This window comes from Citrobacter sp. wls718 (assembly GCF_005280945.1).
Classification (GTDB): domain Bacteria; phylum Pseudomonadota; class Gammaproteobacteria; order Enterobacterales; family Enterobacteriaceae; genus Citrobacter; species Citrobacter gillenii.
This window is the reverse complement of record NZ_SZWV01000076.1, coordinates 1-45,159: the sequence shown is the minus strand read 5'-3', so window position 1 is coordinate 45,159 and position 45,159 is coordinate 1. Positions and strand designations below refer to the sequence as shown.

The window sequence follows — 45,159 nt, the reverse complement described above, 5'->3', positions numbered from 1 at the left end:
TTCACGCTTGTAGATGGCACCGCTTGGGCAGGTCGCCACGCACGCCGGGTTAAGGCAGTGCTCGCACAGACGCGGCAAATACATCATGAAGGTATTTTCGAACTGGCCGTACATCGCCTTCTGCATGTTCTCGAAGTTTTTGTCTTTTGACAGCTTCTCGAACTCGCCGCCCAGGTCGTCTTCCCAGTTCGGACCTTTGGTTATCTTGTCCATACGCTTGCCGGTGATCAGCGAACGTGGACGTGCAATCGGCTGCGCTTTGCTGTCAGCCGGAGCGTTGTGCAGCGTCTGGTAGTCGAAGTCAAACGGCTCGTAGTAATCATCGATACCCGGCAGATGCGGGTTAGCGAAGATTTTACCCAGCAGCAGCGCTTTGTTACCCATGCGCGGTACCAGCTTACCGTTGATCTTGCGGATCCAACCGCCCTTCCATTTTTCCTGGTTTTCCCAGTCGGTCGGGAAACCGGTGCCCGGCTTAGTTTCAACGTTGTTGAACCAGGCGTACTCGGTCCCTTCACGGCTGGTCCAGACGTTTTTGCAGGTTACTGAACAGGTGTGGCAACCGATGCACTTATCGAGATTCAGCACCATGCCGACTTGTGAACGAATTTTCATTTTACGCTCTCCTGTACCTGGTCATTGCCTTCGCCATCCAACCAGTCAATGTTCTTCATCTTACGGACCACCACGAACTCATCACGGTTTGACCCTACGGTGCCGTAGTAGTTAAAGCCGTAGGCCAGGTGGGCATAACCACCAATCATGTGCGTCGGTTTCGGCGTAATACGGGTCACAGAGTTATGGATCCCGCCGCGCTGTTCGGTTATTTCCGACCCTGGAATATTCACAATACGTTCCTGGGCGTGGTACATCATGGTCATCCCGGCCGGGACACGCTGGCTGACTACCGCACGGGCGGTTAGTGAACCGTTGCTGTTAAAGACTTCGATCCAGTCGTTATCTTCGATACCCAGATCTTTCGCATCCGCTTCACTCATCCACACGATCGGACCGCCGCGGCCTAATGTCAGCATCAGCAGGTTGTCGCTGTAAGTGGAGTGGATACCCCACTTCTGGTGTGGCGTCAGGAAGTTGAGCGCCTTTTCCGGATTGCCGTTGGATTTCTCGCCCATCACGGCTTTCACCGAACGGGTGTCAATTGGCGGACGATAAACCAGCAGGCTTTCACCGAAGTCGCGCATCCACTGATGATCCTGATACAGCTGCTGACGACCGGTCAGCGTACGCCATGGGATCAGCTCGTGAACGTTGGTGTAACCGGCGTTGTAAGAAACATGCTCATCTTCCAAGCCAGACCAGGTCGGGCTGGAGATAATTTTACGCGGCTGCGCCTGAATATCGCGGAAGCGGATTTTCTCGTCTTCTTTATTCAGTGCCAGATGCGTATGGTCACGGCCGGTAAATTCACTCAGCGCAGCCCAGGCTTTCACCGCCACCTGACCGTTGGTTTCCGGCGCCAGGGTGAGGATCATCTCGGCGGCATCAATCGCCGTATTCAGCATCGGCTGACCTTTAGCCGGGCCTTCTGCCTTGGTGTAGTTAAGCTTACGCAGCAAGTCCATTTCGCTCTGGGTGTTCCAGGCAATCCCTTTCCCGCCATTACCGACTTTATCCATCAGTGGGCCGATGGAGGTGAAGCGTTCGTAAGTTGCTGGGTAATCACGCTCAACGGTCATGATGTGCGGGGCAGTAACGCCTGGGATCAGATCGCATTCGCCTTTTTTCCAGTCCTTCACGTCCAGCGGCTGCGCCAGTTCGGCAGCTGAATCGTGCTGGATAGGCAGCGTCACCACGTCGGTTTCTTTACCGAGGTGACCGACGCAGACTTCAGAGAATTTCTTGGCGATGGCTTTGTAAATTTCCCAGTCGCTTTTCGATTCCCAGGCCGGATCAACAGCGGCAGACAGCGGATGAATAAACGGATGCATGTCCGATGTATTCATGTCGTCTTTTTCATACCAGGTGGCGGTAGGCAACACGATGTCGGAATACAGACAGGTGCTCGACAGACGGAAGTCCAGCGTCACCACCAGATCCAGCTTGCCATCGAGACCGTTATCCTGCCATTCCACTTCTTCTGGCTTCACACCACCCTGTTTGCCCAGATCCATCCCCTGAATACCGTGTTCAGTACCCAGCAGATACTTCAGCATGTACTCATGACCTTTACCGGACGAGCCCAGCAGGTTAGAACGCCAGATGAACAGGTTACGCGGATGGTTTTTACCGTTTTCAGGTTGTTCTGCCGCAAAGCGAATAGAACCCTCTTTCAGCGATTTCACGGTGTAATCCACCGGCGTCATCCCGGCTTTTTCCGCCTCACGGGCAATGTACAGCGGGTTGGTGCCCAACTGCGGCGCAGATGGCAACCAGCCCATACGTTCAGCGCGTACGTTAAAGTCGATCAAATGACCGCTATATCGGGACTTGTCCGCCATCGGCGACAGCAGTTCCTGCGCAGTTACCGTCTCATAACGCCACTGGCTGGAGTGGTTATAGAAGTAGGAGGTGCTGTTCATGTGACGTGCCGGACGCTGCCAGTCAAGGCCAAACGCCAGCGGCTGCCAGCCGGTCTGCGGACGCAGTTTTTCCTGACCCACATAGTGCGCCCAACCGCCACCGCTCTGACCAACGCAGCCGCAGAACACCAGCATGTTGATCAATCCGCGATAGTTCATATCGAGGTGATACCAGTGGTTCAGACCGGCACCGACGATGATCATTGAACGACCGTGCGTTTTGTCAGCGTTATCGGCAAATTCACGGGCGATACGCACGATTTGAGCGCGTGATACACCGGTAATTTTTTCTGCCCATGCCGGGGTATATGCTTTGATGTCATCGTAGCTGGTGGCGCAGTTTTCATCGTTCAGACCGCGTTCCAGACCGTAGTTCGCCATGGTCAGGTCATAAACGGTGGTCACCAGCGCGGTAGTACCGTCCGCCAGTTGCAGGCGTTTGACCGGCAGTTTGTGCAGCAGAACGTTTTCCAGTTCGACTTTATTGAAGTGCTCGGTGCCTTCGCCGCCAAAGTATGGGAAGCCGACTTCAGCGATGTCATCCTGGCTGCCCAGCAAGCTGAGCTGCAGTTCGGTTTCTTTACCGGACGTGCCGTCGCGCTGCTCAAGGTTCCACTTCCCTTTTTCGCCCCAGCGGAAACCAATCGAACCGTTTGGCGCGACCATCTCGCCGTCGGTATTGACGGCAACGGTTTTCCACTCTGGGTTATTTTCCTGGCCCAAAGAATCGACCAGATCGGCGGCGCGCAGCATACGGCCCGCCGCATAGTAACCGTCACGCTCTTCGAGCATCACCAGCATCGGGAAGTCGGTGTAACGACGCACATAGTCGGTGAAGTACTGGCTTGGGTTATCAAGGTGGAACTCACGCAGCATGACGTGGCCCATTGCCAGCGCCATCGCGGCATCGGTGCCCTGCTTCGGTGCCAGCCACAGGTCGCACAGCTTGGCAATTTCGGCGTAGTCCGGGGTGATCGCGACCGTTTTGGTCCCTTTGTAGCGAACTTCAGTGAAGAAGTGGGCATCCGGGGTACGGGTCTGCGGAACGTTTGAACCCCAGGCGATGATGTAGCTGGAGTTGTACCAGTCGGCAGATTCCGGAACGTCGGTCTGCTCACCCCAGGTCTGCGGAGACGCAGGCGGCAGGTCACAGTACCAGTCGTAGAAGCTCAGGCAGGTACCGCCAATCAGGGACAAGTAACGTGCACCGGAGGCGTAGGAAACCATCGACATTGCCGGGATCGGCGAGAAGCCTGCCACGCGGTCAGGGCCGTAGGTTTTGACGGTGTAGACGTTAGAAGCGGCAATCAGCTCATTCACTTCCTGCCAGGAAGAACGTACAAAACCACCACGACCGCGCGCTTGCTTGAAGCTTTTTGCTTTATCGGCGTCTTCGATGATGGATGCCCATGCGTCTACCGGATCGCTGTGCAGTCTTTTCGCTTCACGCCACATTTTCATCAGGCGTTTACGCATCAGCGGGTATTTCAGGCGGTTAGCGCTGTAGAGATACCAGGAGTAGCTCGCACCGCGCGGGCAGCCGCGTGGTTCATGGTTTGGCAGGTCTGGACGGGTGCGCGGGTAGTCGGTTTGCTGGGTCTCCCAGGTCACCAGACCATTTTTCACGTAGATTTTCCAGCTGCATGAGCCGGTGCAGTTTACCCCATGAGTTGATCGCACGACTTTGTCATGCTGCCAACGCTGGCGGTATCCATCCTCCCAGTCCCGGTTAGTATTGAGAAGCTGGCCGTGCCCATCGGCAAAGGTTTCGCCCTTCTGCTTGAAGTAGCGAAACCGGTCCAGGAATTTACTCATCGGTTGTCTCCTGTAGGAGCCTGACGGCTCTCTGATAAATCGACATTGCTTGATTGAGAGCGAAGGTAACGCTATGAAAGCGCGTGGGAATTGATAACGATCAAGGCAGGCAGGGATGGGAAAGAGAGGTTAAATTTTATATACCCCTTAAGTGGGATGGGGTAAAACCCAGTAATCAATTGATTTTAAATATGATTTTAAAATTAACTCATCATACAAATGTTTAATTCTTTACAAGTGAGTATTAAGGGGTATCCCCCTGGCAGGCCTCTTTCTGTGCACCGTTCTGACAGACGATAGTCTCTGTAGACAAATAAGTATGTTGTAACTAATTACAGACAAAAAAAAGCGCGGTCTAACACCGCGCAAAGGATAATCAACCTACACGTCATCTTTCAAACTGCTTCCGCGTTGGCTGTGCTCGTTCTCCCCAGTCACTGACTTGAGTATGCTCCTGGGGATTTCTCACTTGCCGCCGTGATGCAGTTTGAGTGATTTTGTGTACATTACTTTTTTATTTTTTAGAATGACGTCCGTATACCACCCAAGTGATGACCACGCAGGCGACATAGAAGATCAGGAACATTTTCATCGCATCCACCGGCGAACCGGTTAACGCCAGCGACGTACCAAACGCTTTAGGAATAAAGAAGCCGCCAATCGCGCCGATAGCTGAGATAAAGCCCAGTGCTGCCGCCGTGTCGGTTGCCGCTTCACGCATCGCTTTCTCTTCGGAGCCACCTTCGGCTTTCACTCGGTCCATCGTCAGTTTACGGAAGATCACAGAGATCATCTGGAAGGTAGAACCACTACCCAACCCAGCCGTCAGGAACAGCGCCAGGAACACCGCAAAGAAGGCGATAAAGTTGCCACCCTCACCGTTTGTTGGCAGCGTAAGGAACAGCAAGGCGCTGAAAATGGCCATCAGGACAAAGTTCACCAACGTCACACGCGTTCCGCCCAGTCGGTCAGAAATTGCCCCACCGGCAGAACGAGCCAGGGCGCCAATCAGCGGACCAAAGAAGGCGTAATGCAGGATCTGCACCTCAGGGAACTGCGTTTTTGACAGCATGGCAAAACCGGCAGAGAAGCCGATAAAGGAGCCGAAGGTTGCCAGATACAGCAGACTCATAATCCACAGATGTCCGCGTTTCAGCACCGGTAATTGCTCTTTCAGTGACGCTTTAGAGGTTGCCAGTTCGTTCATACCAAACCACGCAGCCAGCGTCAGCACCGCCAGGAACGGTACCCAAATCCACGCGGCGTTGGCCAGATACAGTTGCGTGCCATCCGGTTGTTCAACGCCGTGGCTACCGAATGCCGCGAAGATAGACAAGGAGACCACCAGTGGCGCAAGCAACTGCATCACGCTGACGCCCATGTTACCCAGACCGCCGTTCAGCCCCAGTGCACCGCCCTGTTTCTGTTTCGGGAAGAAGAAACTGATGTTAGCCATGCTGGAAGCAAAGTTTGCCCCGGCAAAACCGCACAGCAGAGAGATGATAATAAACGTGCTAAACGGCGTGGTGGTATCTTGCACGGCAAAACCTAACCATACGCAAGGAATGATCAGGATCCCGGTGCTGAATGCCGTCCAGCGACGTCCGCCAAACAGAGGAACCATAAAGGAGTACGGAACACGCAGCAGCGCACCGGAAACCGACGGTAATGCCGTCAGCATGAACAGCTGCTCGGTGGTAAAGTCAAAGCCAACCTTCGGTAAGTTCACCGCCACGGCGCTAAATAACATCCATACGCAAAATGCCAGCAGCAGACAAGGGACGGAAATCCACAGGTTGCGGCTGGCAATACGATGACCTCTTTGTTGCCAAAAGGCGGGATCTTCCGGCCGCCATTCTGTAATTACAGATCCAGATGCCCTTTCCGGGGCAGATGAGTGACTCATAGACACCTCTGATACTTGTTTCGATGCCTGCAACATTAGGGTTTACAGCGAGAGGTAAGTTGATATAAATCAAAGGAAAAGATGTCATTATTAGTGCTTAAAATTTATCATTACCCCAAATGAGTACATAACATCGCTAAAAAAGATGTGGTTTTTCACGCTTCTGTCGCCCCCTACTCCCCTCAGCCGGGGATCTCTCCCACCTGCGGCAATTAAGGGGTAGCCCGTTTGAGGTATGGGTATACTCCAGTGTATAGCTGAGAATAACGCCACTGCTTGCAGCAGCATCGTCATTCATAAGGTTTTCGCTACAACGAAATCCTGAAGGAAGAAGTCACCATGTTAAAACGTTGTCTCTCTCCGCTTACGCTGGTCAACCAGGTGGCGCTGATTGTTTTACTGTCCACCGCAATCGGCGTGGCAGGTATGGCCGTCTCCGGCTGGTTGGTTCAGGGCGTTCAGGGCAGCGCGCATGCGATTAACAAAGCCGGCTCCCTGCGTATGCAGAGCTATCGTCTGCTGGCAGCGGTTCCGCTGGATGCCAATGACCAGCCGCTGCTGGAAGAGATGGAAAGAACGGCCTTCAGCCCGGAACTCACGCGCGCCGCTAAGCGCGACGGACAACAGGCACAGCTGAAGGCGTTACAGGATTACTGGCATACCGAACTGGCGCCAGGGCTATCACATGCACAAAACGCGGACGCCGTTGCCGAGGACGTTACGCAGTTTGTGGCAGGACTGGATAAGCTGGTGACCGCCTTTGACCACACCACGGAATTGCGTATTGAGCGCGTGGTGATGCTGCATCGTCTGATGGCCGTGTTTATGGCACTGCTGCTGGTTTTCACCATTATCTGGCTGCGTGTTCGTCTGCTGGAACCGTGGAAACAGCTGCTGTCGATGGCGCGAGCCGTCAGCCAGCGTGATTTTACCCAGCGCGCACGCATTAGCGGGCGTAATGAAATGGCGGCCCTGGGATCGGCACTGAACAATATGTCAGAAGAGCTGGCAGAAAGTTACGCGGTACTGGAACAGCGGGTGCAGGAGAAAACCGCCGGTCTGGAGCATAAAAACCAGATCCTCTCCTTCCTGTGGCAAGCCAACCGCCGTCTGCACTCTCAGGTACCACTGTGTGAACGTCTTTCCCCGGTACTCAACGGGCTACAAAATTTAACGCTGTTGCATGATATCGAACTGCGGGTGTACGACCTGGAAGATGAAGATAATCACCAGGAGTTTACCTGTCAGTCGAACGTCAGCTGTGATGAAAAAGGGTGTCATCTGTGTCCGCGCGGCACGCTGCCCGCCATTGACGGCGGAATCACACTGAAATGGCGACTGACCGATGCGCATACTCAGTATGGTATTCTGCTGGCCACGTTGCCGCACGGACGTCATCTTAGCCACGACCAGCAGCAACTGGTTGATACCCTGGTTGAACAACTGACCGCGACGCTGGCGCTGGACAGGCAGCAGGAGCGTCAGCAGCAGTTGATTGTGATGGAAGAGCGTGCCACCATTGCACGCGAACTGCATGATTCTATTGCACAATCGCTTTCTTGTATGAAGATGCAGGTCAGCTGTTTGCAAATGCAAGGCGAGGCGCTGCCGGAAAACTGCCGCGACCTGTTGAGTCAAATTCGTAATGAACTGAACACGTCCTGGGTGCAGTTGCGTGAGCTGTTAACCACTTTCCGTTTGCAGTTAACGGAGCCTGGATTGCGCCCCGCGCTGGAAGCCAGCTGCCTGGAATACAGCGCCCGATTTGGTTTTACGGTGAAGCTGGATTACCAGCTGCCACCGCGTCTGGTGCCTTCGCACCAGGCTATTCACCTGTTGCAAATTGCCCGTGAAGCCCTGAGTAATGCCCTGAAACACTCTCACGCCGATGACGTTGTGGTGACGGTGGTGCAAAATGGCAAGCAGGTCAAACTGACAGTGCAAGATAACGGCTGCGGCGTACCGGAAAACGCCGAACGCAGTAACCACTACGGCATGATTATTATGCGCGATCGTGCGCAAAGCTTGCGCGGCGATTGCCGTGTACGCCGTCGCGAGACTGGCGGTACTGAAGTTGCTGTCACTTTCATTCCCGAAACAAACTTCACAGAAGTCCAAGGAGATACCCATGAGTAATCTGGAACCGGCAACCATCCTGTTGATCGATGATCATCCGATGTTGCGAACCGGTGTAAAACAGCTTGTCAGTATGGCGCCCGATATTACCGTGGTCGGCGAAGCCAGTAATGGCGAGCAGGGTATCGAGCTGGCTGAGTCTCTTGATCCCGATCTGATCCTGTTGGATCTCAATATGCCCGGTATGAACGGTCTGGAAACGCTCGATAAGCTGCGCGAAAAATCCCTGTCCGGCCGCATCGTCGTATTCAGCGTCTCCAATCATGAAGAAGACGTGGTCACCGCCCTGAAACGCGGCGCGGATGGTTATTTGTTGAAAGACATGGAACCGGAAGATTTGCTGAAGGCATTACAGCAAGCGGCCGCCGGTGAAATGGTGCTTAGCGAAGCTTTAACACCCGTACTGGCCGCCAGCCTGCGTGCTAATCGTGCCACCTCAGACCGCGATGTCACCCAGCTCACGCCGCGCGAACGCGACATCCTGAAACTGATTGCCCAGGGCCTGCCTAACAAGATGATTGCCCGCCGTCTGGACATCACCGAAAGCACGGTCAAAGTCCACGTGAAGCATATGCTGAAGAAAATGAAGCTCAAATCACGCGTAGAAGCCGCGGTATGGGTACATCAGGAACGCATTTTCTAATTTTTAATGCTGCTTATCGTCAACGAGGATCATTTTCCGACACCGCGCTAAACGGTTCGGTCAGTGATAGCGTGATCTCATTGGAAGAGACACGCTGACCCTGTTCGTCTTCCACCACCACCGACAGCCGCCAGCGGTTTGTTGCCCCGTCACTGCTGTCCCACTTTGGCATAATAATCGTCCAGCCTTCTGCACTCCGGGTAGTTGTTCCCGCCGTCAAACTCAGCGCTTGCGTATCCCCCTGCCACGTCAGGTGGCGAATACCGTGCTGACTGCGCACCTCCAGCTTCAGCGCTACCGACTCGCCAGGCGTGAGATCCCACGGCGGAGTTGCCAGAAACACAGCCAGGGTTTTGCGCTGGCGATATTCCATCGTCGGCAGATTGTTACGCTGTGGTAAGTCATAACGACTCCCGCGCAAGGACTGACTGCCAGCCACTTCGCTGACCATCAACTGTTTTTTTAACGGCACGCCAAAGCGATAGTTAAGCTTTACGCCGACGCTGTTCTGGCTGACCCCGCTTTCACCCTGCTTATGCTGCGCGGTCACCGTCACCAGCGGCACCGGCGTGTAGCTCAGCCCCAGCTTGACCGCCACCGGATTATGGTAGCCGGTTCCGGAATGAAACAGATCGACCTGGTCGCCAAAGTATTGCTCCACGCTAACGCTGGTATTGAGATGTTCATAAAACGAGACCCGCATCAGTGCAGTAAGGTCATATCCCCGCGCCATGCGCTGCACCTGCGTCGCAGAACGTTCCTGCCAGGACGAGAACGGCTGGTAATAATTGGCGGATAAGCGCAGATACTCGCCCCACGCTTCAGCACCCACGCCACCGCGCGGCAGGTTTTCATCCAGCAGAGTGTCATAAAAGGTGTTGTAACCTAACAACCAGCCGTTGCGTACCCAGCGCTGCCCGATGCCCAGATTACTGACCAGCCCCTCATCTTGCTGGGTTATCCCCATCTGGCTCCAGGTCAGGTAGCGTTGATTATCCTGCCAGGGAATAAACCAGCTTCCCCGGCTGCCGGTAAAGCGACCCTCGTTATCCACCTGTAGCCCAACGCTGGCATTACCCCAGGGAGAAAGCAACGACTCCAGTTGTTGATTCACCTGCTCACTGACCGTGTCACGCACCTGGCCAAACGCAAACTGCTTCGCCTGTTCACCGGTATCAAGACCATTATCGGTCATGCTGGCTTCGCCAAACGCTTTGACCATTTCGGCAAAATGCTTTTCACCGGCCCGGGACTCCGCTGCCATGCCAAGATCGGGTAAGCCATCATGATTGTTGTCAAACGGGTTGGCGGCCTGCTGGATAAACGAAGACTGCGCGCTGGCAGTACCGCCTGCCAGCGGCAAGAGTAGGAGGATACTACGTGTACAACTGAAAAAACGGCTCAAATCGTCGGTGGCTTTTACATCATTAAAATCAGGTCTCTCGACCGTTAACCATACCTTTCAGGCCAGCAATTTGCAGCCTTTTCTCAAATTTTCAGGAATATCCTTACTCTTTAAGCGTTACCGTTTGTTTCAGTAAGGCACGCAACTCCGGGATGCACGACCCACAGTTGCTGCCGCAGCGCAGCTGTTGCCCCAACGTCTGAACCGAATGGCAACCGTCGGTGATCGCCCGGACGATCGCCATTTCGCCTACGCTGAAACAGCTGCACACTATCGCCCCCTCGTCAGGCGCTATACCTGCGGGTTTGCCGCTCAGCAGCGCATGGCGTATTTCAGCATTGTCTGGCGCTCGCACAAACGCGGCGAGAATAGTGACGGTGTCAATCTCAGGCTGCGTCGCCGCCGACCAGAATCCCAGCATCAGTTGCCCCTCCCGCCAGGCCAGGATATTCAGCCCCTGGCCCCAGTGCGCCTGCTGGATTTGCCAGCCTTGTGCCGTGCAGTACTGGCATAGCCAGCTGGCGAATTCCCTGTCACCCGCCAGGGTATAGCGAAAAACCGTGTCCGCCGCTTTGCGCCACCAATGGACAAAACCGGGCAGTGTTAATTGATGCCGACTAAACATCTCCCCCTGCCATTGCGGCTGCCAGGGCATGATACGCACCGCAGTCTGTTTGCTTTCTGGCTGTCCGGAATGGGGATCGCACACCGGCGCGACCAGCGCGTTTACCCGGCCCTGACGGGCAAAGCTGTTGTTCCAGTGCATCGAGGTAAACGCGCTGCCCGCCCGCTGACCTGGTTGGATTGCCACCCTGCCCACCATCAGCCCGCGCGGGGAACTGATACGACACAGCGCTCCCCCGGTCAGCTGAAATCGTGCGGCGTCCTCGGGTGACACCTCGACCAGCGGTTCGCTGATGTGCTGCATCAGGCGCGAAACGGTGCCGGTGCGGGTCATGGTGTGCCACTGGTCACGGATACGCCCGCTGTTTAACACCAGCGGATAGAGCGCATCACAGGCAGTTGTCATCCCCTGCGGCGTGACCGGCACCAGCCGCAAACGCTGGTTCGCGTGCCAGCCCTGCCAGAGGTTTAGCGGCGCTAGACGTCGACTGACCGGCCAGCGAACCGGGGTCATGTCTTCCCACTGCGCGTACGTCATATCGGCCAGGGCACCAATATCAAAGGCGCGTTCCCCATTATTTTCAAAACCGGAAAGCGCCGCATGTTCACAGAAGACCTCCCACGCGTTTTGCCAGCTAAACGCCCCGGCATACCCCAGCTGTTTAGCCATCTGGGCGATAATCCACCAATCCGCACGCGCCTCACCGGGAGAGGACAAAAAGGCGCGCTGGCGAGAAATGCGCCGCTCTGAATTGGTCACCGTACCATTCTTCTCTCCCCAGGCCTGCGCCGGAAAGCGAATGTGGGCATAGCGACTGGTATCGGTGTCGGCCACCACCTCGGAGACAATGACCAGCGGGCAGGCCGCCAGCGCCTGACACACGGCATGGCTGTCCGGTAGCGATACCGCCGGGTTAGTCCCCATGATCCACACCGCTTTAATCTTGCCGTTGCCAATAGCCTCGAACAGCTCGACCGCCATCAACCCCGGCGTTTGCGCCAGCCGCTCAGCACCCCAGAAGCGGGCCACGCGCGACAGGTCCTGCGGGTCAAAACTCATCTGCGCTGCCAACTGCGTCGCCAGCCCGCCTACCTCGCGACCGCCCATCGCGTTTGGCTGTCCGGTCAGCGAAAATGGCCCGCACCCGGCGTGGGCGTATTTACCGCTGGCCAAGTGGACGTTGATGATCGCATTGCATTTATCGCTGCCGCTGGCGGACTGGTTAATGCCCATGGTGTACAGCGTGACGGCCTTTGGCGCCTGCATAAACGCGTCATAAAACGCGGTGACTTCCGCCACCTCCAGCCCACAAAACTCCGCCACCCGCGCCACGTCCCAGTCACGCGCAATAGCCAGCGTTTCCGTTGCCCCGTCAAAATCCCCCAGCGCTGCACCGTCGGTGGCAATTCTGTTGAGCAAACCCACAAACAGCCCACCGTCGCTGCCAGGCAGCAGCGGCAGATGCAGATCCGCAATATCACAGGTGGCAGTACGTCGGGGATCGATAACCACCACCTTCAACAATGGATTAGTTTGTCGTGCCTGCACCAGCCGTTGGTACAACACTGGATGCGTCCACGCGGCATTCGATCCCACCAGCACCACCAGATCGCTACACTCGATATCTTCATAGCTGCAGGGCACCACGTCGGCACCCAGCGCCCGCTTATAGCCGGTCACCGCCGACGACATGCAAAGCCGCGAGTTGGTATCGATATTGGCCGCACCGATAAAACCTTTCATCAGCTTGTTGGCCGCGTAGTAATCTTCCGTCAGTAGCTGACCGGAAGCGTAAAAGGCCACCGCCTGCGGGCCGTACTGGGCGATAATGCTGCGCAGACGCGTGCCTGCGGTTTCCAGCGCCTGCGACCAACTGACCTTCGCCCCGTCAACCGTCGGCTGTAACAATCTGCCGCTCAGCCCGGTGGTTTCCGCCAGCGCCGCGCCTTTGACGCACAGGCGACCAAAGTTTGCCGGATGGTCAGGATCGCCCCGGACGTTAACGCCTTTTTCGCTCACCTGGGCGATCACCCCACAGCCGACGCCACAGTAGGGACATGTGGTACGTATCTCACTCATGAGGCCTCCGCGCGCAGAATCAATGCCTGATTGCCCACCCACACTTTTCCATCCACCACTTTCACCGGCCAGGCGCGTACCGCCTGCTCGCCGCTGTCATACTGGCGACCATCACGCAGGCGAATGCGCTGTTTATACAGCGGCGAAATCACAACAGGCTCACCGGCCACATCCCCCAAAATGCCGCGCGAAAGTACCTGAGCGTCACTGCCGGGTTCACGATTATCCAGCGCATAAATCGACTGACCAAAACGGAAGAGTGCGATTTGCAAGTCACCCAGTCGGGCACCAATCCCTGCCTGTTCCGGGATCGCCTCAAGTGGGCAGATCGCCTGCCAGGGTTTCACCGGCAATGTCTCACGAGCATGGCGTACAGGCGGGGCCAACTGCGGCTGGCCGCGCAAGGTTTGACGCGCGATGGCGTCATCCGGGGCATCGCTGTTGACGTAAGAGCGAAACAGCGCCAAACGTTGCGGACTGCTGAGCGTGGTTTGCCACTCGCACTGGTAGCTTTCCACTACCCGCGCCATCTCTTGTTCCAGTTCGCTGGCAATACCTAAGCTATCGTCCATGATCACCTCGCGCAGGTAATCAATACCGCCCTCGAGATTGTCCATCCAGGTACTGGTGCGCTGCAGGCGGTCCGCGGTGCGGATGTAGAACATCAGGAAACGATCGATGGTCTGAATCAGCGTGGCATCATCCAGATCGCTGGCAAATAGATCGGCATGGCGCGGCTTCATGCCGCCGTTGCCGCACAAATACAGGTTCCAGCCTTTATCCGTGGCAATGACGCCGACATCTTTCCCTTGGGCTTCGGCACACTCGCGGGTACAGCCGGAAACCGCCATTTTGATTTTGTGCGGTGCGCGCAGGCCCTTGTAGCGATTCTCCAGTGTGACCGCCAGTCCGGTTGAGTCTTGAACACCGTAGCGACACCAGGTTGAGCCGACACAGGACTTCACCGTACGCAGCGACTTCCCGTAAGCGTGCCCGGTCTCGAACCCCGCCTCGACCAGCTCGCGCCAGATATCGGGCAACTGTTCAAGCCGCGCACCGAAGAGATCAACCCGCTGCCCGCCGGTAATTTTGCTGTACAACTGGTAGCGTTTAGCAATCTGACCAATGGCAATCAGGCCATCCGGCGTCACTTCCCCCGCCGGCATGCGCGGGACCACCGAATACGATCCGTCTTTTTGAATGTTGGCAAAATAGCGATCGTTCGTATCCTGCAACGGCAGATGCGCAGGTTTAAGCAGATACTCATTCCAGCAGGATGCCAGCACCGACCCCACCAGCGGTTTACAAATTTCACAGCCGTGCCCGTGTCCATAGCGGGCAATCAACTGTTCGAAAGTGTGAATATGATTCACCCGCACCAGATGATAGATTTCCTGACGCGACCAGGGAAAGTGTTCACAGATATCCTTTTTGACCTCCACACCCTGTGCAGCCAGCTGATGCTCCATCACCTGTTTGACCAGTGCGCTGCACCCGCCACAGCCGGTTGCCGCTTTGGTACACTGTTTTATTGCACCGATATCCGTCGCCCCAGCGCTGACCGCCCGGCAGATATCGGCCTTGCTGACGTTATGACAAGAACAAATCTGTGCGGCGTCAGGGAGTGCCGCCACCCCAAGCACTTTCGGTGCGCTACCCGCCACGGCAGGCAGGATCAGCGATTCCGGCTGCGCGGGCAGCACCAGTCCGTTCAACATCATTTGTAGTAGCGTGGCATAGTCACTGGCATCGCCCACCAACACGCCGCCCAGCAGCGTTTTGCCGTCGGCGCTGACGACGATTTTCTTGTAGATTTGCTGTGGGCCGTGGGTCCACTGATAGCTTTGCGCCCCCGGCGTGCGCGCCTGCGCATCACCAAATGACGCCACATCAACGCCGAGCAGCTTGAGCTTAGTGCTCATGTCCGCCCCGCCAAAACTCGCCTCTTCCCCGGCCAGCCGTGCGGCGGCAACGCGCGCCATCTGATAGCCCGGCGCCACCAGTCCAAATATCCGCCCTTCCCACAGCGCGCACTCGCCGATGGCGTAAATGGCGTCATCTGACGTGCGGCAGTGGCTATCAATGCTTATTCCACCGCGATCGCCGAGGTGTAAGCCACTGCGGCGAGCCAGCGTATCCTGTGGGCGAATACCGGCGGAGAACACCACCAGATCGGTCTCCAGCCGTTCTCCGTCGGCAAAATGCAGCACCAGGCCGTCTGGCGTACGCTCAATTTCGCGGGTGGATTTTGCGGTATGCACCCCCACCCCCAACGCCTCAATTTTTTCGCGCAGCATAGCGGCGCCGGCATTATCCAGTTGCACCGACATCAGGTTCGCGGCAAATTCAACGACATGGGTTTCCAGTCCAAGCTGGCGCAGCGCATTGGCCGCCTCCAGCCCAAGCAGCCCACCGCCAATCACCACCCCACGCCGGGCATTTTTCGCTTTTTCCGCAATGGCATCGAGATCATCGAGCGTACGGTAAACAAAACAATCCGCGGAATCACCGCCTTTTACCGGCGGCACAAACGGGTACGATCCGGTGGCCAGCACCAGCGCATCCCAGTGGGTTTCATGGCCGCTGGCGGTACGGATAACCCGAGCTTCACGGTCGATTTGCGTAACACACTGCGCAAGACGCAGCTCGATACCGTGACGTGCAAAGAAGTCCTCGTCCACCAGTGACAGCGACTGCGCGCTGCGCCCGGCGAAATACTCGGAAAGATGTACCCGATCATAGGCGGCATAACGTTCTTCGCCGAACACCACGATGTGATACTGCATATGCAGGTTGCGGCTTACGCATTGCTCGAGAAAATGGTGGCCAACCATACCGTGTCCCACAACAGCCAGCGTCGGTTTTGTCATCGTCATCAGTCCTGCAGCCGGTGGCTGCGTATCAAAGCGGTCAAATAGCCAGGCGGAATTTGCCGGCGCGTGTGCATCCAGCAAGTCGGTGAGCGGCGCAGCGCTGCGGCAATTGCCCATTAACAGCACGCCATGGAGTTTTCCGTCGCGAATCAGCAGACGGCGGTAGTGTCTGCTGAGCGGATCCCAGCTACTCAACGCGGTATCCGTGGGTTCGGCGTCCGTTACCCCAGCGCTGAACAGTTCGATTCCCGTCACCTTCAGGCGCGTGCCGCGATCCTGCCAACGAAATCCCTCGCCGTTCTGGCCTGCCAGGCGTGCAGCCAGCACCTCGGCCTGCTGCAGGCACGGTGCCACCAGCCCCCAGGTCTGGCCGTTAATTTCACAACACTCGCCCACCGCGCTGATGCCTGCGACGGTGGTACGCAGTTGTGCGTCCACCACGATCCCCCGTTGGCAGCTCACACCGCTCTCCTGCGCCAGGTGGATATTGGGTTTGACGCCGGTCGCCATCACCACCCGCTGCGCGGCCAACTGCTCACCATCCAGCAATGTGACGCGATCTCCCTGAATGCAGGTAATCCCGGAATTGAGCACGCAGCGAATACCGCGCGCTGTCAGCTGGGCCTGCAACAGATCGCTGGCCTGCCGATCCAGCTGGTGCTCCATCAGGCGTTCGGCGCGATGAATTAACGTGACGTTGTCACAATTTAGCCGTAGCGCTGCCGCCGCCTCCACGCCGAGTACGCCGCCGCCAAGCACCACCACCGGGCCCGGTCGTTGCAAGATGGCCTCCACATCCGCCATCGTGCGAAACGCGTGCACATGCGCCTGTTCACCGCCGGCAATTGGCGGAATAAACGGCACCGAGCCGGTGGCAAAAACCAGCTCATCCCACTCAAGGATGCGCGTGCAGGTCGTCAGCCGGCGGCGAGTCGCATCAACGGTCAGCACGCGCTCCCCGCTCAGCACCGTCACGCCGTGGTCGGTATACCACTGGCGCGGATGAAGTAGCGTGTGGGCAAACGTCTTCTCCCCACCCAGCACCGGTGATAGCTGGATGCGGTTATAGGCCAGCTGCGGTTCCTCACCGATAAGCGTGATCGCGATGTCGCTGCACTTGTACGCCAGCAGCGCCTCGGTCAGGCGCGTCGCCGCCATGCCGTGCCCCACAATGACCAGTCGTTGCGTCATATCGCCCCCTTACGCCGCCTTCGGCTGTTTCTCATACAGGAAGTGGAGGATGCGTTGCCGCAGGTGGTGATAACGGCTGTCATCCGCCAACTGGACGCGGTTACGCGGGCGCGGCAGATTTACCGCCAGAATCTCGCCCACCGTGGCCGCCGGGCCATTGGTCATCATCATCACCCGATCAGAGAGCAGCACCGCCTCATCGACGTCATGGGTAATCAGCACAATGGTGGTGTTCAGCGATTGCTGGATCTGCATCACCGTGTCCTGCAAATGTGCTCTGGTGAGTGCATCCAGCGCGCCAAACGGTTCATCCATCAGCAGCACTTTGGGTTTCATGGCCAGCGCACGGGCAATACCCACTCGCTGCTTCATGCCGCCGGAAACCTCGCCTGGATGTTTGTGCATCGCGTGGCCCATCTGCACCCGTTCAAGATTGTGCGCAATCCATTCGCGCCGCTCGGCCTTGTTCATGGTGCGGCGAAAGACCTGATCGACCGCCAGCGCCACGTTGTCAAAGCAACTCAGCCACGGCAGCAATGAATGGTTCTGGAATACAACCGCCCGCTCCGGCCCCGGCCCGGCAATTTCGCGGTTATCGCAAAGCAGGCCGCCTTCAGTGGGTAACGTGATGCCCGCGATCAGATTCAGCAACGTCGATTTCCCGCAGCCGGAATGACCAATCAGGCTGACCGTTTCCCCTTCATGGATATCAAACGAGACGTTTTGCAGCGCCAGAAACTCGCCGCTGGCGGTGGAAAAACGTTGGCTCACTGCCTGTACCTGAATAATGGGTTTCATGCTGTCTCCTTATTTTTCCTGCCAGCTAAAACGACGGGCGACCCGCATCAGCCCCTGCTCAAGCAGCAGGCCCACGACGCCGATAATGACAATGGCGATAAGAATGTTTTCGACGTTGAGGTTGTTCCACTCATTCCAGATCCAAAAGCCAATGCCCAGTCCACCGGTGAGCATTTCGGCGGCCACAATCACCAGCCAGGCAATACCGATAGACAGGCGCATGCCGGTGAGGATCGCAGGCAGTACTGCGGGAAAAAGAATGCGGCGCATCACCGTCCACTCGGAGAGTTGGAGCACACGGGCGACGTTGAGATAATCGTCAGGAATTCTGCGCACCCCTTCGGCGGTGTTGATCACCATCGGCCAGATGGAGCAGATAAAAATAGTCCAGCTGGAGGCCGGTTCCGCCTTTTGAAACAGCAGCAACCCAATGGGCAGCCAGGCCAACGGGCTGACCGGGCGCAGCAGCGCGACCAGCGGTGAAAACATGTGTGAGGCGAAGGTAAATCGGCCAATCAGAAATCCGAGCGGGATGCCGACTAGCGCCGCGAGGCCAAAACCAATGGCCACCCGCTGCAATGACGCCAGCACGTTCCAGCCGATGCCCATATCGTTCGGCCCATTGTTATAGAACGGGTCAGCAAACAGCGTCAGCGCCGAGTCCAGCGTGCTGAGCGGCGTCGGAAATCCCTGGCTGTTGATCGCCGCCAGTTGCCAGCACACCACCAGCAGGCCCATCCCCAGCAGCGCGGGCACGACTCGTCTGACCCACGTGTGCAGCCACAAATAGGCCGGCGTTTTGCGTTTTCTCACCGTCACGGCGGCCAGCGTGATCACCTCACCCACAGCCGGTTCAGGGGTTTTTAGTTGCGTGTTTTGTTTCATCTCAGGCTCCTTTACGGTGGAGGGTAAAGCGGTTGGCATACGCTTCCGGGTCGCGACCGTCCCACACGGTACCGTCCATCAGCGTGCTGGTACGCAGTAGCTGCGCTGGCGGGGTTATGCCGCCTACGGCCGTCGCCGCGTCGCGCCAGATATCAATACGGTTGACCCTGGCCGCAATATCCTCATAGTCCGGTGCCTGCTTAAGCAGTCCCCAGCGGCGGAACTGCGTCAGGAACCACATGCCGTCCGAGTGCCACGGAAAGCTGACTTCCCCGTCACGAAAGAATTGGATCGGGTGCGCGTCCTGCCAGCGATGACCAGCACCGTTGTCGTATTCGCCCAGCATGCGTCCGGTCAGGTACTGTGCTTTGGTATTGAGCCAGGCGCGTCCGGCAAGGATTTGCGCCGTTTCACGTTTGTTGGCCTCGCTGGCGTCAATCCAGCGCGACGCCTCAAGTACGGCGCTGACCAGCGCCCGGGCGGTGTGCGGATGCTTCTCCACCCATTCCCGGCGCGTGCCGAGCACTTTTTCCGGATGATCGGGCCAGATGGCCTGCGAGGTAGCAGCGGTAAATCCGATGCGGTCGTTAATGGCCCGCGCATTCCACGGCTCGCCGACGCAGAAACCGCTCATATTGCCGATGCGCATGTTCATCACCATTTGCGGCGGCGGCACCACCACGGTACGGATATCGGTAAACGGATTGATGTCGGCGCTGGCCAGCCAGTAATAGAGCCACATGGCGTGCGTGCCGGTAGGAAAGGTATGCGCGAAGGTGTAGGTTCCTGGCGCCTGCCCGGCAATCAGCTTTTTTAGCGACGGCGCGTCGGTGATCCCCTGCTCCTGCAGCGCAGCAGACAGCGTGATCGCCTGGCCGTTTTGGTTCAGCGTCATCAGATTTGCCATCGCCTGCGGTTTGCTGGCGATGCCCAACTCCAGCCCGTACAAGAGTCCATACAGAACGTGGGCGGCGTCCAGTTCGCCGGAAACCAGTTTGTCACGTACCGCCGCCCAACTGGCCTCTTTGCTGGGCACCAGCGTAATGCCGTACTTTTTATCAAAGCCTTTCAACGCGGCAATCACCAACGGCGCGCAGTCAGTGAGGGGAATGAAGCCCACTCTGACCGTGGTCATTTCTGGCGCGTCAGACCCTGCAGCCCACACCGATGGCATCAGGCCGGAAATCAGGGATGCCCCCCGATGGCGGCGCTGGCCTGCAGGAATCGCCGCCGCGTTAGCAAAACTGTTCTGTCATCCATACATGCTCCCCATAACAAAAAAAAGCGCCCGGCAATGCCGAAGCATTGCAGGACGCCTTTATCCTCAAAGCAGACAAACCGCCGTTGGTCTGTTGCTAAACTGTCTGTAGAGATAAATGCAATTCGGATGCCAGAATTTCGCTGGCGCGCTGAGCGGCTTTTACCTCCCGGTGACGTTATTTTGCACCCGAATATGGCAGAGGCTGCTCGTCTGTTGTGCAGCCGCTATCCCTGAATGAGTGATTTCACGGTCAACAGCGCACGGGCGATATCCACCATCCGCTGATTTTTATCCATCGCCATTTTGCGCAGCCGTTGCCAGGCCTGTTCCTCACTCATATTGTGATGATTCATCAGTACACTTTTCGCCTTATCAATCACCTTCCGCTCTTCTAACGTATCCTGTAGCGACGCCAGTTGGCCGCTCATCTGCTCGAGCTGGCGTGCCTGCTGGCGAACCAGCAGCAGAAGCTGTTTGTCGCGACGCAGGCAGAGGTTGTCATCGGCGCTATCATCAAGCCAGTTATCGAGCGGCAGCGCGTTGGCGTCTTCCGCCAGACGCCGCTCAACGGCCTGCATCAGCTCGCCGATCAGCCTCTCCTCCACGTCGCGTAAACGTTCCAGCCGCTGGGTCTGCAACGTAAACCAGCGCAGCGTGCTTTCGCCGTTATCGGCCTGCGGGTGTCGCGTGCAAACCTGTCGACGCAACTGTTCAATCGTGCCAGAGGCTTCACACTGCTGGCGAAAATGCTGCACCAGCGCCGGTGAGGCCAGTGAGCTAAAGGCTTCAAAGCACGGCTGCTGTCCGTCGATCCGATCCACCAGCGCCTGGCGCATAGGCGGCTCAAATTCGCCAAGCGTAAAGCCAATCGCGCCCAATGCCCGCTCTTGCCCCACCAGCTCTTTGCCCTGCATAAAGCTGTACAGGGCCACCATCCCGCGGGCAACGTAGGGGTCATCAATACTGTCATTAAGTTGCGGGACAATACCGAGCACATGCCGCAGCGCACGGTTGTACTGCGCCATGGCCTGTTGCGCATCTAACGCCTGCCCGCTGACCGCTTCACGCAATGCGGGCAACTGCGCCAGGCACCAGACGGTACCGGCAATGCGATGGCATAGCGTGCTGCTGGCCTGCGGCATAAGCTGCGTAAACAGCGCGTGCAGTTGTCGACATTCCTCATCCACCAGTGCGCGGCTGGCACGGACCTCCGGACCGTAAAGTGCCCCACGGGAGCACAACCAAATGTTGGATGCACCGCGTTCGCACTGTAGCATATGCACCAGATGGCTAATGCGCGTCACCAGTTGGCCTGACTGCGCCAACTGGCGAAGCTGGGTATTCTCAAGCTGACGTGCGTGGTGAAACCATTGCGTGGCACCGGGGTCTTGCGCATGTGTCATCATCTCTGCTCTCACGGATAACGGGTTTTCCCAAAGAGCTAGCAATATCCATGCCCCCCTGACAACAGGAGTCAAAATGCAAAAGATAGTGATCGTCGCGAACGGTGCGGCCTATGGAAGCGAATCGTTATTTAACAGTCTGCGTCTGGCCATTGCCCTGCGCGAACAGGATGACAGCCTCGATCTGCGACTTTTTTTGATGTCGGACGCGGTAACGGCGGGAATACGCGGGCAGAAGCCGACGGAAGGCTACAATATTCAGCAAATGCTGGAGATCCTGACCGCACAAAATGTGCCGGTGAAACTGTGCAAAACCTGCACCGATGGTCGTGGCATCACCACGCTGCCGTTAATCGACGGCGTTGAAGTCGGGACATTGGTGGAATTAGCCCAGTGGACGCTGGCGGCGGATAAGGTGTTAACCTTCTGATAGACGACTTTTCAGGCAAGCGCACTGAAAGAGCCGGATATTTCCAGATTTAATCTGCCAGGGGCGCGGTTTCGCTAAACGTAAGCACGCCCTTTCAACGCTTTTCAGGGATTTTGTCATTTTTGTTTAATCGTTATGCCATTTTTTGATCAAAATCAGCATCCTGTCCCTCCCCCTTTGGTGTTATGCCATGAGTGAAATGTGAACAACATCACGCAGCACTTTCGACAGAAAGTACGTTGTTTTCAAGAACGGGGTGAAAAATGGCATTAGTGAAGGCAAGTTTGAAATTGTTTGGTGGAGATACCGTGGTGGTGCGCTGTTCTGAGCGCTGTCACATTCATCTGATGAGCGAAAAAAATCACGTCAAAGACACGCAGACCGACATTTTAAGCGTGCAGGATCGTGATAACGCATGGTTGACCGTGCCGTATACCGGCACGTGGAATGTTCTGATCGACAGCCACAGCCAGTCGCTGGAACATTCCATCAGTTATATCGCCGCCTGATAGTTAGCTGCCCGAAAGCACTCTCGCTTATCGGGCAGTTCGCCGACTCAGGCAAATCCTGGCCGCATGACCCCTTCCGGTAACACCTCGCCCAGCAGTCGTTTGACCGTGACGATCAGTTCGCTCAGGCAATCATCCTGCATGCCTAACCGGGACAATTCCTGTTCCAGCGAGAACAGATACTGCGCATTGGTTCCCAATGGTCCGCTGGCGGTAGCGATAAGCGGCGCGATCACCTGCGCGCGCGTATCTGCCTCAAACAATGGATGCCGCGGATCCATAATAAAGACCAACGCATTGACCGTCCGCCCGTCATCAAGCGTGAGCTGACACCAGGTCGGAAGATAGCAGCCGGTGATCATTTCGCGCTTCCACAGCAACGTCAACTCTTGCTCCAGCGAGGCGTCCGGTAAGCGGTAGGCTACACCGGTGGTGCGGCCCCCTTCTTTCAGGGCCAGCATCCGTCCAGGCTGACACGCCGTGCCTCGTCCCGCCGTCAGGCGCAGGCAAAATGCCCGGTGCCAGCCGACTAACGTGCCGGTACACGACTCCTCAAACTCTAAGGCCGGGTTCCACATCAACGATCCATAACCAAAGATCCACACCGGTCCATCATCTGGTCGGCAAGCGAGTGTGGCAGCCAGTGAGGCTGCCCGTTGTTCCGCTGACCAGAGTAGTGATTCTTCAATAGCACCAAATGCCGTCTTACAGTCGGCATTCAATAAAAAATCACGCGTTAACACCTTACACCTCCGCCACTGCAACGTCCCTGCGACAACTTTTTGACGCCTTCCGGGCTTTTTTGCTGTTCATTTTGAAACCAATATCAGGACAATAGGCAATTCACTGGCTGCATGCAAGGCAACAAAGGCTCAACGGCACTTTATATCCTGTACTGATGGCGCGATCGGTACCGACATGTTGCTCGTTATGAGTGTCAATATTTGTGCACCATTAAAACTAACACCTTGTTATTTAAATCGTCTCTAAACAAGATAAATGATTATATTCACTTTGAAGCAAGAAACGGGCCACGCCGTAAAATTACGTAAAAACAGATCGGAAATACCGAGATATCTGTTATTTTTTACATTCTTTAATACATTTATAATTATAAATACCTGCAGAGATGGAGAAGTGAATGACACATGCACATGAGGCGGTAAAAACCCGCCACAAGGAGACCTCGCTCGTCTTCCCGATTTTGGCGCTGGTAGTTCTGTTCTTATGGGGGAGCAGTCAGTCACTACCAGTGGTTATCGGCATTAATGCGCTTGCCTTGGTGGGTATATTAAGCAGTGCATTTAGCGTTGTACGTCACGCAGACGTATTAGCCCACCGACTCGGTGAACCCTATGGTTCCCTGATCCTGAGCCTGTCGGTGGTTATTCTTGAAGTCAGCTTAATTTCTGCATTAATGGCAACGGGCGACGCCGCGCCGACCCTGATGCGCGATACGCTCTATTCAATCATTATGATTGTCACCGGTGGTCTGGTCGGTTTTTCATTACTGTTAGGCGGGCGTAAATTTGCCACCCAGTATATGAATCTGTTTGGTATTAAACAGTATTTGATCGCCCTGTTCCCGCTGGCCATTATTGTGCTGGTGTTCCCGATGGCATTGCCGGGCGCGAATTTCACCACTGCACAGGCGCTACTGGTGGCGTTAATTTCTGCCGCAATGTACGGCGTATTTCTTCTGATTCAGACAAAAACGCACCAGAGCCTGTTTATTTACGAACACGAAGACGAGGGTGACGACGACGACCCGCACCACGGTAAACCGTCAGCGCACAGTAATATGTGGCATGCGGTTTGGCTTATTGTCCATTTAATTGCGGTTATCGCAGTGACCAAAATGAACGCCAACCCACTGGAGACGCTGTTAACGGAACTGAATGCGCCGGTTGCGTTCACTGGTTTCCTTGTCGCATTGCTGATCCTCTCTCCTGAAGGGCTGGGTGCGCTGAAAGCGGTGCTGAGCAATCAGGTACAGCGTGCGATGAATTTGTTCTTCGGCTCCGTGCTCGCCACCATTTCGCTGACAGTTCCGGTTGTAACGCTGATTGCGTGGGCGACGGGCAACGACCTGGTGTTTGGCTTAGGTTCGCCAGAGATGATTGTGATGGTTTCTTCGTTGGTACTGTGCCAAATTTCCTTCTCGACCGGGCGCACGAACGTGCTTAACGGTGCGGCACATCTGGCACTGTTTATCGCCTATCTGATGACGATCTTTGCTTGATTCATAAAAAAGCCGGATGCGACGCAAAGCGTCATATCCGGCCTACAGTGATTTTTGCGTCGTAGGCCCGATAAGCGTAAGCGCCATCGGGCACACAAGCCAAACTTAGTTCTCAGTATCCAGTTCGTCGAAGCTTTTCACCAGATCATCAACCGCTTTGATCTGGGTGAGGAACTGTTCCAGCTTCGCCAGCGGCAGCGCGGAAGGTCCGTCACATTTCGCATTGGCCGGATCCGGATGTGCTTCAATGAACAGACCCGCCAGACCCACCGCCATACCGGCACGCGCCAGTTCAGTCACCTGCGCACGACGACCGCCGCTTGCAGCACCGAACGGGTCACGGCATTGCAGCGCGTGGGTAACGTCAAAAATAACCGGTGAGTTACCGGAAACTTTCTTCATCACGCCAAAGCCCAGCATATCCACAACCAGGTTGTCGTAACCGAAGTTTGCGCCACGATCGCACAGAATAACCTTGTCGTTGCCGCCTTCATGGAATTTATCCACGATATTTCCCATTTGACCAGGGCTTACGAACTGCGGTTTTTTGACGTTGATAACGGCACCGGTTTTCGCCATCGCTTCAACCAGATCGGTCTGGCGAGCGAGGAAGGCCGGAAGCTGAATCACGTCCACAACGTCAGCCACAGGCTGCGCCTGGCTGGCTTCATGCACGTCGGTGATCACTTTTACGCCAAAGGTTTGTTTCAGTTCCTGGAAGATTTTCATCCCTTCTTCAAGGCCCGGACCACGATAAGAGTGGATGGAAGAACGGTTGGCTTTATCAAAGGAGGCTTTGAACACGTAAGGGATACCCAGTTTTTGAGTAACGGTTACGTAGTGCTCACAAATGCGCATCGCCAGATCGCGGGATTCCAGCACGTTCATGCCGCCAAACAGCACGAATGGCAGGTCATTTGCCACGTTGATGTCGCCAATGCTAACCACTTTTTGTTTCATAGGATCGCCTTAAACAGTAGGTAAAGTGTCATTAATCAATGCAATACAATATGCTTGTGCGAAATAGTATTTATCTGCGCACGGATCATTTCGCTGATCGGGTCTTCCGGACACTGCTCAACGAAATAACTTAAATCGGTTAACGCAACATGTTCACATTCCAGCTGCGCGTAGATCAATCCGCGATCGCGTATTTCATACGGATCTTCAGGATTAAACTGCAATAAGGCTTCACTGGCGCGCAGTGCCAGCTCCATTTGCCGTTCTTCCATCAGCGATGATTTCAGCGTGTCGAGCAGTTTGCGGATCACTTCCGCGTTATCCGCCTCATCGAGATCTTCGTTAAACAGCTCAGCTACCGGGCTGATATTGCCCTTTAGCCACACTTCCAGCGTGTGCTCATTTAACGTTTCGCCATTGAACGGGTTAATCAACCACATTTCGCCTTCCAGTGATTCAATGCGCAGGATTAACTGCGTCGGGAAAATCACCGGCACCAGAGGCAGATCCAGCCGATTGGCCAGCCATAACAAGATGGCGCCAAGCGACACCGCGCTGCCCTGACGATTTTTCAGGACCTGGTCGAGCCAAAGTGCATCAGAAAGACGATAGACGCCGCGGGTATCCGTAAACCCCCAGTCGCCGTAAAAAAGTGCCAGCAATTTTTCCAGTTGCTCATCCTGAGACAGGAGCTGGCTAATTTCTTCATGCGCGAGGCTGGCCAGACGTTCCAGTTCGTCGTAGACAGATTGCGTAGGGAAATCCAGGCGGATAGACTCCGATGCCAAGATCATCCCATCGCACAATGGCGCTTTATTAAATTCGAAATCAGCTAACGACCTCATGATTACCCCAGTAACGGTATTTTTGTGGTGGCGAGTTTAATGATGATGTACAGCACCACCAGCGCCAGCGGAAAGGCGATTAAACGCGCCTGCTGGCTGCGCGCCCGACGATAATCGAGCGCAATAAAACCCAAAACGATGTAAATGATAACCCCAAACAGCTTTTCAGTCAGCCATGTCCCCTGTTCGGTGAATGGCAGGATGTGCGTTTTAGCGATCAACGCTACGCCGCTGAGTAACAAAACGGTATCAATGACCGGCGGAGCAATCCGCGTCCAGCGCGCTGACGCAAGGCGTGCTTGCGTGTAACGCCACCAAAAACGCAGCGTGAGCAGCCCCACGGACAGCGCAATGCTAATAAGATGTACGCCGAGCAACAGGCTGAAGGTGGTCATGCAGCGAGGCGCCCGAGCGTAATGCGCTCGTTGCCGCCGTAATCACGACAGGTTTCGACCGCCTGGTATCCACCGCGCGTAAACGCGTCACGCACCGCCGGTCCCTGCTGCCAGCCGTGTTCCAGTAGCAAATAACCGCCAGGGGTTAACATGTGTTTAGACTGTTCGATGATATGCACGATATCCGCCAGGCCATGATCGCCGGCCACCAGCGCGGTCAGCGGCTCAAAACGTACATCGCCTTGTGCCAGATGCGGGTCCTGCTCATCAATGTACGGTGGGTTACTGACTATCATGTCGAACTGCTGCCCCTGTAAAGCGCTGAACCAGTCGCTTTGAAGCACGCGCACATTGTTGATGCCCAGATGCTGCGTATTGCGGATCGCCAGCGCCACGGCGTCTGGCATCCGATCAACCGCCGTCACGTCGCAGTCCGGGCGCTCGGAAGCCAGCGCCAGCGCAATAGCGCCCGTACCGGTCCCCAAATCCACAATGCGGCACGCAGAGGCAGGCAGGCGTGCCAGCGCCTGCTCGACTAAGCATTCGGTGTCCGGACGTGGAATAAGCGTCGCCGGTGACACGAACAGCGGCAGCGACCAGAACTCGCGAACGCCGGTTAAGTGCGCCACCGGCTCTCCCCGTTGACGACGCGCCACCAGCGCGTTCAGCTGTTCCTGCTGTGCCACGGTTAATACCGTTTCACCAAACGCCAGAATAAAGGTACGCCCTTTGCCGGTAACGGTCTCGAGTAAGATCTCGGCGTCGCGGCGCGGGCTTTCGCTGTCCTGTAATTGGGCTATTGCTTCACGCAACCAGTGCTGATAATCCATTAATCCTGCTCGGACAACGCCGCCAGCTGGTCGGCCTGGTATTCCTGGACAATCGGCTCAATGAGCATATCCAGTTTCCCTTCCATCGCTTCGTCCAGACGGTAGAGCGTCAGGTTGATGCGGTGATCGGTTACGCGACCCTGTGGGAAGTTATAGGTACGGTTACGATCGCTGCGATCGCCGCTGCCTAACAGGTTGCGGCGCTCGGAGGCTTCCGCCTGCTGGCGTCGCGCCACTTCGGCGGCACGAATACGTGAGCCCAGCACCGACATCGCTTTAGCTTTGTTTTTGTGCTGTGAACGTTCGTCCTGACATTCAACCACAATACCGGTCGGTAAGTGGGTAATACGAATAGCCGAGTCGGTGGTGTTAACGTGCTGACCACCGGCCCCCGATGAACGGAAGGTATCAATGCGCAGGTCAGCCGGATTGATGTCCGGCAGTTCCGCTTCCGGCAGCTCAGGCATCACCGCGACCGTACAGGCAGAGGTATGGATACGTCCCTGAGATTCGGTGGCCGGAACGCGCTGTACGCGATGACCGCCGGACTCGAACTTCAGTCGACCATACACGCCATCGCCGCTCACTTTGGCAATAATTTCTTTATAGCCGCCGTGTTCACCTTCGTTGGCGCTCATGATCTCCACGCGCCAGCGGCGAGATTCAGCGTAACGGCTGTACATACGGAACAGATCGCCTGCAAACAGCGCCGCTTCATCGCCGCCGGTTCCGGCACGCACTTCAAGAAACGCATTACGTTCGTCATCCGGATCTTTCGGCAGCAGTAGCACTTGCAGATGCTGTTCCAGCTGTTCACATTTTTCTTTTGCTTCGCGCAGTTCATCCTGCGCCATCTCACGCATTTCAGGATCGTCGAGCATCATCTGTGCTGTTTCGATATCATCCTGAACCTGTTGCCAGTCCGTGAAACAGCGAGAAACATCGCTTAACTGGGCATATTCGCGCGACAGCGCACGAAAGCGATCCTGGTCTGCGATGGTTCCCGCATCGCCGAGCAGCGCCTGAACTTCTTCATGGCGTTCATGCAGGGCTTCCAGTTTGGCAACGATAGAAGGCTTCATAGGCGTAAATGCACCCTGTAAAAAATAAGATTGGTGTGCTGCTACTCCAGCCCGAGGCTGTTGCGCAGAATATTCAGGCGTTCACTATCCCCGTCACGGGCAGCCTGTTGAAGAGATTTGGTTGGTGCATGGATCAGGCGGTTAGTCAGTTTCCAGGCCAGATCTTGCATAATGGCTTGCGCATCACCGCCCTGTTGAAGAGCAGCCAACGCTTTGGCGGTCAGTTCATCACGCACTTGTTCTGACTGACTGCGATATTCGCGGATGGTGTCACTCGCGCTTTGGGCGCGGAGCCAGGCCATAAATTCGCTGGTTTCCTGCTCGACGATCGTTTCGGCTTCCACCGCCGCCGCTTTACGCTGCGCCAGATTGTGCGAAATGATGCTTTGCAGGTCGTCAACGCTGTACAAGTAAGAGTTCGACAGTTTGCCGACCTCCGGCTCAACATCGCGCGGTACGGCGATATCGACCAGCAGCATCGGCTGATTGCGGCGGTTTTTCAGCGCGCGCTCCACCATCCCTTTACCGATAATCGGCAGCGGGCTGGCGGTAGAACTGATAATGATATCGGCGTCCTGTAAACGTGCGTCGATATCACTCAATGAGATCACCTCAGCGCCGACTTCGTCTGCCAGCACCTGCGCACGTTCACGCGTACGGTTGGCGATGATCATCTTCTTCACTTTGTGTTCGCGTAGATGACGCGCCACCAGTTCGATGGTCTCACCTGCGCCAACCAGCAGTACGGTTACCGTGGACAGCGATTCAAAGATTTGTCGCGCCAGCGTACAGGCCGCAAAAGCAACGGACACGGCACTGGCGCCGATGTCGGTTTCGGTGCGGACACGTTTGGCGACGGAGAACGATTTCTGGAACATGCGCTCCAGCGCACTGGCGTTCAGGTGGCCTTTTTGCGAATCCGCAAAGGCTTTTTTCACCTGGCCGAGAATTTGTGGCTCGCCGAGTACCAGCGAATCCAGGCCGCTGGCAACCCGCATCAGATGGCTGACGGCGTCGTTGTCCTGATGCCAGTAAAGGCTGCTGCGCAGTTCTTCTTCATTCAGATTATGGTATTCGCACAGCCAACGGATCAGCGCCTCTTGCAGGTTATCCTGCTCTTCGACGCTGAGATACAGCTCCGTGCGGTTACACGTCGACAGCACTACCCCGCCTTGCACCATTGGCTGCGCAAGCAGGCTGTCCAGCGCCTGATCGAGCGTATCCGGCGAAAACGTTACGCGTTCTCGCAGCGATACAGGTGCCGTTTTATGGTTAATACCAAGCGCTAAAAGGGTCATGTGTGCGGGAATAGTACCAGCGTTGATAAGGTTAGACTGCGGGCATCATACAGGATGCGTGCGGCCAATAAAAGAGACTGCCCCCTTTTGGAGTAATAGCTTAGTGCACAAATTTTAGTGATTTAAGATAACGTGAACGTAGACGAGGTCAGATGGCGGCGCTAGCATTAAGAACTATAACTGCAACGTATCTCAAGGATTTGTCATCATTATGACCCTGCCTGATTTTCGCCTGATCCGCCTGCTGCCGCTGGCAAGCCTGGTCCTCACCGCCTGTACACTCAATGCGCCGAAAGGTCCTGGCAAAAGTCCGGACTCCCCGCAGTGGCGTCAGCACCAGCAGGAAGTGCGTGCGCTGCACCAGTATCAGACGCGCGGCGCGTTTGCCTACATTTCCGAACAGCAGAAGGTCTATGCCCGCTTCTTCTGGCAGCAAACCGGTCAGGATAACTATCGTCTGCTGCTGACCAATCCGCTGGGCAGTACCGAACTGGAACTGAAAGCCCAACCGGGCAACGTCGAGCTTGTCGATAATAAAGGCAAGCATTATACCGCCGATGATGCCGAAGAAATGATTGGCAAACTGACCGGGATGCCGATTCCGCTCAATAGCCTGCGTCAGTGGATCCTCGGTCTGCCGGGCGATGCCACCGATTACAAACTTGACACGCAGTACCGTCTGAGCGAAGTCAACTACAGCCAGAACGGTAAGCGCTGGAAAGTGGTGTACAGCGCCTACGACAGCAAAACGCAGCCAGCGATGCCCGCAAACATGGAACTGTCCGACGGCGATCAGCGCATTAAGCTGAAAATGGATAACTGGATCGTGAAATGATGACCCACTGGCCCTCTCCGGCAAAACTGAATCTGTTTTTATACATCACCGGACAGCGTGCGGATGGTTATCACACGCTGCAGACGCTGTTTCAGTTTCTCGATTACGGCGATGATATCCGCATTGAGTTGTGCGATGACGGCGACATTCATCTACTCACCCCGGTTGCGGGTGTGGAGCATGAAGATAACCTGATCGTGCGCGCCGCGCGTTTGCTGATGAAAACTGCCGCAGAAAGTGGACGCTTGCCCGCCGGGCGCGGCGCGGCCATCAGCATTGATAAGCGCCTGCCAATGGGCGGGGGTCTGGGCGGAGGCTCCTCGAATGCCGCAACGGTTCTGGTGGCGCTGAACCACCTCTGGCAGTGCGGGCTGTCCGTCGATGAACTGGCAACCATCGGATTAACTCTGGGTGCCGACGTGCCGGTATTTGTACGCGGACACGCGGCCTTCGCCGAGGGGGTGGGAGAAATTCTCACGCCGGTCAATCCACCGGAAAAATGGTACCTGGTTGCTCATCCTGGCGTCAGTATTCCGACGCCGGTGATTTTTAAAGACCCGGAACTCCCGCGCAACACGCCAAAAAGGTCAATAGAAACGTTACTAAAATGTGAATTCGGCAATGATTGCGAGGTTATCGCAAGAAAACGTTTTCGCGAGGTTGATGCGGTGCTTTCTTGGCTGTTAGAATATGCGCCGTCGCACCTGACTGGTACAGGGGCCTGTGTCTTTGCTGAATTTGATACAGAGTCTCGTGCTCGCCAGGTGCTTGAGCAAGCCCCGGAATGGCTCGAAGGCTTTGTGGCGAAAGGTGTCAACCTCTCCCCATTGCACAGAGCGTTACTCTAAATCATTCGGGTTTCAGGAAGATGGCGAGATGACGAATCGCCAGGAGCATACAAAAGTATGTGACTGGTGTGAGGAATTGATGCCAGCGCACATGAAACGCGAGAGATAACGAGTAAGCCGGGCAAGCTGAGTTGCGGTGACAACGTCACCCCGTTCCAGACGTTGCATCGCGCTCTTTAATACACCGCCTGGAGAGGATACTGCCTGGCCCGCACAGTTTTCGGCAGATTCTTTCCACCAATGGACGCATGCCTGAGGTTCTTCTCGTGCCTGATATGAAGCTTTTTGCTGGTAACGCCACCCCGGAACTAGCACAACGTATTGCCAACCGCCTGTACACTTCACTCGGCGACGCCGCTGTAGGTCGCTTTAGCGACGGCGAAGTCAGCGTACAAATTAATGAAAATGTACGCGGTGGTGATATTTTCATCATCCAGTCCACTTGTGCCCCTACTAACGACAACCTGATGGAATTGGTCGTTATGGTCGATGCTCTGCGCCGTGCTTCCGCAGGCCGTATCACCGCCGTTATTCCTTACTTCGGCTATGCACGCCAGGATCGTCGCGTACGTTCCGCTCGTGTACCGATTACCGCAAAAGTCGTCGCTGACTTCCTGTCAAGCGTTGGCGTTGACCGCGTCCTCACCGTTGACCTGCATGCTGAACAGATCCAGGGCTTCTTTGACGTACCGGTTGATAACGTATTCGGTAGCCCAATTCTGTTAGAAGACATGCTGCAGCTGAACCTGGACAACCCGATTGTGGTTTCTCCAGACATCGGTGGCGTCGTGCGTGCCCGCGCTATCGCTAAGCTGCTGAACGATACCGATATGGCTATCATCGACAAACGTCGCCCGCGTGCGAACGTTTCTCAGGTGATGCACATTATTGGTGACGTTGCAGGTCGTGACTGCGTCCTGGTTGATGACATGATCGATACCGGCGGTACGCTGTGCAAAGCAGCAGAAGCGCTGAAAGAACGTGGTGCCAAACGCGTATTTGCTTACGCAACTCACCCGATCTTCTCAGGCAATGCGGCAAACAACCTGCGCAACTCGGTGATTGATGAAGTCGTGGTTTGTGACACCATTCCACTGACCGACGAAATCAAAGCACTGCCGAACGTGCGTACGTTGACCCTGTCGGGTATGCTGGCCGAAGCGATTCGTCGTATCAGCAACGAAGAATCCATCTCTGCTATGTTCGAGCATTAATCGAGCCCGGCTCAAAAACCCGCTGCGGCGGGTTTTTTTATCCGTTTTATTTATTTGTATGATTTATGCCAACTTCAACTATCATTTTCTAGATAGATGATGCGCTCATGGATGAAACATTATTGTGAACAGACTATTTTCCTCACATGTGATGCCTTTCCGCGCCCTCATCGACGCTTGTTGGAAAGAAAAATATACCGCCTCGCGCTTTACCCGTGATCTGATCGCCGGGATAACCGTGGGCATTATTGCTATCCCGCTGGCAATGGCGTTGGCAATTGGCAGCGGCGTTGCGCCACAATACGGCCTGTATACCTCAGCCGTTGCCGGGATTGTTATCGCCCTTACCGGTGGTTCACGTTTTAGCGTCTCCGGTCCTACCGCCGCCTTCGTGGTGATTTTATATCCGGTGTCGCAGCAGTTCGGGCTGGCAGGTCTGCTGGTGGCTACGCTGATGTCCGGGATCTTCCTGATCCTTTTCGGCCTCGCCCGATTTGGCCGATTGATCGAATATATCCCGGTCTCCGTTACCTTAGGCTTTACCTCAGGTATCGGTATCACCATCGGTACCATGCAGATTAAAGATTTTCTCGGTCTGCAGATGGCACACGTCCCGGAACACTACCTGCAAAAAGTGGGTGCGTTGTTTATGGCCCTGCCGACCATTAACCTTGGTGATGCCGCCATTGGCGTAGTCACGCTGGGGATCCTGATTTTCTGGCCGCGTCTGGGGATCCGCCTGCCTGGTCATCTTCCGGCGCTGCTGGCCGGTTGTGCGGTAATGGGCATCGTGAACCTGACCGGTGGCCATGTCGCGACCATCGGTTCTCAGTTCCACTACATTCTGGCGGATGGTTCGCAGGGCAACGGTATCCCGCAACTGCTGCCACAGCTGGTGTTGCCGTGGGATATGCCGGGGTCGGACTTTACGCTAAGCTGGAGTTCATTACGGGCGCTGTTACCGGCAGCCTTCTCGATGGCGATGCTCGGCGCGATTGAATCCCTGCTGTGCGCTGTGGTGCTCGACGGGATGACCGGCACCAAGCACAAAGCCAACAGCGAGCTGGTGGGTCAAGGGCTGGGGAATATCGTCGCGCCATTCTTTGGCGGCATCACCGCCACCGCCGCAATTGCCCGCTCTGCGGCTAACGTTCGCGCCGGGGCCACCTCGCCCATTTCTGCGGTGATCCACGCGATTCTGGTGATCCTCGCCCTGCTGGTATTAGCTCCGTGGCTTTCCTGGCTGCCACTTTCCGCCATGGCGGCCCTGCTGCTGATGGTGGCGTGGAACATGAGTGAAGCCCATAAAGTGGTGGATCTGCTGCGTCACGCACCGAAAGACGACATCATCGTGATGCTGATGTGTATGTCGCTGACCGTACTGTTCGATATGGTGATCGCCATCAGCGTCGGTATCGTTCTTGCCTCGCTGCTGTTTATGCGCCGCATTGCGCGCATGACGCGCCTGGCACCGGTTAACGTAGACGTACCGGACGATGTGCTGGTGCTGCGCGTGATTGGCCCACTGTTCTTTGCCGCAGCGGAGGGATTGTTTACCGATCTCGAAACGCGTATTGCAGGCAAGCGCATCGTGGTACTGAAGTGGGATGCCGTCCCGGTACTGGATGCCGGTGGTCTGGACGCCTTCCAGCGTTTTGTTAAACGACTGCCGGAAGGCTGTGAATTACGTATCAGTAATCTGGAGTTCCAACCGCTACGCACCATGGCGCGTGCGGGTATCCAACCCATCCCCGGCCGTCTGGCGTTCTTCCCGAACCGTGACGCCGCACTGGCTGATATTTAACGTTTAGTGATGGCCGGCAGGCTTTGCTTGTCGGTCACTCTTCACTTCTGCAATCCCCGCTGAGTTGCTATTATCATTTCCCCTACTCCTGATAATACCCACAACAATGAACCCTAATGCTACGTATACCTTTCGCGAAATTACCGAGTCGGATATTCCCGCCGTTCAGTCATTTATTATCCGTCATTTAAATCTCTATTTTCAGGCTAACAGGCCCACTCCACGTCCTGACGAAGACATATTAGATTTACGTTCACACTACCTGCACCACCCCCGAAATCTACTGCTCGGCGCGTGGGATGCACACCAGCAACTTATCGCTACGCTGGCAGTGTGTCAGTACGATGACAGAATCATGGCATTGCGCGGGCGCTATGATTTAGCCAACACCGCAGAAATTTGCCGCTGTTACGTGGAACAGGAACACCGCCGTCGAGGTATAGGCCGCCAACTTATGACACTGGCAGAAGCATATTGTCAGCATCAGCAATATAAAACGCTCTACTTGCATACCCATCATTTTTTACCCGGCGGCTATCAGTTTTGGTGCAACAATCACTTTAACGTGTTCCTTGATGAAGGTGGCGAGCAACAAATTGTCCATATGGAAAAACACATTGAAAAATGTGATGTGGCGCAGATTATTTAATAAGCGTGTATTTCTCGCTATTCATTTTATTCTTTTTCAACGCCACATCGTTAATTGATCAACATCAAATAATTCTCATTTAATTTACCAAATATTTATTATCTTCGGCACATCACAATGAACTATTAAAGATTAACCACATGATTTAAAAGGAATTAAAAATAACAATTAAATACTACCTACTTATTACAGCGGTTGACGCAATATTAGCATACCGATACAGTCCGCTCCGACAGTATTTCAAAGCGCAGTCATGCTTTTGAAACGGAATATGGTGCGGATGATTTCTCTCTTATGCCATAGCTGCCCCCGCAACTGTAAGCGGATGCTGAATATCTCTGTGTAGTGATGATTCACTACAGGTCACTGTAAAATATTTTTATGGGAAGGCCGATATTCTGATTACCGTAAGCCAGGAGACCTACTGTCATGGTTTTATACATTGAGTGGACGGGATGGTCCATGGGGTGATTTATTTGACGAATGAACAAAATTGATTCCTGATCAAACTGGCAACAATATGTTTTATTTTCATATTATTTTGCCTGAATGTCATGATGAAATGTCATCTATCGTCATGCGCCTGTCCCGCGAAATAAATAATGACCAGACGCTGAAGCGCTGGCATCAACGGGACAATGATAATGTATTCTGTTTTTACCTCTGCTTATTGCAAATATTCACTTCTGGCGCTGACCGGCGCGGCACTCTTCCTGACCAGTAATATGGCGACGGCGGCAAAGACGCAATATCCGCTGACTATCAAAAATTGTGGTCGCGATATTACCTTTAATAAAGCCCCGCAGCGCGTGACCACAGTGGGTCAGAACAGCACTGAAATCCTCTATTCTTTGGGTCTGGCCGATCGCGTTGTAGGCACATCGCTGTGGTTTGGCCCGGTTCCTGAACAGTACAAAGCGGCGAATGACAAGATTGCAGTCATCGCGCAAAACATACCCAGCTTTGAAGGCATTATCGCCAAAAAACCAGACCTGGTTGCCAGCCAGTTTGAATGGCAGATTGGCCCCGCGGGGACGGTTGCCTCTTATGAACAATTCAGTGAACTCAACGTTCCGGTTTATACCGCCCCTGCCGATTGTGCAAAAGACAATGAAGACGGCGGCGATGGTGTGCGTAAAGGCATGTTTGATATCGCCATGGTCTACCAGGAAGTTGCCGATCTGGCCAAAATCTTCGATGTGCAGGACAAGGGCGATGAGCTGATAGCCAGCCTCAAAGCCCGTGAGGCTGCAGCCAAAACGAAGATCACCGGCATGGAGAATAACGTTTCTGCCGTCTTCTGGTTCTCCAGCGCCGATCTGCAGCTTGATCCGTATGTTGCCGGTAAATTTGGCCCCGCCGCGTGGATCGCACAAACCCTCGGGGTAAAAAATGTCATTGATTCTGCGGAAGAGTGGCCGACTGTCGGCTGGGAAACCATTGCCAAAGCCAGTCCATCGGTGATTGTTCTCGGCGAGATGGGCCGTCGCCGTTTCCCGGCGGATGACTGGAAAGTCAAAATGGAATACCTCAAGTCTGACCCGGTTACCCGTCTTATCCCGGCGGTGAAAGACAACCACCTGCCGGTGATTGATGTCCAGACCATGAATGCGGGCATCAGAACCCTTGACGGGCTGGAAAAACTCGCCGATGCGCTGGTGCAATACGGTCTGGCACACCCGCAGGCCACTCATTAATCCTTGTCGCGCGTGATGTCATGCACGGGCATCACGCGCTTTCGCACTCAGGAAAGCCATCAACAATGAGCGAATTACGCAGGACGCGTCGGGCGATGAGTCAGTTTACCCAGCGAACGCTGCTGCACAGCCTGTGGGTCAGCGTGGTGATGTGCGGGGTGCTGCTGGCGGGGATCTCCATCGGTGAGACGTTTATCCCGTGGCAGCATGTCACCCACACGCTGGCAAACCACCTGTTTGGCAGCCAATATCCGGTAGACGCGCTGGATGCTGGGATCATCTGGAACTACCGCCTGACCCGTGCGCTGGTCTCTGCCTGCTGCGGTGCCTGTCTGGCCGTTTCCGGCGTGGTGCTGCAATCACTACTGCGTAATGCGCTGGCCGAACCTTATCTGCTGGGGATCTCGGCCGGGGCATCGACGGGAGCGGTGCTGATCGCGCTGACCGGGTTGGGTGCGGGGATTATCAGCATGTCGCTCGGGGCGTTTATCGGCGCGCTGACGGCATTTCTGTTTGTCGCACTGCTGGCCGTGGCCGCAAGGGGTAAAAACGGGTCCGCCACCACGCAAATTATTCTCGCCGGGATCGCCAGCTCGCAGCTGTTCAATGCCATTACCTCGCTCATCATTACCCGTTCGGCCAATGCCGAACAGGCACGCGGCATTATGTTCTGGCTGCTCGGCAATCTGAGCGGCGTACGCTGGCCCGATGTGGTACTGGCCATCCCGACCGCGCTGGTCGGCATCATCGTCTGCTTTTGCTACGCCCGCCATCTGGACGCATTTTCATTTGGCGCCGAGTCAGCGGCCTCGCTGGGCATCCCGGTTAAACGCACTCGCGGCGTACTGATTACCGCGGTGACGGGGATGACCGCCATTATGGTGTCGATTGTCGGGGCCATTGGCTTTGTTGGACTGGTTATCCCTCACGCTGCGCGTTTACTGGTGGGTAATCAGCATCACCGCTTGCTGCCCGTCAGCGCCCTGATTGGTGCCATTTTTCTTATTGTCGCGGACGTCATTTCACGCACCTTACTACCAGGGCAAGTACTGCCTATTGGGGTGATCACTGCGCTGGTTGGCGCGCCCGCATTTTCGATTATTTTGATCCGAGGGAACCCGAGCAAATGACGGTTAACCCACGTTTTACCACGCCGCTACGCGCGGTAAATACCGCCAACGATGTGGTCTGCGCTCAACATCTGCACTGGGAGGTGAAAGGCAAGGCCATCGTCAATGATGTCTCTTTTCAGGTCGCACCCGGTGAGTTTGTGGGCATTATCGGCCCCAACGGTTCGGGGAAAACGTCGCTCATTTCCCTGCTGGCCGGTTTACTCAAGCCCTCCAGCGGCAGCGTTTCGCTTAACCGCAAAGATATTCGCCGCTACTCACGCCGCCATCTGGCGCAAAAGGTCGCCCTGGTTGAACAGCAGGCGGAAACCAGCGAGCGTCTGACCGCCATCCAGGCCGTGTCCCTTGGCCGCACGCCGTGGTTAAGTCTGCTGTCGCCGTGGTCACGGACCGACGACGTTATCGTGCAGACGATGCTGGAGAAAGTCTCCCTGCAAAACGTCCAGCATCGCTGCTGGCATACCTTCTCCGGCGGCGAACGCCAGCGCCTGCATATTGCCCGGGCGCTGGCACAACAGCCGCAGGTATTGCTGATGGATGAGCCAACCAATCATCTCGACATCCAGCATCAAATTGGCCTGCTTAACCTGGTTAAACGCGAAAAACTGACCGTGATTGCCGCCCTGCACGATCTGAATCATGCCGCGATGTTTTGCGATCGCATCATGGTGATGACAGCGGGACGACTGGTCATGCAAGGCTGCCCTGCAGCTGTCTTCACCCGAGAAAATCTTAACAACTGGTTTGGCATAGATGCGATTGTCGAACGAGCTGCTGATGAGGCGAGCTGCTTTATTCGCTACCAACGGCCAGCGTAAATATCACAAGGAACCGCAATGAAATGTATTAAACAACGTTTACTCATCCTGTGCCTGTGCGCGTTCACCTCGACGGCGTTCGCACAAACGTATGAAGTGCTGATGAAAAACCGCGGTACCGGCGGACCGATGGTCTACGAGCCGGATTTTCTGGCGATCCAGCCGGGCGATAGCGTGAAGTTTGTTCGCAAGCACAAAAGCCACAATGCGGCCTCAATTGCCGAGCTGTCTCCTGCCGGGTACCCCGGTTTCATCGGCAAAATCGATGAGGAGATTGAAATCAAATACGACACAGCAGGCTTCTACGGCATCAAATGCTCACCGCACTATGCGCAGGGGATGATTATGCTGATCAAAGTCGGCGACGCCGTTTTACCCGGCAGCTACCGCGCGTTTAAAGCCCCCGGCCTTGCCGATAAACGCTTTCAGGACATTTATACCCGCATTGAGAAACCCTGACAGCGCAATGAATAGAGGAGACGGCGGTGAATAAAAAAACGGACAGTGAGGCAATCCACACCCAGCGACGCGATTGCCTGTGTAAGTTGACAAAATTTGTCGGCGCTGCGGGGGTGACCGCAGCCGTCTGGCCACTCATTTCGGCGCTAGGGCCGGACGATAAAACCGTGGCAGAAAATGAGCCGGTGGATGTCTCTCTTGCGGGAGTAGCGGCTGGACAGACGGTGAAACGAATCTGGCAGGGGAAACTGATCCTGATTCGCCACCGTACGCCAGACGAGGTCACGGCGGCGCAGCAGGCCGACACCCGACTGTTGCTCGACCCGCAGGCAGACAGCGAGCGGGTCACGGCGGCGCATCCGCAGTGGCTGATCGTTCAGGGTTACTGCCCGCATGCCGGATGCGTGCCTAACGCCAACCCCAGCGGTCAGGGCTGGATTTGTCCGTGTCACGGCTCAGAGTTTGACACCTCCGGGCGCGTGACGCGGGGTCCGGCCACGGTAAATTTGGCGATCCCCGACTATGCCCTGGCCGCCGATGGTCTGAGTGTACGCCTTGGCACAAAAGAGGCCTGACATGAACGCAACGTCCCCGACAGCACCCCAGCGTCATGTGCAATTTCGCCTTCCGTTCCCCCGCTCCATTACCGGCGTGTGGATCTTTGCCGTCGGCATCATCTTGCTGGTCATGCTGGGCGTGCAAATTCTCTCCGGCATCGTGCTGGCAATGTTTTATGTGCCCACGGCAGATTCCGCGTTTGATTCCATTGTGCATATTATGCGTGCGGTCAGGCAAGGGGAGCTGGTGCGTAATCTGCACGCCATTGGCGCCTCGCTTTTTTTCTTCGCCTGCTACCTGCATATCTTTCGCGCAATGTATTACAACGTATACCGCAAACCGTATCTGAAGATGTGGGCCATCAGCGTAACGCTGTATGTGCTCCTGATGATCACCGCATTTCTCGGCTATAGCCTGATTTGGGGGCAAAAAAGCTATTGGGCCGCCACGGTTATCACCAGTTTCGCCCGCGCAATACCGTTCGTTGGCGATACGCTGTACACCTTTTTTGTCGGCGGGTATGCGCCCGGCACGCCGATGTTAGGCCGTTTTTATGTGCTTCACTTTATTATCCCCTTCGCCATTGTTGCGATGACGATATGGCATGTGCGTACCGTCCAGTCAGCGTTCGCCCACGCGATGAAAAAAACGTTCACCGCCCGCGAGTCGCAACGTCTGCTGTTTGATTTTCGCGTCACCGAACGCGATGCCCTCAAGCTGACACTGTTTTTAATGCTGTTTGCGTGGTTCTTATTTTTTGCGCCGCACTACCTCAGCAGTGCCGATAACTTTATCCCCGCCGACCCGACGGTCACGCCCGCCGTTGTCGCGCCCGAGTGGTATTTTCTGCCCTTCTTCTCCATTCTGCGCTGTTTTCCCAATGAGCTGGCGGGCATTGCCGCCATGTGCGCATCGGTGCTGATCTTCTATTTGTTACCCTGGCTGGATACCTCCCGCGCACGGTTTCGCCATTACAGCAAATGGATCAAACTCGGTTTCTGGATCTGGGTCGGTAATGTGTTCTTATTAGGCTGGCTGGGTTCAAAAGCACTGGTCGGGCCCGACCTGCTGGACGGATTGAGTAACGATGACGGCTGGATCCGTGCCGCGTCTCAGCTTTCAACGCTTATCTATTTCGCATGGTTTCTGCTTGTGATGCCGTGTCGACGCTTACTGGAAAAACAGGACTGACATGATGGGACGATGGTTAACCTTTGCGGCCCTGAGCCTGGCGTCACTCTTCAGTCATGGGTATTGCGCGCCGCTTCCGCCCCCGCAGCCGTGGGTATTTAGCGGTGTGAACGGCGCTCACGACACTGAACAGTTACGTCGTGGTTTACAGGTTTACGAAGAAAAATGCCGGGCCTGCCACGGTATGAAATATCTCACCTTCAAAGAGCTGACCCAACCTGGCGGGCCGCAACTCACGCAAGCAGAAGCCAAAGCGCTGGCCAGCGGCTATCTGTTTGCAACGATTGAGGACGACGGACAACCGGGTGAACGTGACGGCAATCTGAACGATGTCTTCGCCTCCCCTTATCTGAACGATCAGGAAGCCAAATACCTCAACAATGGCGCACTGCCGGTGGATCTCAGCTATATCGTGCGGGCACGAAGCTACAATCGCGGGTTTCCGCAGTTTATCCTCGATGCGTTTATTCCCTACACTGACAGCGGTGCGGATTATATTTATGCGCTGCTGACGGGTTATTTACCCGACGATCCTGAGATGAAGGCAAACCGGTATTTTCCTGGTGGGATAATCAATATGCCAAAGCCGCTGGCAGATGGTGAGATTACCTGGTCCACGCAGTCTCATCTGCCACAAACCGAGCAACAGTACGCGCGCGATGTCACCGCGTTTCTGGCATGGGTTGCCGATCCGCAGCTGGCGTCAAGAAAACATCAGGGAATGTATGTGATGGGGTATCTGGCGGTGGTTGTGGCATTATTAGCACTATTACTGCGAATTCAGTCCCGCTCGCGCAAAAGCAAGACGAACTGAAAACCAGTCAGCGTAAGGCTGGCTGGTCTGCAGACAATGTCACGGTTTAGCTATGGCGTTGGCTATTATTACGACGACAGCGTTTGTCGTAATGGCGAACCCACCAGTAGCGGTCGCTGATTTGTTCGTGACCGCCAACGCGAGCCCCCGCCAGCCAGAGCACGCCGCCAACAAAAATACTGAGCACGGCACCGTGTGCAAAAAATTGTGGCAGGTTAAATTGCGGCAGCTGATTTAAGATTGAATAGCCCACACCGACAACCATCACCACCAACCCTAAAGCCATGAGCACGTTACCGAGTAACGAAGCGTTTTTGCGTTTCATGTGTCACCTCCGGAACTTTGGGTTGCTACAGGGAATACCCCTAATCCTTATGTGTAAAGTATAGACAACACTGCCGCTCGCAAGTGCGCCTGTGATCACAATTACAAACACTCATGCAACAAAACTTTACAAATAACCCACTGAACACACTCATTTTCTAATAGTCCAGCGAGGCAATTATTCATTTTTTGCCGGTACGCACGCAGTTTTTTGTCAAGCGCGCCGCCAGACAGTAAACTACACGCCGGTTATGGACACACTCAGGACAAAATACGTGACGATTAAATTGATTGTCGGTCTGGCAAATCCCGGCGCTGAATATGCGGCTACGCGACACAATGCCGGCGCATGGTACGTCGATTTACTGGCAGAGAGATTACGCGCCCCCCTGCGCGATGAGCCGAAATTCTTCGGTTACACCTCCAGAGTGACGCTCGAGGGTGAAGATGTCCGTCTGCTGGTGCCAACCACATTTATGAATCTGAGCGGCAAAGCAGTCAGCGCGATGGCCAGCTTTTATCGGATCAATCCTGATGAGATTTTGGTCGCCCACGACGAATTAGATTTGCCCCCCGGCGTTGCCAAGTTTAAGCTCGGCGGCGGCCACGGCGGGCATAATGGCCTGAAAGACATCATCAGTAAGTTGGGCAATAACCCGAACTTTCATCGCTTACGCGTTGGAATTGGTCATCCCGGCGATAAAAACAAAGTTGTCGGTTTTGTTTTAGGCAAGCCGCCTGTTTCAGAACAAAAGTTAATTGATGAAGCCATCGACGAAGCGGCGCGTTGTACCGAGATATTGTTCAAAGACGGCCTGACCAAGGCAACCAGCCGGTTACATACCTTTAAAGCACAATAAGCAGCGATGTGCGGCATTTTTCCCGCGTGCTGTGTATAATAGGCAAAGTTATTTACTTTTCTACAATCTGTTTTCCATAACAGGTTGAATATCAAAAGATTAAGGTGATTTAAACATGGGATTCAAATGCGGTATCGTCGGTTTGCCAAACGTAGGCAAATCCACCCTGTTCAACGCGCTCACCAAAGCGGGTATTGAAGCGGCTAACTTCCCGTTCTGTACTATTGAGCCGAACACTGGCGTTGTACCGATGCCCGATCCGCGTCTGGACCAGTTGGCTGAGATCGTCAAGCCGCAGCGTATTCTCCCGACTACTATGGAATTCGTCGACATTGCCGGTCTGGTAAAAGGCGCATCCAAAGGTGAAGGTCTGGGTAACCAGTTCCTGACCAACATCCGCGAAACCGAAGCGATCGGTCACGTGGTACGCTGCTTTGAAAACGACAATATCATTCACGTTAATAACAAAGTGGATCCGGCTGACGATATCGACGTCATTAATACCGAGTTGGCACTGTCTGACCTGGATACCTGCGAACGCGCGATTCACCGCGTGCAGAAAAAAGCCAAAGGCGGCGACAAAGACGCTAAAGCCGAGCTGGCCGCGCTGGAAAAATGCCTGCCGCATTTGGAAAATGCCGGGATGCTGCGTTCACTGACCAACCTGACGGACGAAGACAAAGCTGCCATCAAATACCTGAGCTTCCTGACCCTGAAGCCAACCATGTATATCGCCAACGTTAACGAAGACGGTTTTGAGAACAACCCGTACCTCGATAAAGTGCGTGAAATCGCGGCAGCTGAAGGTTCTGTGGTGGTTGCCGTGTGTGCGGCAGTTGAATCCGATATCGCCGAACTTGACGATGCCGATCGTGAAGAATTTATGGCTGAGCTGGGCATTGAAGAACCCGGTCTGAACCGCGTGATCCGCGCCGGTTACGAGCTGCTGAACCTGCAGACCTACTTCACCGCTGGCGTGAAAGAAGTCCGCGCGTGGACCATCCCTGTTGGCGCAACCGCCCCGCAGGCTGCCGGTAAAATCCACACCGACTTCGAGAAAGGCTTTATCCGCGCGCAGACCATCGCATTTGAAGACTTCATCACCTACAAGGGTGAGCAAGGCGCAAAAGAAGCCGGTAAGATGCGTGCAGAAGGTAAAGATTACATCGTCAAAGATGGCGACGTAATGAACTTCCTGTTCAACGTTTAAGCCCTGCTTTAGGATGGCATTGCCCTGATGGTCTGAAAAAAATCCACGCAGTTGCGTGGATTTTTTTATAGAATGAAATTAAAACGGTTACGCTTTTAACTTATTTTCAATCAACGCCATAAAATAAGATGTATCGCTAACCGTATCTTGTTTCTTACTGTGATCGGCTTCATCAATGAGCTTCATATACTCGATCAAATGGCATTCTTCGAATTTAATATTCATTTTTTCGCGAAAAGTATTCAATTCATCAAGGCGTTCTAATCTCCTAGCATAGAGTTTTAAACGTTCATTTTGCCGCGTTAATCCTAATGTACGGTCAAGAATTAATGGAAAAAGTGTTAGAACGAGAAATGTGAGAACACCATAAAAAACCTTAAATTCAGTGTTATAAATATACAAAAACAAAAAAATGGAATAGATAATTAGTACCATATGAGCAATGAATTTGTAAGTTTCTTTATGAATCTTAACCATTTTATTTGCAGCCGGTAAAGTATACTCTCTGTTAAAAAAATACCATTGAGCAAACAACACAGCAGTCAAAAAAACTACTGCTAGGAGTAGATAACCTCTAGGGAAGGTGCGAACAAGTTC

37 protein-coding genes, 1 pseudogene and 1 riboswitch are annotated in these 45,159 nt (G+C 55.0%); of the genes and pseudogenes, 19 read left to right on the top strand and 19 right to left on the bottom strand.

Going from position 1 to position 45,159, the window contains the following annotated elements:
• From FDW95_RS23875 to FDW95_RS14965, 3 genes are all read right to left on the bottom strand, one after another.
• Positions 1–615, bottom strand: a 615-nt coding sequence (locus FDW95_RS23875) for a 4Fe-4S dicluster domain-containing protein (RefSeq protein ID WP_249359131.1), incomplete at its 3' end; no start/stop codon positions are given.
• A complete protein-coding gene (locus FDW95_RS14970; protein WP_096756785.1) occupies positions 612–4,355 on the bottom strand; it encodes a nitrate reductase subunit alpha in 3,744 nt (1,247 codons plus the stop codon). The genes FDW95_RS23875 and FDW95_RS14970, both read right to left, overlap by 4 nt.
• A gap of 514 nt (positions 4,356–4,869) precedes the next feature.
• Entirely contained in the window at positions 4,870–6,261 is a 1,392-nt protein-coding gene (locus tag FDW95_RS14965) for a NarK family nitrate/nitrite MFS transporter (protein ID WP_137363541.1), read from the bottom strand.
• A 339-nt stretch (positions 6,262–6,600) separates the two neighbouring features.
• Between FDW95_RS14965 and narX the strand changes: the two genes are divergently transcribed.
• Both narX and narL read left to right on the top strand, forming a co-directional pair.
• On the top strand, positions 6,601–8,397 hold the full coding sequence (narX, locus tag FDW95_RS14960) for a nitrate/nitrite two-component system sensor histidine kinase NarX (protein ID WP_115258299.1): 1,797 nt from the start codon (positions 6,601–6,603) through the stop codon (positions 8,395–8,397).
• Positions 8,390–9,040 (top strand): two-component system response regulator NarL, encoded by a 651-nt coding sequence (gene narL / locus FDW95_RS14955; protein WP_003020756.1) that lies wholly within the window; start codon positions 8,390–8,392, stop codon positions 9,038–9,040. Before narX ends, narL begins: the two co-directional genes overlap by 8 nt.
• Before the next feature lie 19 nt (positions 9,041–9,059).
• Here the strand turns inward: narL and FDW95_RS14950 are convergent, their stop codons facing one another.
• The 7 genes and pseudogenes from FDW95_RS14950 to nasR all read right to left on the bottom strand — a co-directional run bounded on the left by FDW95_RS14950 (position 9,060) and on the right by nasR (position 21,563).
• Positions 9,060–10,445: a YchO/YchP family invasin gene (locus tag FDW95_RS14950; protein ID WP_115258298.1), complete on the bottom strand. Its 1,386-nt coding sequence runs from the start codon at positions 10,443–10,445 to the stop codon at positions 9,060–9,062.
• Positions 10,446–10,548: 103 nt separating this feature from the next.
• Positions 10,549–13,149 carry a nitrate reductase gene (locus tag FDW95_RS14945; protein ID WP_115258297.1) on the bottom strand — a complete coding sequence of 867 codons (2,601 nt, stop codon included), beginning with the start codon at positions 13,147–13,149 and terminating at the stop codon, positions 10,549–10,551.
• The gene (nirB, locus tag FDW95_RS14940) at positions 13,146–17,213 is read right to left on the bottom strand and encodes a nitrite reductase large subunit NirB (protein ID WP_115258296.1); all 4,068 of its coding nucleotides are present in this window, start codon (positions 17,211–17,213) and stop codon (positions 13,146–13,148) included. The genes FDW95_RS14945 and nirB overlap by 4 nt, the downstream gene beginning before the upstream one ends.
• A 9-nt stretch (positions 17,214–17,222) precedes the next feature.
• A complete protein-coding gene (locus tag FDW95_RS14935; protein WP_115258295.1) occupies positions 17,223–18,011 on the bottom strand; it encodes an ABC transporter ATP-binding protein in 789 nt (262 codons plus the stop codon).
• A 9-nt stretch (positions 18,012–18,020) separates the two neighbouring features.
• The gene (ntrB, locus tag FDW95_RS14930) at positions 18,021–18,896 is read right to left on the bottom strand and encodes a nitrate ABC transporter permease (protein WP_115258294.1); all 876 of its coding nucleotides are present in this window, start codon (positions 18,894–18,896) and stop codon (positions 18,021–18,023) included.
• Between the two features lies 1 nt (position 18,897).
• Positions 18,898–20,156, bottom strand: a pseudogene (locus tag FDW95_RS14925) (CmpA/NrtA family ABC transporter substrate-binding protein).
• Positions 20,157–20,381: 225 nt separating this feature from the next.
• Positions 20,382–21,563, bottom strand: coding sequence for a nitrate regulatory protein NasR (gene nasR / locus FDW95_RS14920; RefSeq protein WP_115258292.1), 1,182 nt, complete (start codon positions 21,561–21,563; stop codon positions 20,382–20,384).
• Positions 21,564–21,636: 73 nt separating this feature from the next.
• On the opposite strand from nasR, the gene FDW95_RS14915 reads away from it, so the two are divergent.
• Together FDW95_RS14915 and FDW95_RS14910 are read left to right on the top strand one after the other, a co-directional pair.
• On the top strand, positions 21,637–21,990 hold the full coding sequence (locus FDW95_RS14915) for a DsrE/DsrF/TusD sulfur relay family protein (RefSeq protein ID WP_096756774.1): 354 nt from the start codon (positions 21,637–21,639) through the stop codon (positions 21,988–21,990).
• A gap of 263 nt (positions 21,991–22,253) precedes the next feature.
• Entirely contained in the window at positions 22,254–22,499 is a 246-nt protein-coding gene (locus FDW95_RS14910; protein ID WP_096756773.1) for a DUF1883 domain-containing protein, read from the top strand.
• Positions 22,500–22,546: 47 nt separating this feature from the next.
• Here FDW95_RS14910 and FDW95_RS14905 read toward each other — a convergent pair whose 3' ends face one another.
• Positions 22,547–23,242 carry a gamma-glutamylcyclotransferase gene (locus FDW95_RS14905; protein WP_115258291.1) on the bottom strand — a complete coding sequence of 232 codons (696 nt, stop codon included), beginning with the start codon at positions 23,240–23,242 and terminating at the stop codon, positions 22,547–22,549.
• A 398-nt stretch (positions 23,243–23,640) separates the two neighbouring features.
• Here FDW95_RS14905 and chaA point away from each other — a divergent pair, with 398 nt between their 5' ends.
• Complete coding sequence (chaA, locus tag FDW95_RS14900) at positions 23,641–24,741, top strand: sodium-potassium/proton antiporter ChaA (protein ID WP_115258290.1); 1,101 nt, start codon at positions 23,641–23,643, stop codon at positions 24,739–24,741.
• A 105-nt stretch (positions 24,742–24,846) separates the two neighbouring features.
• On the opposite strand, the gene kdsA is transcribed toward chaA, so the two are convergent.
• From kdsA to hemA, 6 genes are read right to left on the bottom strand one after another with little or no spacing between them, the layout of a single operon-like run.
• The gene (gene kdsA, locus FDW95_RS14895) at positions 24,847–25,701 is read right to left on the bottom strand and encodes a 3-deoxy-8-phosphooctulonate synthase (RefSeq protein WP_096756770.1); all 855 of its coding nucleotides are present in this window, start codon (positions 25,699–25,701) and stop codon (positions 24,847–24,849) included.
• Between the two features lie 35 nt (positions 25,702–25,736).
• Positions 25,737–26,546 (bottom strand): invasion regulator SirB1, encoded by an 810-nt coding sequence (gene sirB1, locus FDW95_RS14890; protein ID WP_096756769.1) that lies wholly within the window; start codon positions 26,544–26,546, stop codon positions 25,737–25,739.
• A 2-nt stretch (positions 26,547–26,548) separates the two neighbouring features.
• Positions 26,549–26,941: an invasion regulator SirB2 gene (gene sirB2 / locus FDW95_RS14885; RefSeq protein ID WP_096756768.1), complete on the bottom strand. Its 393-nt coding sequence runs from the start codon at positions 26,939–26,941 to the stop codon at positions 26,549–26,551.
• Positions 26,938–27,771, bottom strand: a complete 834-nt coding sequence (gene prmC, locus FDW95_RS14880; RefSeq protein ID WP_115258289.1) for a peptide chain release factor N(5)-glutamine methyltransferase — start codon at positions 27,769–27,771, stop codon at positions 26,938–26,940. Before prmC ends, sirB2 begins: the two co-directional genes overlap by 4 nt.
• Positions 27,771–28,853, bottom strand: a complete 1,083-nt coding sequence (gene prfA, locus FDW95_RS14875; protein WP_115258288.1) for a peptide chain release factor 1 — start codon at positions 28,851–28,853, stop codon at positions 27,771–27,773. The genes prmC and prfA overlap by 1 nt, the downstream gene beginning before the upstream one ends.
• A gap of 41 nt (positions 28,854–28,894) precedes the next feature.
• Positions 28,895–30,151 (bottom strand): glutamyl-tRNA reductase, encoded by a 1,257-nt coding sequence (gene hemA / locus FDW95_RS14870; RefSeq protein WP_115258287.1) that lies wholly within the window; start codon positions 30,149–30,151, stop codon positions 28,895–28,897.
• A 211-nt stretch (positions 30,152–30,362) separates the two neighbouring features.
• Between hemA and lolB the strand changes: the two genes are divergently transcribed.
• From lolB to FDW95_RS14810, 12 genes are all read left to right on the top strand, one after another.
• A complete protein-coding gene (gene lolB, locus FDW95_RS14865; protein ID WP_096756764.1) occupies positions 30,363–30,986 on the top strand; it encodes a lipoprotein insertase outer membrane protein LolB in 624 nt (207 codons plus the stop codon).
• The gene (gene ispE, locus FDW95_RS14860; protein WP_115258286.1) at positions 30,983–31,834 is read left to right on the top strand and encodes a 4-(cytidine 5'-diphospho)-2-C-methyl-D-erythritol kinase; all 852 of its coding nucleotides are present in this window, start codon (positions 30,983–30,985) and stop codon (positions 31,832–31,834) included. The genes lolB and ispE overlap by 4 nt, the downstream gene beginning before the upstream one ends.
• 266 nt (positions 31,835–32,100) lie before the next feature.
• A complete protein-coding gene (gene prs / locus FDW95_RS14855) occupies positions 32,101–33,048 on the top strand; it encodes a ribose-phosphate diphosphokinase (protein ID WP_001518537.1) in 948 nt (315 codons plus the stop codon).
• A gap of 124 nt (positions 33,049–33,172) precedes the next feature.
• Positions 33,173–34,852: a C4-dicarboxylic acid transporter DauA gene (dauA, locus tag FDW95_RS14850; protein ID WP_115258285.1), complete on the top strand. Its 1,680-nt coding sequence runs from the start codon at positions 33,173–33,175 to the stop codon at positions 34,850–34,852.
• A gap of 106 nt (positions 34,853–34,958) precedes the next feature.
• Complete coding sequence (locus FDW95_RS14845; RefSeq protein WP_115258284.1) at positions 34,959–35,501, top strand: GNAT family N-acetyltransferase; 543 nt, start codon at positions 34,959–34,961, stop codon at positions 35,499–35,501.
• Positions 35,502–35,717: 216 nt separating this feature from the next.
• Positions 35,718–35,945: riboswitch (cobalamin riboswitch) on the top strand.
• A 200-nt stretch (positions 35,946–36,145) separates the two neighbouring features.
• The gene (locus tag FDW95_RS14840) at positions 36,146–37,198 is read left to right on the top strand and encodes an ABC transporter substrate-binding protein (protein WP_115258283.1); all 1,053 of its coding nucleotides are present in this window, start codon (positions 36,146–36,148) and stop codon (positions 37,196–37,198) included.
• 65 nt (positions 37,199–37,263) lie between these two features.
• On the top strand, positions 37,264–38,328 hold the full coding sequence (locus tag FDW95_RS14835) for an iron ABC transporter permease (RefSeq protein ID WP_115258282.1): 1,065 nt from the start codon (positions 37,264–37,266) through the stop codon (positions 38,326–38,328).
• Positions 38,325–39,146, top strand: coding sequence for an ABC transporter ATP-binding protein (locus FDW95_RS14830; RefSeq protein WP_115258281.1), 822 nt, complete (start codon positions 38,325–38,327; stop codon positions 39,144–39,146). Before FDW95_RS14835 ends, FDW95_RS14830 begins: the two co-directional genes overlap by 4 nt.
• A gap of 18 nt (positions 39,147–39,164) precedes the next feature.
• The gene (locus tag FDW95_RS14825; protein WP_115258280.1) at positions 39,165–39,605 is read left to right on the top strand and encodes a pseudoazurin; all 441 of its coding nucleotides are present in this window, start codon (positions 39,165–39,167) and stop codon (positions 39,603–39,605) included.
• A gap of 26 nt (positions 39,606–39,631) precedes the next feature.
• Positions 39,632–40,180 carry a ubiquinol-cytochrome c reductase iron-sulfur subunit gene (petA, locus tag FDW95_RS14820; RefSeq protein WP_115258279.1) on the top strand — a complete coding sequence of 183 codons (549 nt, stop codon included), beginning with the start codon at positions 39,632–39,634 and terminating at the stop codon, positions 40,178–40,180.
• Between the two features lies 1 nt (position 40,181).
• Positions 40,182–41,354 (top strand): cytochrome b N-terminal domain-containing protein, encoded by a 1,173-nt coding sequence (locus tag FDW95_RS14815; RefSeq protein WP_115258278.1) that lies wholly within the window; start codon positions 40,182–40,184, stop codon positions 41,352–41,354.
• Between the two features lie 4 nt (positions 41,355–41,358).
• Positions 41,359–42,168 carry a cytochrome c1 gene (locus FDW95_RS14810; RefSeq protein ID WP_115259932.1) on the top strand — a complete coding sequence of 270 codons (810 nt, stop codon included), beginning with the start codon at positions 41,359–41,361 and terminating at the stop codon, positions 42,166–42,168.
• 46 nt (positions 42,169–42,214) lie between these two features.
• On the opposite strand, the gene ychH is transcribed toward FDW95_RS14810, so the two are convergent.
• A complete protein-coding gene (gene ychH, locus FDW95_RS14805) occupies positions 42,215–42,493 on the bottom strand; it encodes a stress-induced protein YchH (protein ID WP_045443721.1) in 279 nt (92 codons plus the stop codon).
• Positions 42,494–42,767: 274 nt separating this feature from the next.
• Here ychH and pth point away from each other — a divergent pair, with 274 nt between their 5' ends.
• Positions 42,768–43,352 (top strand): aminoacyl-tRNA hydrolase, encoded by a 585-nt coding sequence (pth, locus tag FDW95_RS14800; RefSeq protein WP_046275292.1) that lies wholly within the window; start codon positions 42,768–42,770, stop codon positions 43,350–43,352.
• A 115-nt stretch (positions 43,353–43,467) separates the two neighbouring features.
• On the top strand, positions 43,468–44,562 hold the full coding sequence (ychF, locus tag FDW95_RS14795) for a redox-regulated ATPase YchF (RefSeq protein WP_096756754.1): 1,095 nt from the start codon (positions 43,468–43,470) through the stop codon (positions 44,560–44,562).
• Between the two features lie 87 nt (positions 44,563–44,649).
• On the opposite strand, the gene FDW95_RS23205 is transcribed toward ychF, so the two are convergent.
• Positions 44,650–45,159 (bottom strand): hypothetical protein (locus tag FDW95_RS23205; protein WP_170973003.1); only part of this gene is annotated, 510 nt, incomplete at its 5' end.

Excerpts from the sequence above, each read along its gene's own strand:
- FDW95_RS14835 (WP_115258282.1), top strand. The coding sequence starts at position 37,264 with ATGAGCGAATTACGCAGGACGCGTCGGGCGATGAGTCAGTTTACCCAG.
- sirB1 (WP_096756769.1), bottom strand. The coding sequence starts at position 26,546 with ATGAGGTCGTTAGCTGATTTCGAATTTAATAAAGCGCCATTGTGCGAT.
- chaA (WP_115258290.1), top strand. The coding sequence starts at position 23,641 with ATGACACATGCACATGAGGCGGTAAAAACCCGCCACAAGGAGACCTCG.
- narL (WP_003020756.1), top strand. The coding sequence starts at position 8,390 with ATGAGTAATCTGGAACCGGCAACCATCCTGTTGATCGATGATCATCCG.
- FDW95_RS14815 (WP_115258278.1), top strand. The coding sequence starts at position 40,182 with ATGAACGCAACGTCCCCGACAGCACCCCAGCGTCATGTGCAATTTCGC.
- narX (WP_115258299.1), top strand. The coding sequence starts at position 6,601 with ATGTTAAAACGTTGTCTCTCTCCGCTTACGCTGGTCAACCAGGTGGCG.
- nirB (WP_115258296.1), bottom strand. The coding sequence starts at position 17,213 with ATGACGCAACGACTGGTCATTGTGGGGCACGGCATGGCGGCGACGCGC.
- FDW95_RS14970 (WP_096756785.1), bottom strand. The coding sequence starts at position 4,355 with ATGAGTAAATTCCTGGACCGGTTTCGCTACTTCAAGCAGAAGGGCGAA.
- kdsA (WP_096756770.1), bottom strand. The coding sequence starts at position 25,701 with ATGAAACAAAAAGTGGTTAGCATTGGCGACATCAACGTGGCAAATGAC.
- FDW95_RS14830 (WP_115258281.1), top strand. The coding sequence starts at position 38,325 with ATGACGGTTAACCCACGTTTTACCACGCCGCTACGCGCGGTAAATACC.
- lolB (WP_096756764.1), top strand. The coding sequence starts at position 30,363 with ATGACCCTGCCTGATTTTCGCCTGATCCGCCTGCTGCCGCTGGCAAGC.
- ychH (WP_045443721.1), bottom strand. The coding sequence starts at position 42,493 with ATGAAACGCAAAAACGCTTCGTTACTCGGTAACGTGCTCATGGCTTTA.
- FDW95_RS14825 (WP_115258280.1), top strand. The coding sequence starts at position 39,165 with ATGAAATGTATTAAACAACGTTTACTCATCCTGTGCCTGTGCGCGTTC.
- hemA (WP_115258287.1), bottom strand. The coding sequence starts at position 30,151 with ATGACCCTTTTAGCGCTTGGTATTAACCATAAAACGGCACCTGTATCG.
- prmC (WP_115258289.1), bottom strand. The coding sequence starts at position 27,771 with ATGGATTATCAGCACTGGTTGCGTGAAGCAATAGCCCAATTACAGGAC.
- FDW95_RS14915 (WP_096756774.1), top strand. The coding sequence starts at position 21,637 with ATGCAAAAGATAGTGATCGTCGCGAACGGTGCGGCCTATGGAAGCGAA.
- ispE (WP_115258286.1), top strand. The coding sequence starts at position 30,983 with ATGATGACCCACTGGCCCTCTCCGGCAAAACTGAATCTGTTTTTATAC.
- nasR (WP_115258292.1), bottom strand. The coding sequence starts at position 21,563 with ATGATGACACATGCGCAAGACCCCGGTGCCACGCAATGGTTTCACCAC.
- FDW95_RS14945 (WP_115258297.1), bottom strand. The coding sequence starts at position 13,149 with ATGAGTGAGATACGTACCACATGTCCCTACTGTGGCGTCGGCTGTGGG.
- FDW95_RS14935 (WP_115258295.1), bottom strand. The coding sequence starts at position 18,011 with ATGAAACCCATTATTCAGGTACAGGCAGTGAGCCAACGTTTTTCCACC.
- FDW95_RS14965 (WP_137363541.1), bottom strand. The coding sequence starts at position 6,261 with ATGAGTCACTCATCTGCCCCGGAAAGGGCATCTGGATCTGTAATTACA.
- FDW95_RS14840 (WP_115258283.1), top strand. The coding sequence starts at position 36,146 with ATGTATTCTGTTTTTACCTCTGCTTATTGCAAATATTCACTTCTGGCG.
- sirB2 (WP_096756768.1), bottom strand. The coding sequence starts at position 26,941 with ATGACCACCTTCAGCCTGTTGCTCGGCGTACATCTTATTAGCATTGCG.
- FDW95_RS14910 (WP_096756773.1), top strand. The coding sequence starts at position 22,254 with ATGGCATTAGTGAAGGCAAGTTTGAAATTGTTTGGTGGAGATACCGTG.
- ychF (WP_096756754.1), top strand. The coding sequence starts at position 43,468 with ATGGGATTCAAATGCGGTATCGTCGGTTTGCCAAACGTAGGCAAATCC.
- FDW95_RS14810 (WP_115259932.1), top strand. The coding sequence starts at position 41,359 with ATGGGACGATGGTTAACCTTTGCGGCCCTGAGCCTGGCGTCACTCTTC.
- prfA (WP_115258288.1), bottom strand. The coding sequence starts at position 28,853 with ATGAAGCCTTCTATCGTTGCCAAACTGGAAGCCCTGCATGAACGCCAT.
- ntrB (WP_115258294.1), bottom strand. The coding sequence starts at position 18,896 with ATGAAACAAAACACGCAACTAAAAACCCCTGAACCGGCTGTGGGTGAG.
- FDW95_RS14845 (WP_115258284.1), top strand. The coding sequence starts at position 34,959 with ATGAACCCTAATGCTACGTATACCTTTCGCGAAATTACCGAGTCGGAT.